This is a genomic window from Pseudomonas sp. UMAB-40 (genome assembly GCF_900095275.1).
Classification (GTDB): domain Bacteria; phylum Pseudomonadota; class Gammaproteobacteria; order Pseudomonadales; family Pseudomonadaceae; genus Aquipseudomonas; species Aquipseudomonas mandelii_B.
Map to the genome: position 1 here is coordinate 57,181 of NZ_LT607553.1, position 55,455 is coordinate 112,635.

The window sequence follows — 55,455 nt, forward strand, 5'->3', positions numbered from 1 at the left end:
CCGGAATGCTTTGCAGCAGCGCGCCGAACTTGCCGACGAACGCCAGGCTGATGGCAAAGATCGCCGCCCAGGTCATGATTTTCGGGTTGTAGTTCTTGGTCAACATCACCGCGCCCGTCACTTCGGCGTAGGTGGTGTTGGGCGGGCCGCCGAACAGGCCGGCTGCGGTGGTGGCAATGCCATCGCCGAGCAGGGTGCGGTGCAGGCCGGGTTTCTTCAGGTAATCACGACCGGTCACGCTGCCGACGGCAATCACCCCGCCGATATGCTCGATGGCCGGCGCCAACGCTACCGGAACGATGAACAGAATCGCCTGCCAGTTGAACTCCGGCGCGGTGAAGTGCGGAATCGCAAACCACGGTGCCGCGGCAATCTTCGCGGTGTCGACGACGCCGAAATAGAACGCCATGGCAAACCCGACCAGCACGCCGGAAATGATCGGCACCAGGCGGAAGATGCCTTTACCGAACACTGCGACGATCAGGGTGGTGAGCAGCGCCGGCATCGAAATCAGCATGGCAGTCTGGTAATGAATCAGCTCGGTGCCGTCGCCAGCCTTGCCCATTGCCATGTTGGCGGCAATCGGCGCCATGGCCAGGCCGATCGAGATGATCACCGGACCAATCACCACCGGTGGCAGCAGACGGTCGATGAAACCGGTGCCTTTGATCTTCACGGCCAGGCCGAGGAAGGTGTAGACGAAACCCGCCGCCATTACGCCGCCCATGGTCGCTGCGAGGCCGAACTGGCCCTTGGCGAGAATGATCGGGGTGATGAAGGCAAAGCTCGACGCCAGGAACACCGGCACCTGACGCCCGGTGACGATCTGGAACAGAATCGTCCCCAGGCCGGCGGTAAACAGCGCCACGTTCGGGTCGAGGCCGGTAATCAGCGGCATCAACACCAGGGCGCCGAAGGCCACGAACAGCATCTGTGCGCCAGACAGCACCGTGCGCCAGAGCGGATCGTTGAACTCTTGCTGCATGCTCAAGCGTCCTTCTGCTTGGTGCCGAAGATCTTGTCACCGGCATCGCCCAGGCCTGGGATGATGTAACCGTGTTCGTTGAGTCTTTCATCAATGGAGGCGGTGTAGATCATCACGTCGGGGTGCGCTTTGCCTACAGCGGCGATGCCTTCCGGCGCGGCGACCAACACCATGGCGCGGATGTCGCGGCAACCGGCCTTTTTCAGCAGGTCGATGGTGGCGACCATGGAGCTGCCGGTGGCGAGCATCGGGTCGATGATCATCGCCAGGCGTTCGTTGATTTCCGGAACCAGTTTTTCCAGGTAGGTGTGGGCCTGCAGGGTTTGTTCGTTGCGGGCCACGCCGACGGCGCTGACTTTGGCACCCGGGATCAGGCTCAGCACGCCTTCGAGCATGCCGATACCGGCGCGCAGGATCGGCACCACGGTGATTTTCTTGCCGGCGATTTTCTCCACCGACACGGTGCCGCACCAACCTTCGATGTCGTAGGTTTCCAGCGGCAGGTCTTTGGTGGCTTCATAGGTCAGCAGGGCACCGACTTCCTGAGCAAGCTCACGGAAATTCTTCGTGCTAATGTCGGCGCGGCGCATGAGGCCGAGTTTATGGCGGATCAGCGGATGGCGGATCTCGAGGATGGGCATGGGAAAGGCTCCGGCGGCGGGCAAAAAAACCGGCCTAGATTAATCTATCCGAGGGTGTTGTCCTATAGACATACAGTACGTTAGTCCACAAACGCTTGATCTGGCCTCGCTTGATGCGTACCTTTGCCCGCTTTTCCCGAACCGTCCCTCCCTTTACCATCCCCTGGAGAGCGCCATGTCCGCTGATCTCGAGCATATCCGTCAAATCATGCGAGAGGCTGACTGCCTGTACACCGAAGCTGAAGTCGAGGCGGCCATCGCCCGCGTCGGTGCACACATCAACGAACAGCTGGCTGACAGCAACCCGGTGGTGTTCTGTGTGATGAACGGCGGCCTGATTTTCGCCGGCAAGCTGCTCACCCATCTGCACTTCCCGCTGGAAGCGTCCTACCTGCATGCCACCCGTTATCGCAACGAAACCAGCGGCGGTGACCTGTTCTGGAAAGCCAAGCCGGAAGTTTCGTTCCTCGACCGCGACGTGCTGATCATCGACGACATCCTCGATGAAGGGCACACCCTGGGCGCGATCATCGATTACTGCAAACACGCCGGCGCGCGCAAAGTGCACACCGCCGTGCTGATCGACAAGGACCACGACCGCAAGGCTCGCCCGGACCTGAAAGCCGATTTCGTCGGCCTGCCGTGCATCGACCGTTACATCTTCGGTTATGGCATGGACTACAAAGGCTACTGGCGTAACGCCAACGGGATTTTTGCTGTTAAAGGAATGTAAGAGCATGGCCACGCCGAGCTTTCTTGATCAAACGCTGTTCACTGAATTGGCCGAGAAGGCAGCGGCCAACCCGCGTGGACGCCAGCACCACAACTTTCATCAGATGGAAGACGCTTGCCATCGCATGGCGGTGGGGTTGCAGCCGTCCACGTACATCCCGCCTCATCGGCATCTGGGGGACAACAAGGCTGAAACCTTGTTGGTCCTCAAAGGGCGGCTTGGCGTGTTGATCTTCGACGAGTCCGGCGTGGTGGTGAGCAAGCACGTCCTGCAGGCTGGTGGCGACTGTGTGGGTGTCGACCTGCCAACCGGTGTGTTTCATGGTTTGGTGGTGCTGGAAGCCGACAGCCTGATGTTCGAGTGCAAGGCCGGCCCTTATCGCCCCGTCGGTGAAGGAGAGCTTGCTCACTGGGCACCGCGCGAAGGCGAGCCTGGTGTGGCTGAATATCAGGCGTGGATGCGCGCGCAGTTTGATTGAGCCGTGCGCTCAATTTTCCCCGGCCAGCCAGCGCTCGCTTTTGCGACGAGCCTGTTCCAGGTTGTTCACGTAGGCCAGCTGACGCTGTTCCCGATGGATGCCCGCGCGCCTGAGCTTCAGGCGCACCCGGGGAGCGGTCGCCACCAGAATCAGGCCGATGCCGTCCGTGCGGTAATCCCTCAGGATATTGTCGAAGGCCGCCAGCGCCGTCATGTCCAGCATCGGCACGGCGCTCATCTCGACGATCACCACTTTGACCTCCGGGCTGAATTTGCGTAGCACCCCCAGCGCTTTTTCAGCTGCGCCGAAGAACAGCGGCCCGCGTATCGCATAGCAGCGAACGTGCTCCGGCATGTCCTGCAAGGCTTGATGGAAGCCGCGAGGCAGTTCGGCAGTGTCGGTGAGATCGCTCATGCGCTTGATAAACAACCCGGCGGCCAGCAGCAGGCCGACGGCGACGGCCATCACCATGTCGAACAATACCGTCAGGCTCAGGCAGGTCAGCAAGACCAGCACATCGCTGCGAGGCGCGATGCGCAAGGTATGCAGCACGTGCCGGGCCTCGCTCATGTTCCACGCCACCATGATCAGCAATGCTGCCAGTGCAGCCATCGGCAAATAGCTGAAAAGCGGTGCGAGGACGAGTATTGCCATCAGCACCACGGCGCTATGAATAATGGCGGCCAGTGGCGAAAAGGCGCCGCTGCGCACGTTGGTGGCACTTCGGGCAATGGCCGCCGTGGCGGTAATGCCGCCGAACAACGGTGCGATCAGGTTGCCCAGACCCTGGCCCAGCAGTTCTGCGTTGGGGTCGTGTTTGCTGCCGGTCATGCCATCCGCCACTACCGCACACAACAAGGATTCGATGGCGCCGAGCATGGCAATGGCGAACGCCGGCGCCAGTAACTGACGGATCAAATCGTAAGACAGGTGCAGCGGCTGGCCGTCGGGGCCGGGTAGATTCCAAGGCCAATCGAAGCTTGGCAGGAACGGCGGAATGCCGGGATGGCTGACGCCGTCGACCATATAGCTGAAACGCTCTCCCAATGTCGCCACCGCCAGCCCGCCGTGCTCCAGCGCCAACCCCAAGAGCGCACCGATGGTCAGCGCCACCAGATGCCCCGGAATCCTCGGCACCCACCGTGGCCAGATAATCAGAACGGCCAGGCAGGTGAGGCCGATGATCCCGTCCCCTAGTCGGGCGCTGGGCAACGCCAGAATCAATACGCCCAGCTGTTCGATGTAGTGTTCTGCCTGGCCGGCGGTGTTCAGGCCCAGCAAATCCTTCAATTGCAGGGTGGCAATGACAATGCCGATCCCGGCGGTAAAGCCCAGGGTGACCGGGTACGGAATGTACTGAATCAACCGCCCGGCTCGAATCAGCCCCAAGGCAATGAGGATGACGCCGGCAAGCATGGTGCAAAGCAGCAGGCCGCCCAGGCCATATTGTTGGGTGATGGGCAGCAGAATGACCACGAACGCAGCGGTCGGCCCACTGACATTGAAACGCGAACCGCCTGTCAGGGCGATCAGGGGCGCGGCGATGAGTACCGTATACAACCCTTGCTGGGGCGGTACACCTACGGCAATCGCCAGGGCCATGGCCAGCGGGATGGCGATAATCCCTACCGTCACCCCGGCACTGATGTCGCCGCGTAAGCGCCTGAGGGTGTAGCCGGCGCGCCAGGTCTGACGCCAGGCCGCGAACAACGGGGGGACGGAGAACGTCATGCACACTCCCTGGAAGACGATGCACTGTTGAGCGACGGCTGGAAGCTCGTCCAGCATCGCCAGCTTCGTACTGCGAAGTATTGACCCATATCGCCAATTCGCGCGGTTGATCCTCATGCTAGAGTGCTCGGCCTCGCCTTCGGAGCCCGTCATGAGCCTTTTGACCCGCAGCTGCGTCGCCCTGTTGCTGACCCTTAGCCTGCCTCTGGCGGCCGCCCCGGCGCCGATGCACGCGCAGTTCCTGCCGCCCGACGACCTGACCCTGCGTGACGCGGAGCCCGAGCAGCAACAGCTGTTGCAGGTCACCGAGTATTCGGTGGTGGTTGGTAGCCAGCGTCAGTCCAATCAACAACCGATTCCGGTCACGTCCCCGGTGATGATCCGTCTCAAGGGCAAATCCTTGAACAAGGGCGCGACCATCAGCCAGGTGTTGGTCAATTTCGACGGTGAAAGCAAAAGCCTGAAAAAGCCGATCTACGACGAAAAAAGCAAAACACTGACGCTGTTTTACCCGATGGCGCAGTACCGGGTGGTGATCGACCTGTTGCGCAATGACACGGTGTATTGCCAGTTCCTCAGTTACGCCAACGGCCATGTCTGGGCCGATCTGCACACGGGCGCTGTTCGTCCGCGTTGAGCCTTGTGCCCGGGCAGGGGTAAACTGCCCGCCCCGTGAAATGTCTGCGAGCTGGAGTCGGCAATGCGTAAAGATAAGAAACAAGTGATTGGTGACGAGATCGGTGATGAGCAGATCAAGTTGTTTCTCGATTTCGAGCCGGTCGACGCCACTTCGCCGTCCCTGCACAAATTGATCAAGGCTTACCGTGGCCTGCGCATCGATGACTTCGAGCGGTTCCTGACGTTCTTCGTCGCAGCCGGTTTTGATCTGGACGGCAAGGACGAGCACGGCAATGATTTTGTCGCGGTGATCAAGGATCAGCGCAACGCGCCGGATTATATCGAGCTGATCGAAAAGGCTCGTGGCTAAGACCTTTTCATCCGACGAAAAAACGCCCCGCTTTTGTAGGAGCCGGCTTGCTGGCGATAGCATCACCTCGGTGTTATCCGACATACCGAAGTGATGTTATCGCCAGCAAGCCGGCTCCTACACAATCAGATTCGTCGTGTAACAGGCACAAAAAAACGCCCCGCTCTCACTGAGAACGGGGCGTTTTTCATGCGGCCGAATCAAGCGTAGCTTTCGGTCTCGTTACTGGCTTCAACCAGTTCCAGGGCAACGTTGTTGTGCGCATTGATCTTGCGATACAGCGCAGCGTCGGTTTCCAGAACCTTTTCCCGAGCCGGGAAGATTTCCGCCAGTTTGGCAGCCCATTCGCCGGACGCTTTGTTCGGGAAGCATTTTTCGATCAGCTCAAGCATGATTGAAACCGTCACCGAAGCGCCTGGTGAGGCGCCGAGCAGGGCAGCAAGGGAACCGTCCTTGGCCGCGACCAGTTCGGTACCGAACTGCAAAACGCCGCCCTTTTTCGGGTCCTTCTTGATGATCTGCACCCGTTGGCCGGCCACTTCCAGGCGCCAGTCTTCGGCTTTCGCTTCAGGGTAGAAGCGACGCAGGGAGTCCAGACGCTGCTCCATCGACTGCATTACTTCGCTGACCAGGTACTTGGTCAGGTCCATGTTGTTTTTCGCCACGGCCAGCATCGGGCCGATGTTGCCGGCGCGAACCGACATCGGCAGGTCCATGAAGGAGCCATGCTTGAGGAACTTGGTGGTGAAACCGGCATAAGGTCCGAACAGCAGGGACTTCTTGCCATCGACCACGCGGGTGTCCAGGTGCGGCACCGACATCGGTGGCGAACCCACTGCCGCCTGGCTGTAGACCTTGGCCTGGTGATGCTTGACCACTTCCGGGTTGTCGCAACGCAGCCACTGGCCGCTGATCGGGAAGCCGCCGAAGCCTTTGCTTTCTTCGATGCCCGACGCCTGCAACAGCGGCAGTGCCGCGCCGCCAGCACCGAGGAAGACAAACCTGGCGTCGACTTCACGGGTGTTGCCGCTGTTGACGTCCTTGATGCTGACAGTCCAGCCGCTGCCGTTACGCTTGAGGCCAGTTACGCGCTTGCAGTACTTGACCTGGGCATCGGGTGCGCTGGTCAGGTGCTTGAGCAGTTGATTGGTCAGGGCGCCGAAGTTGACGTCGGTGCCGTTCATCACGCGGGTGGCCGCGACGACTTCGTCAGCTGGCCGGCCCGGCATCATCAACGGCATCCACTCGGCCATGGTGGCCTTGTCTTCGGTGTATTCCATGTCCGAGAAGGCGTGGTGCTTGCTCAGGGTCTTGAAGCGTTCCTTGAGGAAGGAAACGCCATCATTGCCCTGCACGAAGCTCAGGTGCGGCACCGGGCTGATGAATGTCTTGCACGAGCCGAACGTGCCCTTTTTGGTCAGGTAGGACCAGAACTGCTTCGACACTTCAAACTGGGTGTTGATGTGCACGGCTTTCTTGATGTCGACGCTGCCGTCGGCCGCCTGCGGCGTGTAATTGAGCTCACACAGCCCGGCGTGACCGGTACCGGCGTTGTTCCACGGATTCGAACTCTCCGCGGCACCGGAATCCATCAGCTCGACGACTTCCAGCTTGATCGCGGGGTCGAGTTCTTTGAGCAGTACGGCAAGGGTGGCACTCATGATGCCGGCCCCAACCAGTACTACGTCGACTGCTTCGTTATGCGCCATTTAACGCGTCTCCAAAATCTGCAGCACCAAATTGTCGGCATGGCTGCCAGGTGTTCCGGGGCGTGTCAGTGATGCCCCAGGTACCCATGGCAGTGTTGCCATGTCCGAATCTTCGCAATTTTTCGCAACTTCGACGGATGCATGCGCCGGGCCTAAAGAGTTACATGAACTCATCTCAGCGCGCGGCTGGCAATTCGACTTATGGTCGAGACATCCGTTTGTGCAACCAAATCCGTAGCGGACAGGCTTCAGGCTCCGGTGTTCGAGGAGTACTCGGTCCTGTGTCGTTGGGCTGTTTCAGACGCTAATGGTGCATGTTCAGACGCAAAACTATTCATTTGCTCGCCACACTCTTGTGAAGTTGTGAAAACCCGTTTTTTTCACGCTCTTTTGAAGACGTGAACCTCAAAAAAGGGCTGTCCCAGGCTGGCACTGTGCCCGGATGGAATGCCGTCATGGGGTACATGACAGGCAAAACGGGCAAACAGCTCAGTGACCGAGCGTAATGACAGCTCTGCAGATTCGCGAAAAGTGGGGTTTTTGCTCAGGGAACAGCAAGCGCGCCAGCTTCACTCGATCTGTGTGGGCGGCTCTCTGTGGGCGGTGCGGGGTGCCAATACCGAAGCATTGACGATGCTGCGAGGCCCGATCAGGAGACGTCCTTATAATCGGGGGGAGATTGTATCTAAGAAACGCAGGGAAATGGACGTGTTTAATGACTTTTATTAGGCGTCTGGTCAGGTGGTCAACAGATGTTGCACCCGTGCGCGTGGCTGGCGGGTGCTCACGCGTGCGCTAGGCGGCAGCGGATGGTGCAGCCAGTTGAGGCGGATTTCTTCGATTTCGACCCAGCCATCGCCCATCGGCTGGAGGCTGCACTGCTTGAACGCCTGGCAGTGGCCGTTGCGGTCGAGCAGGGCAAAGCAGCGGTGTAACGGGCGTGGCGCGAACAGCGAGATGAGATAACGCATGGCGAAGTACCTTGTGGGTGACCTGCTGAGAAGATTGCCAACGAGCCGTGACGTGCAAGTGTATGGGTGGTGACAGATGTGTGACAGGAACCGGTTTCCCAAGGGTTTGTCAGACATTTCAGTATTCACTGTGAGGTGCTAGTTACCCGCAGTGGCCCACCGCTATACTGCGCGCCTGTTTGTGCCTGATTCTGGAGAGAAGAGCATGTTGCAACGCCTGTTGTTCGGTTTGATCACTGTGACCAGTTTGACCCTCGTCGGCTGCGCCCACAGCCCGCAACAACTGAACCCTGAACCCAAGCTGACGACTCAGCTGGCGCCGGTCGGCCATGGTCAGCCGGTTGTGGTGCGTGTGGTGGACGGTCGTCCGTCGCCAACCCTGGGCACCCGTGGTGGCTTGTACCCCGAGACCAGCGCGATCACCGTGCAGGGCGCGCAGATCCTGCCGAAGTTGCAGGCACAGGCCGAGGCGGCCGTGCGGTTGCTGGGGTTTACCCCGACCTCGAATGCGCTGAATGCTCCGCAGTTGACCGTGACCCTGGCCGAGTTGAAGTATCAGTCGCCTAAAGAAGGCATGTACGTGACTGAAGCGACCATCGGCGCAACCTTCCGCTCGGATGTGCAGAACGCCAACCGTCGCTACAGCGGTCGTTACGGCGCATCCCTGGACCAGCGTTTCGGCATGGCGCCGAACCAGGAAACCAACACCAAGCTGGTCAGTGATGTGTTGAGCGATGCGTTGACGCGTCTGTTCAAGGACCCGACGATTGGTCAGATTCTCAGCGAGTAACCTTCGCGAGATTCAAAAGCCCGGTGCCAGCAATGGCCCCGGGCTTTTTCATGCCTGCTGATTACCGATTACCTGTAGGCGCGAGGCTTGCCCGCGAACGCGGTGTGTCAGGCAACATCACTGTTGGATGTTCCGCCGTCTTCGCGGGCAAGCCTCGCTCCTACAGGGGCTGGTGGGGTCAGGCCGCTTGTGAATAGAAATCCAGCACGCTCACACCGGTCAGCAAATCCGTCTCCGGCAAATCCGCATGTTGATGCCCACCCAATGCGCAATAAACCAGCCAGTGGCGGTCCTGAACGTTAAAGGCGAGGCTTCCCACGAGATTTTGTTGTTCGTCACTCTGGGCGATGAGGTAGAGGCGGTCCTGGTTTTCGGCGTGCAGCATGACGGTTTCCGTGTCAGTTTCGAGGGCCGCCAGACTGGCGTATTCAGATGACGGAGCCGTGACACAGGGCAGCATTTGGTCAGATGGTTCGTTATTTGTCGGAAAGGCAGGGCAGGGGGGCAGGCTTTCGGTAGAATCCGCGCCGCAGTCGCCGGTTCGGCGTCTGCCACACCTGTTTTGCCGAGGTCCGTGATGTCGTTGCATTTGATTTCGCTGTTCACCCACCATCCCGCCAAGTTGATCAACCTGCTGGCCTTGCTGTTGGCCTTCCCGGGCGGCTGGTTGCTGCATGCCACGCGTCGCCGTGAACAACGCGCCATGGCCAGCCTGGTCGCCCAGCGTCAAAGCCGCCCGAACGAAGAGCCCATCCTGGATTGGGCCACCTTGCGCATGAACCGGTTCTTCTATCGCTTTGGCTTCGCCTGCCTAGGGCTGGCGTTGCTGGTGTCGTGGATCAGCACCCGGTTCTGAAACTGTGACGCAGAACCCTGTGGCGAGGGAGCTTGCTCCCGCTGGGCTGCGAAGCGGCCCCAAAACCAGCCATCCTTGTAGCGTCAGGCAAACCGCGAGCACCGATGTTTCGACTGCTGCGCAGTCGGGCGGGAGCAAGCTCCCTCGCCACAGGTACAGTGCCTTGCCCACCTACCGCATCAAGGCGAATAAAAACGGCGCCTCGAAGGCGCCGTTGTTGTATCCGGGCAATTACAGCGGCAAACCAGCCTTGACCCGGTACTGATTACGCACCGGCGTCGCATATTGCAGCACCAGATACGGACGATGTTCCTCAGGGCAAGCCTCCAGACGACGTTGCCATTCTTCCTGGGCCTTGGCCAGTTCGTCGGCCGCAAACACCTCGGCGGCCTTTGGCACGTGCAATTGCGGATCGGCGTCTTTCCACTGGGCGTAAGCCAGGTAATGCACCGGGAATAACCGGTAGCCGCCGAGGATCTGCCGGTCCATCTCGATCGCCAACTGCTTGGTGTCGTCAAACAGTTCGGTGATTGGCGCGGCGAAGTTCACGTGCACCCGGCCCTTGTAGCCGGTGATGCCCTTGGCAATGCTGACGTCGTCCTCGCCCGGGACTTTGGTGTAGCTGCCGGTGGTGGCGCGGATGAACAACTCGCGAGCCTTGGCCTGGTCGCACGGGTCGTATTCGTAGCTGATCGACACCGGGCTGACGTTGAGCGAGCGGATGACTTCGCCGAACGGCTCGTCCTTGCGGCTCATGTGGAACATCTTCAGGATCGCCGACTCGGTGCGGTCGTCGCCGTCCTTGGCCCGGCCTTCGGCCTGGGCGATCCAGATGGAGGCGCAATCGTTGCGGATCGAGTGGTTGATGTAAGCCGACAGCAGCTGATACGCCGCCATCTTCTCGCGGCGCCCGGTGATCGAACGGTGCACGATGAAGCTCTTGTTCAGGCGCATCAAATCGCTGACGAAGGGCTTTTGCAGCAGGTTGTCGCCGATGGCGATGCGCGGTGTTGGCAGGCCGGCGTGGTATACGGCGTAGTTGACGAAGGCCGGGTCCATCACGATGTCGCGGTGGTTGGCGATGAACAGGTAGGCGCTGCCGGACTTGAACTGCTCGACGCCGGTGTACGTCACACCGTCCGTGGCTCGTTCGATGGTGTGGTCGACGTACATCTCGACTTTATCCTGCAACGTCGCCACCGAGGTGACGCCGGCGAACTCACGGCGCAGCCGATGAGCTATAAGAGGTTTGAGCGCCCAGCCAAAGGCACCGGCAAAACGCGGGAAGCGGAAGTGGATGAGGATATCTAGAAACGCCTTGTCGCCGAGCAGTCGGTCCAGCACCGCCGGGACTTCGCTGTCATTGTAAGGTCGGATGGCATCGAATTCGCCCATCATGCTCTCTTGTTAGAAACGGCTAGGGTAAGTAAAGGTTTTGATCGAAAACCAACGGGGCACGGTCTGAAAAAGTAGCCAGACAAAAATAGCCCTGCAAATAGACCGGCGATTATACGCACAAGTCACTTGGGAGACCGCGATGCTGGAACCTGCGTTGTATGAATGTCCGTATTGTGGTGAAGAGGTCGAGACGACGGTGGACCTGTCCGGTGGCGATCAGACCTATATCGAGGACTGCCAGGTGTGCTGTCGGCCGATAACGTTCGTGTTGCAGGTAGACGGAGAGGAATGGCATCTCGAAGTGTTCAGCGAAAACGAGTAAGGGGCGTCTATGCAGCGAATCTACGAGCCGGAAAACCTCATGGAAGGTGAGTTGCTGCAAGGCATGCTGGCCAGCGAGGGCATCGAGGCGCATCTGGTGGGCCGCGATTTAATCGGCGGGACCGGTGAACTGCCGATCTATGGCCTGCTGGGCTTGTCGGTGGATAACGACCAGGCCGAATACGCCCGCGAGCTGATCACCGCGTACAATGCCGCGCTGCCACTGCCCGGTGATGAACCGGACAGTTTTCCCGGCACGCTGGTCTGTTAGGCTGGCGTTCGTTTTATTGAGAGTCGTGTTGCCCCATGTGTGGACGTTATGCCCTGTTTCGCTGGAACCCCGCCTTCGCGGCCCTGCCTGGCTTCCCCGCCGATCAGCAGGCCCAGTGGAATATTTCCCCCAACGATTCGGTGCTGATGCTGCGTGCCGGCGCAGACGCCCAGCGTGAGTTGGCGCGGGCGCGTTGGGGTTTGACGCCGCCATGGCTGACCGATCTTTCCCGCACCCCGGCCCATGCCCGGGCTGAAACCGTCGCTGAACAACCGATGTTTCGCCAGGCCTTGCGCGAACGCCGTTGCCTGCTGCCGGCCAACGGTTTTTACGAATGGCGTGGCACGACCCGCAAGCGCCCGTATTGGCTGACGCCGGGGGAGGGTTCGACCTTGTTTTTTGCGGCAATCTGGGAAGCGTATCCAGTGCAGGAGCAGGTGTGGCTGAGCACGGCGGTGATCACCCAGCCGGCGGCGAGTCAGCGTCGGCCATTGATTCTGGACGAGGCGGGGCAGCAAGCATGGCTCGATCCCGAGACGCCGCTGCATGTATTGCAAGGGTTGCTGGCCAGTGAGCCCGCGGCGTTGCGCGAGCGGGTGTTGGCAAATCTGGTGAATGATCCGAAGCTCAATGGGCCGGAGTGTCTGACTCCGGGTTGATTCGGCGCCTGTGCCGACGCCTTCGCGGGCAAGCCCGCTCCCACAGGGATTTATGGCGCTCACAAAACCTGTGGGAGCGGGCTTGCCCGCGAAGGGGCCTTCGGATCAGACCTTGAACTGATTGATCAACCGCCGCTGCTGCTCAGCCAGCTTGGTCAAATCCGCACTCGCCGCGCTCGATTCATCCGCCCCGCCTGCCACTTCATTGGCCACTTGCCCAATGTTGATCACGTTACGGTTGATGTCATCCGCCACCGCGCTTTGCTCTTCGGCCGCACTGGCAATCTGGGTGTTCATGTCATTGATCACCGACACCGCCTGAGTAATGGTCTCCAGCGCTTCAGCCGCTTTCGCCGCATGTTGCACGCTTTCGTCTGTACGGTTCTGGCTGTCCTCCATCACCCGTACCACATCGCGGGTGCCTTGTTGCAGCTGTTGGATCATGGTCTGGATTTCTTCCGTGGCCTTCTGGGTTTTCTGCGCCAGGTTGCGCACTTCATCGGCCACCACCGCAAAACCCCGTCCCTGTTCGCCCGCGCGGGCCGCTTCAATGGCTGCGTTCAAGGCCAGCAGATTGGTTTGTTCGGCGATCCCGCGAATGGCGGTCAGGATCGCGTTGATGTTCTCGCTGTCCTTGGCCAGGGTCTGGACCACGCCCACCGCCTTGCCGATTTCAATTGCCAGCACGCCAATCGAATTCGACGTATCCCGAACAATTTGCATGCCCTGGGCCGCTGCCTGATCTGCATGGCTGGCGGCTTGTGCGGCCTGGGTCGCGTTGCGTGCCACGTCTTGAGCGGTGGCGGTCATTTCATGCACCGCTGTCGCCACTTGATCGATCTCGGCCATCTGCTTTTGCACACCGATGTTGGTGCGGATGGCAATGTCAGCGGTGTGTTCCGACGAATCGCTGACGCTCTGCACCGAGGTCACGACCTGGGTGATCATTGCCTGTAGCTTGGCCAGGAAAGTATTGAAGCCTTTGGCAATCGACCCCAGTTCGTCGGCGCGGTCGCTGGTCAGGCGGCGTGTCAGGTCGCCTTCACCTTTGGCGATATCGTCGAGCATCGCCACCATTTGCTTGAGCGGCCGTGCGATGCCATGGCCCACCAGCCAGATCACCAACAGACCGATACCGGCGATCAACAAACCGACCATGGCCATGCCGAAGGTGTCGGATTTGCGTTGAGCGTCCAGGTCGCCTTGCAGTTTTTGCAGGTCGGCCATCACGGCGTTCAGCGGCAGTTGCAGCATCAAGGTCCAGCGCGCATCGGTCTGTCCGATGCCGAAGGGCAGGTACAACTCGATCCGCCCCTGGGCCTTGTCGACGGTGTAGGTCACTTCGCCGCGTTTGAGGTTGGCCATGTTGGCGATCTGCTTGCTGTCGAGAATGTCGCTGACCTTTTCGCCGAACTTGCTCGGGTCCTTGGTGTAGGCAACGATCCGGCCATTACCACCGATCAGCGCCATTTCCCCCGCGCCGCTGTACAGTTTCTGATTCGCGCCCAGCAACATTTCCTGGATGAAGTTCACCGACAAGTCTGCGCCGACGATGCCCTGGAAGGCGCCGTTGAGCATGATCGGTTCAATAAACGAGGCGAGCATGACGATCTTGTCGCCGACCTTGTAGGGCGCCGGATCGATCACGCAGGATTTTTTGGTTTCCTTGGAACACAGGTAGTACTCGCTGGCACGGACCCCGGTGGACAGGGTTTTCTGGTCGTCGACGTCCACCAGTTTGTCCAGGCCCAGGGTGCCGTCTTCGTTGCGGAACCACCATGGCAGGAAGCGCCCGTTGCTGGCGTCGATGCCGACCACCTTGGTGTCGACGTAGGCCGCATCGTTGTGATCGAGCGCGTCTTTTTCCCAACCTATATAGGTGCCGAGAATTTTCGGGTTCTTGGCCACGTTTTCCTTGATCAGGCTGATCAACTGTTCCCGGCTCAGGCTCAAGGTCGGCTGGCCATCGGCGCCCGGCGTACCGATCAACGCGTTGACCCGCACCAGGCCGCCGGCGATCAGCAGCGGCGCTTCGAGTTCGCGCTGGATCTGGCTCACCTGGGTTTGCGCCAGAGAGGTCAGGCGCTGCTCGATGACTTGCTCGAATTGCGCCTGGGTCCGCTGCTGGACCATGTCTTGCGTCCGGGCGCCGGAAAACAGTGCGTACAGCACCAGCGCGGCGACTACGCTAAGAACGATGGCGCCAGCGAGGGCGGCCACGGAAAACTGGATCGACTTGAATTTCATGGGTGCTCCGCACGCAAGAGGACGTCTGCGGTGGTGTATCGGCAGGGCGTGCGCGGGGCATGAGCGGCGAAGGGGCAAATGACCGTTTTGGACGGGTCGATGTCGCTATCAGACAGGTGCCGAACCTTTGTGCTGTCAGGCAGTCAGTGCTGTATGAATCTTTTGCTACGACCGTTGCTCGATCGGGTGGCGGATTAAAGGGAGTGCCTTGATGAACAAGTCTCTGGTTGTGTGCGTGTTGGGTTCGGCGCTGTTGCTCAACGGCTGCGAGACCGTGAACACCACCAGTGCCGGTGAAGTCGGTGTCGTACGTCAGCAAAAGATGTTTACGCTGCTATCGAGCGAACAGGTCAATCAAGCGTATGCGCAGGATTACCAGCAGACGTTGGGCGATGCCAGCAACAAAAACATCCTCGATAAAACCAGTGCTGACGCCAAGCGTGTTCAGGCGATTGCCGATCGCCTGATTGCTCAGGCGCCAACGTTTCGCCCGGATTCTGCGCAATGGAAGTGGGAGGTCAACCTGATCAAGAGCGATGATCTCAACGCCAACTGCGGTCCTGGCGGCAAAATCATTGTCTACACCGGGTTAATCGACAAACTGCAACTGACCGATGACGAACTGGCCGCGGTAATGGGGCATGAAATCGCCCACGCTCTGCGCGAGCACGGCCGTGAAGCGCTGTCCAAGGCCTATCCCGTGACTTTTGCGCAGCAAATTGCCGTAGCGGCCGGGGCGCCTGTGCAGCTTGTGGAAGTGGGAAGTAACGGCGTGAACCTGTTGATGACCTTGCCCAACAGCCGCACCAATGAAAATGAAGCCGACCTGATCGGTCTGGAACTGGCGGCTCGCGCCGGTTACAACCCGAATGCCGCGCTGACCTTGTGGGACAAGATGAGCAAGGCTTCTGAAGGCGCTCCACCGGAATTCCTCAGTACACACCCGTCTTCGAGCAGCCGGACGGCGGCGTTGCAGGCAGCGATTCCGAAGGTGATGCCGTTGTACGAGAAAGCGCCTAAATCCTGATAGTCAGGCGTTGATGCCGCTGACGCCTTCGCGGGCAAGCCTCGCTCCTACAGGTTTTGGTCGATTACATAATTTGTATATGACACAAAACCTGTAGGAGCGAGGCTTGCCCGCGAAGAACGATAACGCGGTCTAACGCCCTACCACGTCAAACCCAGCCGCTGCTCTGCATCGCCTTGTACACCGCCACAATCGCCAGGATCAGGAACGCCGCTGCCGCCAGGCGACGGATCAGGGTGAGCGGCAATTTGTCCGCGGCAAAGTTACCGGCCAACACCACCGGCACGTTGGCAATCAGCATCCCGGCGGTGGTGCCGATGATTACCAGCCACAAATCCGGGTATTGCGCGGCGAGCATCACTGTGGCGACCTGGGTTTTGTCGCCCATTTCCGCCAGGAAAAACGCAATCAGCGTGGTCAGGAACGGCCCGAACTTGCGGGCGGTGCTGGCTTCATCGTCGTCCATCTTGTCCGGCACCAGGGTCCACAGCGCGGTCGCGGCGAAGCTCGCTGCCAGGATCCAGTGCAACACCGCATTCGAGAAGAAACTGCCGAACCAGGCACCTACCGCACCGGCCGCCGCATGGTTGGCCAGGGTCGCAGCGACGATGCCGGCGATGATCGGCCAGGGTTTGCGAAAGCGTGCAGCGAGAATGAGCGCGAGCAGTTGCGTCTTGTCGCCGATTTCGGCCAAGGCAACGATTGCGGTGGGAACGAGCAGAGAGTCCAACATCATCAGGGTTTTCCTAAGGGGCGGGTCGACACGGCTATGACACGTACAGCCTTCCCGCCCCGGGTAAGGTGTTCGTGTCATAGGTCTTGTCAAACCCTGCGATCCGTCTGATGCGGACGCTTGGGTCGCATACGCCATGGTCTGAGGACCAAGTATGTTGACGTATGCCGGACGAGCATGGCGCTCGTGGGAGACTACTCCCCTAGGACGGAGCGGATTCTGCCTAGGCGAAACCCGTTAGGCAAGCACTTATTTGTCAGCCTCGTTTGGCCCGATAAATTCTGAAACCCTGTCCCTCGGCCTTGATCGCACACACGCCCAAGTGCTCTTCGATCAGCGGCTGATACTTCAGGAAGCTGTTCGCGACCAAGCGCAGTTCGCCACCATTTTTCAGATGTTTGGCCGCTTTTCGCAGCAAGTTCTCAGTGGCGAAGTAGTCCGTGTGGACGCCGACATGGAACGGAGGATTGCTCAGAATTGCACTTAAACCCATCGGTGCCGCGTCGATACCGTCACCGGTAATCACGTCCGCTTCCAGACCATTGGCAGCCAGCGTCAGACGACTGCTGGCAGCCGCAAATGCGTCGACGTCGAGCAACGTCACCTGATTGTGTGGATAACGGCGTTTCACCGCCGCACCCAACACGCCCGCGCCGCAACCGAAGTCGAGCAAGTGGCCGCTCGGCAACTTGTCCAGATGCTCCAACAGCAGCGCGCTACCCCGATCCAGCCGACCGTGGCTGAACACGCCCGGCAGGCTGATGACTTTCAGCGGACCTTCGGCCAGCGGCAATTCATAGGTCTGGGCCAGGCTTTCCAGCGACTTGGCGGCTGGCGCGTTGGCCACGGTAACCAGCCAGAGCTGGCAATGCCGCGCGCTGTCGAGCTTGCGTGGCTTGCCGAACGGGTTCAATTGTTTGGCCGCGCCTTCGATACCGCTGCGTTTTTCACCCACCAGGTACAACTCGCGACCAGCCAGGCGCGAGGCGAGGGCGTTGAGGATGTAGTCGGTCAGGTCCTTGGACTTGGGCAAAAACACCACCGCGGTCTCGAACTCGCGCTCGGGTGCGTTTACGCCAAAATGACTGCGCTCGGGGAAGCGTGCCTCCAGCGCCGCTTGATCGCCGGCATGCCAGCACCAGCCATGGGCGTCGGGCAGACGGCCGAGCAAGTCGTCGGCGGGCAAGCCGGCCAGCAGCACCGAACCCTGGAATAACTCGGCCTGACGAAGCAGTACTTCACTGCGCGGATCCATAACTGCTCCTGTGAAAAAAAGTGCCGCAGTCTATCAACTGACGACCCGCAGCGCTTTACCGCTGAAGTACCCCTGGGCATTTTCGGTCAGCTGACCGACGATCCTTTGTCGCGCCTCGCGACTGCCCCAGGCGTTGTGCGGCGTGACGATCAACCGTGGAATGTCGTGGGCCAGCAACGGATTGCCGGCGGTCGGTGGCTCGACGCTCAGCACATCGGTGGCCGCGCCGCCCAGATGACCGTTGCGCAAGGCATCGGCCAGCGCCTGCTCATCGATCAAGCCACCGCGCGCGGTGTTGACCACGAACGCGCCGGGTTTCATCGAGGCCAGTTCGCGTGTACCGATGAAGTGGCGGGTGTGTTCGTTGAGCGGGCAGTGCAGGGTAAGCGCATCGATTTGCGGCAGCAGTTCATCCAGCGGCAAGCGATCCGGCCGGGTAGGGCGCCCCGGAATCTGACCCAGCAGCACGCGCATGCCGAAGGCTTCGGCCAGCCGTGCGACGGCGCCGCCCAGTTCGCCATGGCCGAGCAGGCCGAGGGTTTTGCCCTCGAGTTCGACAATCGGGTAATCCAGCAGGCAGAACTGTTTCGCTTGCTGCCAGCGGCCTTCACCGACGGCTTTCTGATAGTCCGCGAGGCGCGTGGCCAGGTTGAGCAGCAACATGATCGTGTGCTGCGCCACCGACGGTGTGCCGTAGCCCTGGCAGTTGCAGACCGTGATGCCGTGGGCACGAGCCGCCGCGAGGTCGACGTTGTTGGTGCCGGTGGCGGTGATCAGGATCAGCTTCAGATCAGGGCTGGCGGCGATGGCGTTGGCGTCGATCAGGATCTTGTTGCTGATGGCTACGGTGGCGCCCTTGAGGCGTTCGATCACCTGCTCCGGCGTGGTTTGTGCGAACAGCTGCAAGTCGTCAAAGCAGTCGCGCAACGGGCTGAGATCGAGGTCGCCCAGGTCCAGCGAAGGATGGTCGAGGAAAACGGCGCGGCGAGAGTTCGTCATCAACTGTACCTTTTGTGCGGTGAACTGAAGGCGTAATCTGCCGAGCCTACCAGATGAAACAAATGGTTACCCATTGCCAGGCTGGACGCTGGACCTGTGGGAGCGAGCTTGCTCGCGATAGCGATCTGAGATTCAGCAAAGGTGTTGAATTTTAATCCCGTATCGCGAGCAAGCTCGCTCCCACAGGGGTTGGCGTTGACCTGTGAATTTCAATCAGACCGATCTACCCCAAAGGAGCCCCCATGTACTGGACAGAGTTCTTGACCGTTGCCCTGATTCACTTGCTCGCCGTCGCCAGCCCGGGCCCGGATTTCGCCGTGGTGGTGCGTGAAAGCGTGACTCATGGCCGTCGCGCCGGGACCTGGACAGCGCTGGGCGTGGGTACGGCGATTTTCCTGCACGTCGGCTATTCATTGCTCGGCATCGGCCTGATCGTGTCCCAGTCGATCGTGCTGTTCAACGCCTTGAAATGGGCGGCTGCCGCGTACCTGCTGTACATCGGCTACAAGGCCCTGCGCGCGCAACCGGCCAAAGCGGTCGACGACGATCTGCACAAAGAGGCCGGCGAACGCACACCTCGCGGCGCCTTCACCTCAGGTTTCGTGACCAACGGCCTGAACCCGAAAGCCACGCTGTTCTTCCTGTCGCTGTTCACCGTGGTGATCAACCCGCACACGCCGCTGGCGGTACAGGCGGGCTACGGGCTCTATCTCGCGGCGGCGACGGCCGTATGGTTCTGCCTCGTGGCGCGGCTGTTCAGTCAGCAGCGCGTGCGCGCCGGTTTTGCCCGGATGGGCCATTGGTTCGACCGGACCATGGGCGTGGTACTGATTGCCATCGGCGTGAAACTCGCCTTCACCGAGATGCATTGATCGCTCGGAGCGAATTCCTGCAGATGCTGGCGTAAAGCTAGCATTTGTACGGCTCTGCAAATCATTCCTTTGGCTGATTTGGCCGGCGTGTAAGGGTTCTAGAGTGTTTACCTCTAAAGCCAACACCGTGCAGTCAGAAAAGGGATTCTTATGTTGCAGACTCGCGTTATCCCCCCCGCCGAAGGCGCTTACCAGTATCCGCTGCTGATCAAGCGGCTGCTGATGTCCGGCGCTCGTTACGAGAAAACCCGCGAGATCATTTACCGCGACCAGTTGCGCTACAGCTATCCGACCCTGATCGAGCGGGTCGCGCGGCTTGCCAACGTGCTCACGGCGGCCGGGGTCAAGGCCGGCGATACCGTGGCGGTGATGGACTGGGATAGCCATCGGTATCTGGAATGCATGTTTGCCATCCCGATGATTGGCGCGGTGATTCACACCATCAACGTACGCCTGTCACCGGAACAGATCCTCTACACCATGAACCACGCCGAGGACCGCTTCGTGTTGGTCAACAGCGAGTTCGTCGGGCTGTACCAGGCGATTGCCGGGCACCTGACCACGGTAGAGAAAACCCTGCTGCTGACCGACCTGCCGGAAAAAACCGCCGATTTGCCAAACCTGGTCGGCGAGTACGAGCAGTTGCTGGCGGCCGCGAGCACGCAGTACGACTTCAAGGATTTCGACGAAAACTCGGTCGCAACCACGTTCTACACCACGGGCACCACCGGCAACCCTAAAGGCGTGTACTTCACCCACCGGCAACTGGTGCTGCACACCATGGGCGTGTCGACCATCATGGGCGCCATCGACAGCGTGCGGCTGCTGGGCACCAACGACGTGTACATGCCGATCACACCAATGTTCCACGTGCATGCCTGGGGCTTGCCGTATGTGGCGACCATGCTCGGGCTCAAGCAGGTTTATCCCGGCCGTTACGACCCGGAATACTTGGTGGAGCTGTGGCGCAAGGAGAAGGTCACCTTTTCCCACTGCGTGCCCACGATCCTGCAGATGGTCCTCAATTCCAAGGCGGCGCAGAGCACCGATTTCGGCGGATGGAAAATCGTCATCGGCGGCAGTGCGCTGAACCGTGCACTGTACGAAGCCGCCAAGGCCAAGGGCATTCAACTGACCGCCGCTTACGGCATGTCGGAAACCGGGCCGTTGGTGTCTTGTGCCCACCTCAACGATGAACTGATGGCCGGCACCGAAGACGAACGCACCACGTATCGCATCAAGGCTGGCGTACCGGGGCCGTTGGTGGAGGCGGCGATCGTCGACGCCGACGGCAACTTCCTGCCCGCCGATGGCGAGACTCAGGGCGAACTGGTGCTGCGTGCGCCGTGGCTCACCGAGGGCTACTTCAACGAACCGCAAAAGGGCGCCGAGCTCTGGGCCGGGGGCTGGCTGCACACCGGCGACGTGGCAACGCTGGACAGCATGGGCGTGATCGACATTCGTGATCGCATCAAAGACGTGATCAAGACCGGCGGCGAGTGGATCTCCTCCCTGGACCTCGAAGATCTGATCAGCCGCCACGTGGCGGTACGCGAAGTAGCAGTGGTGGGCATCGCCGATCCACAGTGGGGCGAGCGCCCGTTTGCGCTGCTGGTGATCCGCGAAGGGCATGAGATCGGGGCTAAGGAGCTCAAGGAACACCTCAAGCCATTCGTGGAATTGGGGCACCTGAGCAAGTGGGCGATCCCGAGTCAGATCGCCCTTGTTACTGAAATTCCCAAGACCAGTGTCGGCAAGCTCGACAAGAAGCGTATCCGCCTCGACATCACTGAGTGGCAGGCCAACAACAGCACCTTCCTTTCGACGCTTTAAGCGCCCTCTGGCGTGCCCAAAAAGGCACGCCAGCCCCACCAAGCAAGCGCTTGGCTTGTGAAATCCGAATTTTCAGCCATCCTTGCCGTGCCGACAGGTGTCGGACTGGCGAAAGGACTGTTCCAGAGTGGCCGGCAGCTGCAAATCACACTTTAGAGGGATCAAGCAGTACTACCTGCTGGCTATAGTCCGCTCAAGGATTTTTAAGAACGGAAGCAAACGCACAAACGGGGCGATGCAATTTTGGAGTGACTTCGGGACGCCTTGGCTCCCCGTCATCCACAACGTTTTTAGAAGTGCTAACTGCCATAACAATAATGCACATGGAGTAGCGTCGATGACATCAGTAAACACGTTCTGGCGCCGGGCGAAATTGCCCCTGGCGGTCAGTCTCGCCTCTTCGCTCGCCGGGCCTGCATTCGGCGTCAGTTTCAACGTTGGTGAAATCGAAGGTCAGTTCGATTCGTCGCTCTCCCTGGGGATGAGCGTGTCGACCCAGTCGCCGAACAAGAACCTGATCGGCGTCAACAACGGCGGGCGCGGCCTGTCCCAGACCTCCGATGACGGCCACCTGAACTTCAAGAGCGGGCAAGCCTTTTCGAAGATCTTCAAGGGCATCCATGACCTTGAATTGAAGTACGGCGATACCGGCGTCTTTGTCCGGGGCAAATACTGGTACGACTTCGCGCTGCAAAACGAAGACCTGGAATTCAAGAACGTCAGCAACGACGGTCGCAAGGAAGGCGCCAAGTCCTCCGGCGGACAAATCCTCGACGCCTTCGTCTACCACAACTACTCCATTGCCGATCAGCCGGGTTCCGTGCGTCTGGGCAAGCAGGTGGTGAGCTGGGGCGAAAGTACGTTCATCGGCGGCGGCATCAACTCGATCAACCCGATCGACGTGTCCGCGTTCCGTCGTCCAGGTGCCGAGATCAAGGAAGGCCTGATCCCGGTCAACATGTTCTACGTGTCCCAGAGCCTGACTGAAAACCTGTCGGCAGAAGCCTTCTACCAGCTGGAATGGGACCAGACCGTTGTCGATAACTGCGGCACGTTCTTCTCGCAGCCGGACATTGTTGCCGATGGTTGCGACAACAACTTGCGGGTGCTGAACAAACGTTCGCAGATTCCAGCCGTTGCGTTGGGTCCATTGGCCGCCAACGGCGTCAACGTCAACGAGGAAGGTGTGCTGGTTCGGCGTGGTGGCGATAGTGATGCTCGCGACAGCGGTCAGTGGGGCGCGTCCTTCAAATACATGTTCGACCCGCTGGACACCGAGTTCGGTGCCTACTTCATGAACTACCACAGCCGTGCGCCGATCTTCAGCGCCACGGGTGCGCCGCAGTCGGTCTATAACACGGCGGCTGCGCTGCCAGGTCCGTTCGCCGCACTCGCGCCGCTGCTGGTGGCAGGTAACTCGAAATACTTCATCGAATACCCTGAAGACATCCGCCTCTACGGTTTGAGCTTCTCCACCACCCTGCCTACCGGTACGGCGTGGAGCGGTGAGATCAGCTATCGTCCGAACGCACCGGTGCAGCTCAACTCCACCGACATTCTGTTCGCCGGCGTACGTCCTCTGGGCGGCGCTCTGGGCAATGCTTCGCTGCTCTCTGCCAGCCCGGGTCAAGACTTGCATGGCTATCGCCGCAAGGAAATCACCCAGTTCCAAACCACCCTCACGCACTTCTTTGACCAGGTCATGGGTGCGAGCCGCCTGACCCTGGTGGGCGAAGTGGGTGTGACTCACGTTGGCGGACTGGAAAGCACTTCCGACGTCCGTTATGGCCGCGATCCGGTCTACGGCCCGGGTGAGTTGCCAGCCACTGGTACGGCGAACACGTGCGTGGCACTCAACACCAGCACCATCAACGGCGCCGGCCCGGGTACTCCGACCAACAACCGCAGCCGCAACTGCAACGACGAAGGTTTCACCACGTCCACTTCGTGGGGTTATCGCGGTCGGGCCATCTGGGAATACAACGACGTGTTCGCCGGTGTGAACCTCAAGCCGAACGTAGCCTGGTCCCACGACGTCAGCGGTTACTCGCCAGGCCCTGGCGGCAACTTCGAAGAAGGTCGCAAAGCGGTGAGCCTGGGCCTCGATGCCGAATACCAGAACACCTACACCGCGAGCCTGGCGTACACCAACTTCTTCGACGGCAAGTACACCACCGTAGATGATCGCGACTTCGTTGCGCTCAGCGTCGGCGTGAACTTCTAAGCACTGTTTTTTCAGGACGAACACACATATGAAAATAACAAAGAGTCTGTTCCACGCTGGAGTTCTGGGGCTTTCGCTGCTGGCGACCAGCGTCATGGCGGCAGTGCCTGCCGCCGAAGCGGACAAACTGGGCAAGAGCCTGACGCCGATGGGCGCCGAAATGGCGGGCAACGCTGACGGTTCGATCCCGGCCTGGAAACCCATGGCGAAAAACGCCGGCACCGTCGACGGCAAAGGCTTCCTGTCTGACCCGTATGCCAGTGAAAAACCGCTGTTCACCATCACCGCGCAGAACGTCGACCAGTACAAGGACAAACTCGCTCCGGGCCAGTACGCGATGTTCAAGCGTTACCCGGAAACCTTCAAGATGCCGGTTTACCCGTCCCATCGCGGCGCGACCGTGCCGGATGCCGTGTTTGCCTCCATCAAGAAAAACGCCACCTCCACTAACCTGGTGTCCGGCGGCAACGGTCTGGAGAACTTCGAAACCGCCGTACCGTTCCCGATTCCAAAGACCGGCGTTGAAGTCATCTGGAACCACATCACCCGCTATCGCGGTGGCAGCGTGACCCGTCTGGTGACCCAGGCCACGCCGCAACCGAACGGCTCGTACAGCCTGGTGTACTTCCAGGATCAGTTCGTGTTCCGCGACAAGATGAAGGACTACGATCCGGCGAACCCGGGCAACATCCTGTTCTACTTCAAGCAGAAAGTGACCGCGCCGGCACGTCTGGCCGGTGGCGTGCTGCTGGTGCACGAAACCCTCGACCAAGTTAAAGAGCCACGTTCGGCGTGGGTCTACAACGCCGGTCAACGTCGCGTGCGTCGTGCGCCACAAGTGTCCTATGACGGGCCGGGTACTGCGGCTGACGGCCTGCGGACCTCCGACAACCTGGACATGTACAACGGTGCCCCGGATCGTTACGACTGGAAACTCGAAGGCAAGAAAGAGATGTACATCGCCTCCGACAGCTACAAGCTCGATTCGCCGCAACTGAAGTACGACGACATCATCAAGGCCGGTCACATCAACCAGGACCTGGCTCGCTACGAGCTGCGCCGGGTCTGGCATGTGGTTGCCACCTTGAAGGAAGGTCAGCGTCACATCTACGCCAAACGTGACTTCTACATTGACGAAGACACCTGGCAAGCCGCGGTGATCGACCACTACGACGGCCGTAATCAACTGTGGCGCGTGGCGGAAGCTCACTCCCAGAACTACTACAACGTGCAAGTGCCGTGGTACACCTTGGAAACCTTGTACGACCTGCAATCGGGCCGTTACCTGGCACTGGGCATGAAGAACGAAGAGAAGTCGGCGTATGACTTCGGCTTCACCGCGACCACCAGCGATTTCACCCCCGCTGCACTGCGTCAGGACGGGGTTCGTTAACCTGTACTGAACAGAGGCCGCATCCTCGAAAAACGCCCCGACTGGTTCGGGGCGTTTTTTTTTGCCTGGATTTTTTCCGTGAGTCTTCGGTGCCTTTGACGGCCCCCATCGCGAGCAAGTCGAATCGTCGCACCGTCGCGATGGGGCGACACGGTCTGTCAGGAAAACCTCATCTCTAGCCCCGCAACTTCTGCTTGTATTCTTTTTGTAGCCATTTGTAGCAATAACCTTCATTCCCTCTTCGTTTACCGATAGTCTGCGGACATCTGCAACGCCGCCACCCGCAATTCAAACAAGAGCCGGCCATGACTGATCTGTCCCCACTCCCGGGCCCTGCAAGCGTTGCCGTCGCGGCACTGGACGGGCGCTTTTTTCGACCCCCGTTGCCCGACGGCCATGTGCTGCGGCCTCGTCTGTGCGAGCGCCTGAGTGCCGGCCTCGGTGGCAGGCTCTTGCTGGTCAGCGCACCCGCCGGGTTCGGCAAGAGTTCATTGGCGGTGGAGTTCTGCCAGGGGCTGCCGGCCCATTGGCACAGTCTGTGGTTGGGGTTGAGTCCTCGAGACAGCGATCCGGGGCGTTTCCTCGAGCGGTTGCTCGAAGGTCTTCAGGATTACTTTCCGAAGCTTGGCAGCCAGGCCCTGGGCCTGCTGAAAATGCGCCAGCGCCATCAGCCCTTCGCCTTCGAAGAATGGCTGGACGGGTTGCTCGATGAACTGGCCATCCACCTTTCGCCGATGACACCTTTGCTGCTGGTGCTGGATGACTATCATCTGGCACAGGGCCCTGTGCTGGATCGTTGCTTGCAGTTTTTCCTCAATCATCTGCCCGATGGCTTGCTGGTCATGGTGACCAGCCGACAGCGTCCCGACTGGCATCTGGCGCGTTTGCGCTTGTCGCGGCAATTGCTTGAGTTGCATGAGCAGGACCTTCGACTGACCCACGATGAAGCCCTCATGTTGCTCGATCGACACAGCAGTTCCTTGCGTGGCGAGGCACTGGAAAACCTGATCCAGCGCAGTGAAGGCTGGGTCGCCGGTCTGCGTTTCTGGTTGCTGGCGGCGTCCGAAGCCGGTACCGACGGTGCGTTGCCGCAGTCGTTGCACGGCGGGGAAGGGCTGATTCGCGATTACCTGCTCGAAGAAGTCATCGATTGCCTGCCCGCCGAAGTGCAGTCGTTCCTGTACGACACCGCGCCTCAGGAGCGTTTTTGCAGCGAGCTCTGCGACGCGGTCCGCGAAGCCCATGACAGTGCTGAAATCCTGCGTTTCCTTCAGGCGCACCAGGTGTTCCTGGTGCCGCTGGACGAGCACGGTCACTGGTATCGCTATCACCATTTGTTTTCCGACCTGCTGCGTACCCGGCCCACCGCTCAGTCGATCGTGCCGGCCGCCAGCCTGCATCTGCGCGCCTGTCGTTGGTTCAATGCGCAGGGGTTGCTCGATGAGGCGGTGGAGCAGGCGTTGCGCGCCGGGCACCTGGACGTTGCGGCGAACCTGGTGCAAAACCTCTCTGAAGAACAACTGCTCGCCGAACAGAATGTCGGCATGCTGCTGCGCTGGAAAATGGACTTGCCCGACAGCCTGCTGATCAGCACACCGCGGCTGATCGTGCTCTACAGCTGGGCATTGGGGCTGGCCTGTCAGTTGGACGCTGCCGAGGAGCTGGCGGCGCACTTGAGCCGCTTCCTGCCAGCCCCGTCGGCCACTGCGCAGAAATCCATGCTGGCGCAATGGCTGGCCCTGAGTGGCATCATCGCCCGGGGGCGAGGCAATCGCGCCCTCACGCAACTTTACTGCACCGAAGCGCTGGAAAGCCTGCCGGCCAAGCGCTACGGGCAACGGCTGATGTGTCTTTCGACGCTGTCCAACCTGGCGATCGCCGACGGCGATCTGTGGCGTGCACGCAGTTTGAACCGGGAATCGCTGGAGTTGGCGCAACGGGTCGGCAACCCGCTGTTCGAAGCGCTGGCCCATTACGACCGCGCACGTGTGCTGCAGGCGCGCGGTGAAATCCTGCGTTCACTGCAAGAAGTGCGTCAGGGCCTGCAACGACTGCAAGGGTTATCCCCGCAACGGCTTTACGCCGTGCGTGCGCGCCTGACCTTGTACGAGGGCTTTTTGCTGGCCGTGCGCTTGCAACCGCAAGCCGCGCGCGTGCGTCTACAAGCCGGTTTGAGTGAAGCACGAGCCTGTCGCGATATCAGCGTGTTGATCGGCCACTGCGTGATCGCCCGGCTCGAAGGCAGCAGCGGCGAGTTCGCCAAAGCCTTCGCCGAGCTCGCCGAAGCTGAACGCCTGATGCACATCTGGGACGTGCCGCCGATCTACTACCTGGCGATGATCACCTTGGTCAAATGCGAACTCTGGCTGGCCCAGGGCCGTACCGATCTGGCCGAAGCCTGGCTGGCGCGACTGGGCCAGACCTACAACGGCGACCACGCGGCGGCACCGCCAGAGTTCCATCCACAGTTGCCACTGCACATCGAATTGCAGCAAGCCTTGCTAGAGGTGATCCAAGGGCAACCAATGCTGGCCGAGGGGCGTTTGAACGCGCTGCTTGAGCATGGCCAGAAATCGGGACGGCAAATGCTCAGCGTGATGGCGCTGACGCAGAAAATCACCCTGTTGCTGGCGAGCGGCCGTGAACCCGAAGCCCGCAAGGCGCTGGCCCAGGCGCTGGAAGCGGCAACCGGTGGCGTCCTGCAACCGTTCGACGCGTTGCTGACCGAACACCCGGACTGGCTGCGTGGGCAACTGCAACTCTGCGCACCAACGGCCGTTTCCCAGAGCCTTGCAGAGAAGCTTCCGGCTGCGGCTATCCGCCCGGTCGTGGAGTCATCCCCGGTTGCCGAACAGCTCAGCGCGCGTGAGCTGGCCGTTCTGCGCCTGATCGCCCAAGGTTGCTCGAACCAGGAAATCAGCGATCAGCTGTTCATCTCGCTGCACACGGTCAAGACCCACGCCAGTCACATCAACAGCAAACTTGGGGTTGAGCGAAGGACGCAGGCGGTGGCGCGGGCCAAAGAATTGGGGGTGCTGGGATAGCGCATTTTGAGATCTACAGGGTCCACAAAAAGACTTGATACGGTTTTGTGCCAAAATTGCCCATCCCTGTTTTCTGAGCATACCCAGATGTCCCAGCAGCCCACCCTTATCCGCGAAACCTTCCCCGTCGGTCCGTTGCAGTGCAACTGCACGATCATCGGCGACCCGATCACCAAAAAAGCCATCGTGGTCGACCCGGGCGGTAATCACGAGTTGATCCTGGCGCGCCTCGACGCCCTCGGCTTGAAGGTGGTCAGCATCATCCACACCCATGCGCACCTGGATCACTTCCTGGCCTCCGGTCAGCTCAAGGAGAAAACCGGCGCGACCCTGCATCTGCATAAAGAAGATCAGTTTCTCTGGGACAATCTGGAGATGCAGTGCCAGATGTTCGGTGTGCCTTACACGCCGGTGCCTTCGCCGGATCGCTGGTTGGCTGATGATGAAGAACTGGCTTGCGGGTGCGGCGTGGCATTGCACACGCCGGGTCATACACCGGGTTCCATGAGCTTTTGGTTTTCCGAGGCCAAGCTGCTGATTGCCGGTGACACGCTGTTTCGTCGCGGGGTAGGCCGCACGGATTTGTGGGGTGGCGATCAGGCGACCATCGTGCGATCGATCAAGGAGCGGCTCTATACGCTCGACGAAGAGGCGACGGTGGTGACCGGGCATGGTCCCGACACGCGGCTGGGCGATGAGATGCGCGAGAACCCGTTTGTGCGGGCCTGATTTGTAACAAGTGGAATTTTTGTCCAGCGAAATGATCCAACGCCCGCAAAGGTTCAATGCCTTAGTCCGTTGCACCACAGAATGCAAAAAACCAGGAGCTCTTCATGTTCACCAAGCAGCGTTTGATTATTGTCGCTACGGCTGTGGCCTTGCTGTCTGGCTGTGCCTCGCCTAACCCTTACGACAACCAGGGCCAGGCCGACGGTGGCTCCACGGGCATGAGCAAAACCGCGAAATACGGTGGTCTCGGCGCGCTGGCCGGTGCGCTGGCCGGTGCCGCCATCGACCACAACAACCGTGGCAAAGGCGCACTGATTGGCGCCGCTGTCGTGGGTGCTTCTGCTGCCGGTTACGGCTACTACGCTGACCAGCAAGAGAAGAAGCTGCGTGCCAGTATGGCGAACACCGGTGTCGAGGTGCAGCGTCAAGGCGATCAGATCAAGCTGATCATGCCGGGCAACATCACGTTCGCCACCGATTCGGCGAATATCGCCTCCAGCTTCTATCAGCCGCTGAACAATCTGGCCGGCTCGCTGAAGGAGTTCAGCCAGAACCAGATCGAAATCGTCGGCTACACCGACAGCACCGGCAGCCGCCAGCACAACATGGACCTGTCCCAGCGTCGTGCGCAGAGCGTGGCGACTTACCTGACCTCGCAAGGTGTCAGCGGCGCCAACTTGTCGGCTCGCGGTGCCGGGCCGGATAACCCGATTGCCAGCAACGGCGATGTTAATGGCCGGGCGCAGAACCGCCGCGTTGAAGTGAACCTGAAGGCGATTCCGGGGCAGCAGTATTCGCAACCGACCCAGTAGTGACAGCCAAGGCCTGACTGAACCCCGGGCGTAAAAAAGCCCGCCCGATTCTCAGCCGATCGGGCGGGTTTTTTGTGTCGCCCGTTCTGGCCCCATCGCGAGCAAGCTCGCTCCGTTCTGTGGCGATCACAAGATAGTGGCAACGCACAAATCCCTGTGGGAGCGAGCTTGCTCGCGATGGGGCCAGATCAGCAAATCAAACAATCAGCAACAAAAAAGCCCCCGGACAATCACTCGTCCGGGGGCTTTTTCATGGCGCGCGAAACCTGATTACTTCTTCAGGCCGTAATGCTCATCGAGCATGCCCGGCGCGTTCGGGGCTTTGGGGGCGTAGTCGCGAGGCGGCTCCTGATTGCGCGGTGGCGTCAGGCGTTCCCGTGGAGCCTGCGCCGCGTCGGCGTGCAGGGCGGCCAGCAAGCGTTGACGAGTCTGCTCGTCCAGGGCCAGGCGGTTGGCACCCTCGGCGAGGTGATCCTGCACTTCCTGATAGCTCGCAGTCAGCTTCTTGACCAGATTTGCAGTGCTGTTGAAGTGGGTGACCACCTCGTTCTGATAACTGTCGAAACGTTCCTGAATGTCATCCAGCTGACGTTGTGTGCTGCTCGGCGCGGCATTCGGCACCAAACGAGCGATCAGGAAACCAATGGCGACACCCACAACCAGGGCAAGAGTCGGCAACAACCAAACTAAGAGCGAGTGTTCCACGAGTCCTTCCTCTATAAACGGCTTTGCTTTACGTTAACGGCTCGAACCTGCGCTGTATACCGCGATTCACTCGCAATAGATTGGCACAGACAATTTGCTAGACGAGTCGACCCGATTCGAGGTCACGGAGTTCCTTCCTTGCTTATGCGCGAAACCCCTGTAGTGATTGATGGCCCGGTCGGCCAACTGGAAGCTCTTTACCTGGATATCGAGCAGCCGCGCGGCATCGCGCTGATCTGCCACCCGAACCCGGTACAGGGCGGCACCATGCTCAACAAAGTCGTCTCGACCCTGCAGCGCACCGCGCGCGACGCCGGTTTGATTACTTTGCGTTTCAACTACCGTGGCGTCGGTGCCAGCGAAGGCGCCCACGACATGGGCACCGGCGAAGTCGACGACGCCCAAGCCGTTGCCGAATGGCTACGGGCCAAACACCCCGAGTTGCCGCTGACCCTGTTCGGTTTCTCCTTCGGTGGTTTTGTTGCAGCAAGTCTCGGCGGACGCCTGGAAGCCAAGGGTGAACAGCTCAAGCATTTGTTCATGGTCGCGCCGGCCGTCATGCGCCTGGGCGATCAGGATCAACTGCCGCAGCAGGGTGAGCTGACCCTGATCCAGCCGGAAACCGACGAAGTGATCGATCCACAACTCGTTTACGAGTGGTCCGACAAGCTCGAACGTCCCCATGAGCTGCTGAAAGTGGCAGAATGCGGACACTTTTTTCATGGCAAGCTGACCGATCTCAAGGATCTGATCCTGCCGCGCCTTTCGAATTGATTGCAGTCTGACAAGCGATTACCCATGACGACTCGTACCCGTATCCTCACCGGCATCACCACCACCGGCACGCCGCACCTGGGCAACTACGCCGGCGCCATCCGCCCGGCGATCCTGGCCAGCCGTGACAGCAATGCCGATTCGTTCTACTTCCTGGCCGACTACCACGCCCTGATCAAATGCGATGACCCGCTGCGCATCCAGCGCTCGCGTCTGGAAATCGCCGCGACCTGGCTGGCCGGTGGCCTGGATGTGGACCGCGTGACGTTCTATCGCCAGTCCGACATCCCGGAAATCCCCGAGCTGACCTGGCTGCTGACCTGCGTTGCCGCCAAGGGCTTGCTCAACCGCGCCCACGCCTACAAGGCTTCGGTGGACAAGAACGTTGAAACCGGCGAAGACCCGGATGCCGGTATCACCATGGGCTTGTACAGCTACCCGGTGCTGATGGCGGCGGACATCCTGATGTTCAACGCCCACAAAGTGCCGGTCGGTCGCGACCAGATCCAGCATGTGGAAATGGCCCGCGACATCGGCCAGCGCTTCAACCATCTGTTTGGCCAGGGCAAAGAATTCTTCACCATGCCCGAGGCGCTGATTGAAGAAAGCGTCGCCACGCTGCCAGGCCTCGACGGTCGCAAGATGTCGAAGAGCTACGACAACACCATTCCGTTGTTCAGCAGCGCCAAAGAGATGAAGGACGCGATTTCGCGGATCGTCACCGACTCCCGCGCGCCGGGCGAAGCCAAGGATCCGGACAATTCGCACCTGTTCACCTTGTTCCAGGCCTTTGCCACGCCAGCACAATCCGACGAGTTCCGCAGCGAACTGTTGCAGGGACTGGGTTGGGGCGAGGCGAAAAATCGTCTGTTCCAACTGCTGGACAGCGAGCTGGGCGAGTCCCGCGAGCGTTATCACCAGCTGATCGAGCGCCCGGCGGACCTGGAAGACATCCTGCAGACCGGCGCCAAAAAGGCCCGTTCGGTCGCCACGCCGTTCCTCAACGAACTGCGTGAAGCGGTCGGCCTGCGCTCTTTCGTCGCTCAGACCCAAGTCGCTGCCACCACCAAAAAGAAAGCCGCGAAAGCCGCGCGTTTTGTCAGCTTCCGCGAGGAAGACAGCAGTTTCCGTTTCCGTCTGCTGGCGGCCGATGGCGAGCAACTGCTGTTGTCGCGCAACTTCGCCGACGGCAAAACAGCAGGCCAGGTGACCAAGCAGCTGCAATCGGGTCAGCCGTTGGATGTGCGCAGTGAGGAGCAGAGCTTCAGCGTCTGGCTGGAAGGCGAGTGCGTGGCCGACAGCCCGACCTTTGCTGACAACGCCGCTCGCGACGTTGCCATCGACGCCCTGCGGGTTGCGCTGACGCCGGTTCAGGAATAAATCAACGGCTCGACCCGACCAAGGGCCGATTGCCATTCCCACGGGCCGTCGCTACAGTGACGGCCCGTTTTTGTTGCCTTGCTAACGAATTATGACGCCCCTAGAACGATATCAAGCTGATCTGAAACGCCCGGAATTCTTCCATGACGCCGCGCAGGAAACTGCCGTGCGTCATTTGCAGCGCCTGTACGACGATCTGGTCGCTGCGTCGAACAACAAGCCGGGCCTGCTCGGCAAACTGTTTGGCAAGAAAGATCAGGCACCGGTCAAGGGCCTGTATTTCTGGGGCGGCGTGGGTCGCGGCAAGACTTACCTGGTCGACACCTTCTTCGAAGCGTTGCCGTTCAAGGAAAAGGTCCGCACTCACTTCCACCGCTTCATGAAGCGCGTGCACGAAGAGATGAAGACCCTCGGCGGCGAGAAGAACCCGCTGACCATCATCGCCAAGCGCTTCTCGGACGAAGCCCGGGTGATCTGCTTCGATGAATTCTTCGTGTCCGATATCACCGACGCGATGATTCTCGGCACGCTGATGGAAGAGTTGTTCAAGAACGGTGTGACCCTGGTCGCGACCTCGAACATCGTGCCGGACGGTCTGTACAAGGACGGCCTGCAACGTGCGCGCTTCCTGCCGGCCATCGCGCTGATCAAACAGAACACCGACATCGTCAACGTCGACAGCGGCGTCGATTATCGTCTGCGCCACCTCGAGCAAGCCGAGCTGTTCCACTTCCCGCTGGACGAAGCCGCTCAGGAAAGCCTGCGTAAAAGCTTCCGCGCCCTGACACCGGAATGCACGGCCGCCATCGAGAATGACGTGCTGATGATCGAGAACCGCGAAATCCGCGCCGTGCGTACCTGTGATGACGTGGCCTGGTTCGACTTCCGCGAACTGTGCGACGGCCCGCGCAGCCAGAACGATTACATCGAACTGGGCAAGATCTTTCACGCCGTGTTGCTCAGCGGTGTCGAGCAGATGAGCGTCACCACCGACGACATCGCCCGACGCTTTATCAACATGGTCGACGAGTTCTACGACCGTAACGTCAAGTTGATCATCTCGGCTGAAGTCGAGCTCAAGGACCTCTACACCGGCGGTCGCCTCAACTTCGAGTTCCAGCGTACGCTTAGTCGCTTGCTGGAAATGCAGTCGCACGAATTCCTGTCCCGGGCGCACAAGCCGTAGGATTATTCGGAAAATAAAAAAAGGGGCCTGCACATGCAGGCCCTTTTTTTGAGCTCAAAACTTCTGAAGCACCACAAACCCTGTGGGAGCGGGCTTGCTCGCGAAAGCGGAGTGTCAGTCGACATCAATGTTGAATGTCAGTCCGCATTCGCGAGCAAGCCCGCTCCCACAGTTAATTTGTGTTGGGTTCTAGGACCTATGCAGCTTGCTGGAATTGCTGCCGATACTGGTTCGGCGACAACTCGGTGTGCTGGCGGAACAGCCGCGCAAAGAAGCTCGCATCGTCGTAGCCGACTTCATAGCTGATGGTCTTGATGCTCTTGCGGCTGCCCGACAGCAATCCCTTGGCGGTTTCGATGCGCAGGCGTTGCAGGTAATGCAGCGGCTTGTCGCCGGTGGCGGTCTGGAAACGGCGCATGAAATTGCGGATGCTCATGCCGTGTTCGCGGGCGACGTCTTCGAAGCGGAATTTGTCGGCGAAATGTTCTTCGAGCCAATGCTGGATCTGCAGGATGATCACGTCCTGGTGCAATTTCTGCCCGCCGAAGCCGATGCGTCCCGGCGAATAGCTGCGCTGCACTTCGTAAAGAATGTCCCGCGCCACGGCTTGCGATACGTTGGCGCCGCAGAAGCGTTCGATCAGATAGATGTAGAGGTCGCACGCCGAGGTGGTGCCGCCTGCGCAATACAGGTTGTCGGCGTCGGTCAGGTGCTTGTCCTGATTGAGATAAACCTGTGGGAAGCGCTCGGCGAAGGCATTGAAGAAGCGCCAGTAGGTGGTCGCTTCCTTACCGTTGAGCAAGCCGGCCTCGGCGAGCCAGAACACCCCGGTGGCCTCACCGCAAAGCACCGCCCCGCGTGCGTGTTGCTGACGCAACCAGGGCAGGACCTGTGGATAACGTTGGCAAAGGGTATCGAAATCGTCCCAGAAGGCCGGGAGGATGATGACGTCGGCATTTTCCAGGCCGCCGTCCACCGGCATGATGACATCGCTGAAGCTGTTCACCGGTTTGCCGTCGGGGCTGACCAGCCGGGTTTCGAATGCCGGTGTCAGGCCCTGGCCCAGTTGTTTGCCGTAGCGCAGGCTGGCCAGATGAAAGAAATCCTTGGCTTGCATGAGGGTGGAGGCGAAAACCCGGTCGATAGCCAGGATGCTGACGCGCCGCAAGGGCGTGGAGACTTGGTTAGACATAATTCAACTTTATTCTTATAGGGGAAAGTGGTCACCAGACGGCTGGATCGTCTTATTTTTTGTCTGATGTGTCCAGTGTCCTGTATCGGGTGCGAGGCTTAGTCTCTGAAGGTCAACTCCCTCTAACAATAACGACAGGTGCCGCATGATCCCCAGAACCTTGTTCAGTTCCGAGCACGAATTGTTTCGCGACAGCGTGCGAACGTTCCTCGAAAAAGAGGCCGTGCCGTTCCATGGGCAATGGGAAAAACAAGGCTACATCGACCGTAAACTCTGGAACAAGGCGGGGGAGGCGGGGATGCTTTGTTCGCACCTGCCGGAGGAATACGGCGGGCTGGGGGCGGACTTTCTCTACAGCGCAGTGGTGATCGAAGAGGTCGGTCGTCTCGGCCTGACCGGCATCGGTTTTTCTCTGCATTCGGACATTGTGGCGCCGTACATCCTGCATTACGGCAGTGAAGCGCTGAAGCACAAATACCTGCCGAAACTGGTGTCCGGCGAGATGGTCACCGCGATTGCCATGACCGAGCCTGGCGCCGGTTCCGACCTGCAGGGGGTGAAAACCACTGCGGTGCTGGATGGCGACGAGTACGTGATCAACGGCTCCAAGACCTTTATCACCAACGGCTTTCTGGCTGACCTGGTGATTGTCGTGGCCAAGACGGATCCGAAGGCCGGCGCGAAGGGCACCAGTCTGTTTCTGGTCGAGGCCGACACCCCGGGCTTCGACAAGGGCAAGCGCCTGGAAAAGGTCGGCATGAAGGCTCAGGATACGTCGGAGCTGTTCTTCCAGGACGTGCGGGTCCCCAAGGAGAACCTGTTGGGGCAGGCGGGCATGGGCTTCGCTTACCTGATGCAGGAGTTGCCTCAGGAGCGCCTCACCGTCGCCATTGGCGGGCTGGCTTCGGCCGAAGCTGCGTTGAAATGGACGCTCGATTACACCCGTGAGCGCAAGGCGTTCGGCAAGGCGATTGCCGATTTCCAGAACACGCGCTTCAAATTGGCGGAGATGGCGACTGAGATCCAGATCGGCCGGGTCTTCGTTGATCGCTGCCTGGAACTGCACCTGCAAGGCAAGCTGGATGTGCCGACCGCCGCGATGGCCAAGTACTGGGGCACTGACCTGCAATGCAAGGTGCTCGACGAATGCGTGCAGTTGCATGGCGGTTACGGGTTCATGTGGGAATACCCGATCGCCCGGGCGTGGGCGGATGCGCGGGTGCAGCGGATTTATGCGGGGACCAATGAAATCATGAAGGAGATTATCGCCAGGTCGCTTTGATTTTGCGGTGACTGTCAGGCCCTCATCGCGAGCAGGCTCATTCCTACAGGGGGTGTGCAAAACCTGTGGGACGAGCTTGCTCGCGATTGGGCCTATGAATCGATCAAGGCGCCGGGTTCGGGTGATCCTTGTGAATCGCCTCGATTCCCGCCAGCACTTCATCGGAAAGTTTCAGCTCGAAACTCGCTAAATTGCTTTCAAGCTGCTCCATGGTTGTGGCGCCGATGATGTTGCTGGTCACAAACGGCTGCTGGGTGACAAACGCCAGCGCCATCTGCGCCGGGTCCAAGCCGTGTTCCCGGGCCAGCGCAACATAACGACTGCACGCCGCTTCCGATTGCGGGTTGAAATAGCGGCTGAAGCGGCTGTAGAGGCTCAGGCGGCCTTTTGGTGGGCGCGCGCCACCTTCGTACTTGCCCGACAGGAAACCGAACGCCAGCGGCGAATAGGCGAGCAGGCCGCATTGTTCGCGGATGGCGATTTCCGCCAGGCCGACTTCGAAGCTGCGGTTGAGCAGGTTGTACGGGTTCTGGATCGACACCGCGCGCGGCCAGCCACGGGCTTCGGCCAGGGCGAGGAAACGCATGGTGCCCCATGGCGTTTCGTTGGACAGACCGATGTGGCGGATCTTGCCGGCCTTGACCTGCTCGTCCAACGCTTCGAGGGTGTCCTCCAGCGGCGTCAGATTGGCTTCGATCTTGTGTTTGTAGCCCAGCTGACCGAAGAAGTTGGTGCTGCGTTCCGGCCAGTGCAACTGGTAGAGGTCGATGTAGTCGGTTTGCAGGCGCCTGAGGCTGGCGTCCACGGCTTCGGTGATGTGCTGGCGGTTGTGCCGCAGGTTTTTATCGCGGATGTAATCGATGGTGTTGCCGGGGCCGGCGATCTTGCTGGCCAGTATCCAGTCGGCGCGATCACCGCGACTTTTGAAGTAATTGCCGATGTAGCGCTCGGTGGTGGCGTAGGTTTCGGCCTTCGGCGGCACCGGGTACATTTCGGCGGTGTCGATGAAATTGATCCCGGCGTCCTTGGCCCGTTCGATCTGGGCGAAGGTTTCAGCTTCAGTGTTTTGCTCGCCCCAGGTCATGGTTCCGAGGCAGATGGCACTCACGTTCAGATTGGTTCGGCCTAGCTGGCGATAGTCCATCGGGTGCTCCTTGGGCAAAACAATCATAAAAGCAGGTTGAATTATTTTTCGCAATCTGCATAATTGCGCACCTCTTTCTGCAGTGGAAGTGATGCGCCGCCGCCGAAGAATCTTGCCGTTGAACGGACGCGCCGACCCGAGCCCCCGAAAGCGTCTGTATCCGGCTGCCTTTGACTTGTCAAAGTACGCACTATTCAGTAAGATCCGCCGTCTAATTTACAGGGCGGCCCCTGAGGCTATAAAGAATGAAAACTTTTACTGCTAAACCGGAAACAGTACAGCGCGACTGGTTTGTCGTCGACGCTGCAGGTCAGACCCTGGGTCGTCTGGCCACCGAAATCGCGAGCCGTCTGCGTGGCAAGCATAAAGCTGAGTACACTCCTCACGTTGACACCGGCGATTACATCGTCGTTATCAATGCCGAGCAGATTCGTGTAACCGGTGCTAAAACCACCGACAAAATCTACTACTCCCACTCCGGTTTCCCGGGCGGCATCAAGTCGATCAACTTCGAAAAGCTGATCGCCAAGGCCCCTGAGCGCGTGATCGAGACCGCGGTCAAAGGCATGCTGCCTAAGAACCCGCTGGGTCGCGACATGTATCGTAAGCTGAAAGTCTATGCGGGCGCTGTACACCCTCATACTGCTCAGCAGCCCCAAGAACTGAAGTTTTAACGGAATAGTTCATTATGTCGGCGACTCAAAATTACGGCACTGGCCGTCGCAAGACCGCAACCGCACGCGTTTTCCTGCGTCCGGGTACTGGTAACATCTCCATCAACAACCGCACCCTGGAAAATTTCTTCGGCCGCGAAACTGCCCGCATGGTAGTTCGTCAGCCGCTGGAACTGACTGAGACTGTCGAGAAATTCGACATCTACGTCACCGTGATCGGTGGTGGTGTAAGTGGTCAAGCTGGCGCAATCCGCCACGGTATCACTCGCGCACTGATGCAGTACGACGAAACCCTGCGTGGCGCTCTGCGCAAAGCTGGCTTCGTTACTCGCGATGCTCGTGAAGTTGAACGTAAGAAAGTTGGTCTGCGTAAAGCGCGTAAGCGTCCGCAGTACTCGAAGCGTTAATTCGCTTTCGCGTTCAAAAAGAACGCCCAGTTTCCTCGCGAAGCTGGGCGTTTTTTTATGGGCGCGATTTATCAAAGAATTGCGCTGTGACAACTTGCCACAGCCGTAGAAGCCCTATACTGCAAGGCTTGGCAGTGAAGCCCCTCGGTAATTACCTTGTCAGAATTGGGGCTTTTCATTACCATTCGGCAAAATTTTTATAAGTTCAGATTTTTACTTAGTAGACGCCTGATTTAACAGGCCACAAAGCTGATGGGAGAGGACTGAATGAGCAATGACGGCGTGAATGCAGGCCGGCGTCGCTTCTTGGTAGCAGCCACATCCGTGGTGGGTGCTGCAGGAGCGGTGGGGGCTGCGGTCCCGTTCGTGGGGTCATGGTTTCCCAGTGCCAAGGCGAAAGCCGCAGGTGCACCGGTGAAAGTGAATGTCAGCAAAATCGAACCAGGTCAGCAGATGATTGCTGAGTGGCGCGGTCAGCCGGTGTTCATTGTCCGCCGTACCGAGGAAATCCTGGGGAATCTGAAAAAGATCGAGGGCCAGCTGTCTGACCCGACCTCCAAGAACTCGACACAACCGACCTATGTCGACCCGGAAACGCGTTCGATCAAGCCAGAAGTTCTGCTGCTGATCGGTATCTGCACGCACCTGGGTTGCTCACCGACCTTCCGTCCAGAAGTGGCACCTGCGGATCTGGGCAAGGACTGGGTAGGTGGTTATTTCTGCCCTTGCCACGGTTCCCACTACGATCTGGCTGGCCGCGTCTACAAGTCGCAACCTGCGCCTTTGAACCTGCCAGTTCCCCCGCATTCCTATGAGACCGATGACATCATTGTCATTGGCGTCGATACGGAGAAAGCGTGATGAGCAAGTTCATGGATTGGGTTGATGCGCGCTTTCCCGCGACCAAAATGTGGGAAGACCATCTCAGCAAGTACTACGCCCCGAAGAACTTCAACTTCTTCTATTTCTTTGGCTCCCTGGCACTGCTCGTTCTGGTCAACCAGATCGTCACCGGTGTCTGGCTGACCATGAGTTACACCCCGTCTGCGGAAGAAGCGTTTGCTTCCGTCGAATACATCATGCGCGACGTCGAGTACGGCTCGATCCTGCGCCTGCTGCACTCCACCGGCGCCTCGGCGTTCTTCATCGTGGTCTATCTGCACATGTTCCGTGGTTTGCTCTACGGTTCGTACCAGAAGCCGCGTGAGCTGGTGTGGGTCTTCGGGATGCTGATCTACCTGGCACTGATGGCTGAAGCCTTCATGGGTTACCTGCTGCCGTGGGGCCAGATGTCCTACTGGGGCGCCCAGGTGATCATCTCGCTGTTCGGTGCGATCCCGGTCATCGGTAACGACCTGACCCAGTGGATCCGTGGTGACTACCTGATTTCCGGTATTACCCTGAACCGCTTCTTCGCCCTGCACGTAGTTGCCCTGCCGATCGTGATTCTCGGTCTGGTGGTGCTGCACGTTCTGGCGTTGCACGAAGTCGGTTCGAACAACCCGGACGGCGTCGACATCAAGAAACACAAAGACGAAAACGGCGTACCGCTGGACGGCATTGCCTTCCACCCGTACTACACCGTGAAAGATATCGTCGGCGTGGTGGTGTTCCTGTTTATCTTCTGCTCGATCGTGTTCTTCTTCCCGGAAATGGGCGGCTACTTCCTCGAGAAGCCGAACTTTGAAGTGGCGAACGCCTTCAAGACCCCTGAACACATCGCTCCGGTCTGGTACTTCACGCCGTTCTACGCGATTCTGCGGGCGGTTCCGGACAAGCTCCTGGGCGTTATCGCCATGGGCGCGGCCATCGCTGTGCTGTTCGTCCTGCCGTGGCTGGATCGCAGCCCCGTCAAGTCGATGCGCTACAAAGGCTGGCTGAGCAAAATCTGGCTCTGGGTATTCTGCATCTCGTTCGTGATCCTGGGTGTGCTGGGTGTTCTGGCGCCGACTCCGGGCCGTACATTGCTGTCGCAGGTCTGTACTTTCCTGTACTTCGCCTACTTCATTCTGATGCCGTTCTACACCAGGCTCGAGAAGACCAAACCGGTTCCGGAAAGGGTGACTGGCTGATGAAAAAGCTATTTGCTGTACTGATTCTTGCTGCCATGCCTGTCCTGTCCTTCGCGGCCGAACACGGTGGTCCCGAGCTGGAAAAAGTCGACATCGACGTTTCTGACAAAGCGGCCATGCAGGACGGCGCGCGTACATTCGCCAACTACTGCATGGGCTGCCACAGCGCCAAGTTCCAGCGCTATGAGCGTGTTGCCGATGACCTGGGCATCCCGCATGACCTGATGCTCTCGAAGCTGGTGTTCACTGGCGCCAAGATTGGCGACCACATGAGCATCGGCATGCAGCCGGCAGACGCCAAGACCTGGTTCGGTGCGGCGCCGCCCGACCTGACCCTGGTCGCTCGCGTTCGTGGTACTGACTGGCTCTACGGTTACCTGCGTTCGTTCTATGAAGATCCGTCGCGTCCTTGGGGGGTGAACAACAAGGTTTTCCCGAACGTAGGCATGCCTAACGTCCTGGTTGGCCTGCAAGGTCGTCAGGTTGTCGGTTGCAAGCAGGTTCCGATCGTCGAAGACGGCAAGAAGCAATATGATCCGCTGACCGGTAACGCGCTGACACATGAAGCGTGCGATCAGCTGACCATCGTGCCGAAGAGCGGTGCTCTGACCGAACAGCAGTTCGATGAGAAGGTCAAGAATCTGGTAACCTTCCTGGCTTACTCGGCTAACCCGGTTAAGCTGCAGCATCAGCGCATCGGTACCTATGTGTTGCTGTACCTGGCGTTCTTCTTCGTATTCGCTTACTTGCTCAAGCGTGAATACTGGAAAGACGTCCATTGATAAAGCTGTAAGCAATTGCTGTTAATCGCACGCGCCCAGGGGCGTCTCTGAAGGTGTAACGAGTCTGGTGATCCAGACGTTACGGGAGGCGTCTTCTGGGCGCGTGCGTTTTTCCGCTTCCGATAATTTCAACAAGCGAGGAGGACCGCCATGGGCGTGACCAATCGGTTGGCCTGTTACTCCGACCCCGCCGACCACTATTCCCACCGAGTGCGCATCGTACTTGCAGAGAAGGGTGTCAGCGCAGAGATCATTTACGTGGAAGCTGGTCGCCAGCCGCCTAAACTGATTGAAGTGAACCCTTACGGAAGTCTGCCCACCCTGGTCGATCGTGACCTGGCGTTGTGGGAGTCGACCGTGGTGATGGAATATCTGGATGAGCGTTACCCGCACCCGCCCTTGCTGCCGGTTTATCCCGTGGCGCGTGCCAACAGCCGTCTGCTGATTCATCGTATTCAGCGTGACTGGTGTGGTCTGGTGGATCTGATCCTGGATTCCCGGTCCAAGGAAGCCGCCCGCGTCGTGGCTCGTAAAGAGCTGCGTGAAAGCCTGACTGGCGTGTCGCCGTTGTTCGCCGACAAGCCGTTTTTCCTCAGTGAGGAACAAAGTCTGGTGGATTGCTGCCTATTGCCAATACTCTGGCGTTTGCCGATTTTGGGTATTGAACTGCCGCGGCCTGCCAAGCCGCTGCTTGATTACATGGAGCGCTCGTTTGCGCGTGAGGCTTTCCAGGCGAGTCTGTCTGGTGTCGAACGCGATATGCGCTAAGGCTTAAGGAGCCGCTATGAACTCCAGTCGACCTTATCTGGTCCGCGCGCTCTACGAGTGGATTGTGGACAACGATTGCACCCCGCACATGCTGGTCAATTCCGAGTATCCGTCGGTGCAGGTGCCTCAGGGTTTTGCCAGTGACGGACAGATTGTCCTGAACGTATCGCCGGCTGCCGTGCGTCATCTGCACATGGACAACGAGGCGGTCAGCTTCGAAGGGCGCTTTGGTGGCGTGCCGCACACTCTGTACGTGCCTATCGCATCGATCCTGGGCATTTACGCTCGGGAAAATGGTCAGGGCATGGTGTTCGATCTGGAATCGCCTATGGAAGACGAGGAAGAGATCGAGCCGGAAGATGATGTTCCGCCGCCCGACAGCGAGCCGCCGCGTCCCAGCGGTCGACCCAGTTTGAAAGTGGTGAAGTAATAAAAAAGGCGATCCGCAAGGATCGCCTTTTTTATTACTGTAGGAGCCGGCTTGCTGGCGATGGCGTTTTGGAAATCGCCATCGCCAGCAAGCCGGCCCCTACAGATCGATGGCGACCTCAGAGATGCCATCGTCGGTCATCAAATATCAGTCAATGTACTCAAACAACTTCACAATCTTCTGCACACCGGAAACGCTCTGCACCAGATTGGTGGCCTGCGCCGCTTCCTGCTTGGTCAGCAGGCCGAGCAGATAAACGATGCCGTTCTCGGTGACGACCTTGATGCGCGAACCCGGGATGTTCGGGTCGGTGAGCATTTGGGTCTTGATCTTGGAGGTCAGCCAGGTGTCGTTCTGGCGGGCAAGGAAGCCGGAGGGTGGCAGGACCTGCAGTTCGTTATGCACCTTCTTCACGCGCTGGACCGCGGCGGCAGCCTGTTCGGCCTTGGCCTTGAGCTCGGCAGTCGGTGTTTGCCCGGCGAGCAGCACGATACCGTTGAAGCTGGTGACGACGATGTGCGAGTCGTTGTCCAGGGCAGGATCGGCCTTGGCGACGTTCACGCCGACCTTGGTGTCGATCAGGGAGTCATCGATCTTGCTGCCGAAGGTGCGCGTACCGCGGTCATCTTCAATGGGTGCTTCACGGCTGGCTTTAACCACCGAAGTGCAGCCGCTGATGCCGAGGCACAGGGTCAAGGCCAGAAGGCCTAGGCGATTAGGGGTCATTCTTCACTCCCGAACAGTTGGCTGTCGATCAAATCGCAAAGGCAATGGATCGCCAGCAGGTGGACTTCCTGAATACGTGCGGTGACGTTGGCCGGTACGCGAATCTCGACGTCCTCGGGCAATAGCAACGACGCCATGCCGCCGCCATCGCGACCGGTCAATGCTACGACAATCATTTCGCGATCATGTGCGGCCTGGATCGCTTGAATAATGTTCGCCGAGTTGCCGCTGGTGGAAATCGCCAGCAATACGTCACCCGGTTGGCCGAGGGCGCGGATCTGTTTGGAGAAAATTTCGTTGTAGCTGTAGTCGTTGGCGATCGAGGTGATCGTCGAGCTGTCGGTGGTCAGCGCAATGGCTGGCAGGCTCGGACGTTCGCGCTCGAAGCGGTTGAGCAGTTCGGACGAAAAGTGCTGGGCATCACCGGCGGAGCCGCCGTTGCCGCAGGAAAGCATTTTGCCCTCATTGAGCAGGGCGTTGACCATCACCTGGCTGGCTTGCTCGATGTGCGGTGCAAGTACGTCCATCGCCATTTGCTTGGTGTCGATACTGGCCTGAAAAAGCTGGCGAATTCGGGATTGCATGTCCATCTGTGTGACCTTAATTAGCGCGGCTACTCGGCACATGAATGTGCAGCCCGCAAAGCAAAGAGCAAAAGTGTTGGGTATTGGTGTCCGCTTCGGGGCGCAGGCGATCAGCTATCGAAGGCATTCTGCAACCAGTTCAACTGATCGAGGTTGCTGTCGATGGCAACCACGTCGAAGCGGCAGGGGGAATTGGCCCAACGCGACTCGCGCTGAAGAAAATACTGCGCGGCGAAAATCAGTTTCTGCCGTTTGCGCCCATCGATGCTGTCGAGCGCTCCACCCCACTGGGTGTTTTTTCTGTAGCGGACTTCAACGAATACTACTGTATCGCCATCAAGCATGACCAGATCAAGCTCGCCGCGTTTACACAACCAGTTCTGCGCCAGCAGGCGCAGACCCTGTTGTTGAAGATGCTCGAGCGCATGGCGCTCGGCATCTTTACCGCTTTGCTGGCGTGACCTGTCAGGCATCAGCGTGGGGTGTCCGGCAGGCGTTGAACCTGACCGTTGGTGAACTGTGCCCACGGCAACTGGCGCACCACACGCTGGTTCTGAGTCATGCCCAGGCTGCCCGACTGGCCTTCAATGCGGCTGTCCGGCAATGCCTTGAGTTGGCCCAGTCGCGGCGCCAGGCGATACGCATCCACGCCCATTGCGTACAGGCGGCCAAGGCTGCCAGCCGCTTGCGGCCATTGTGCGGTGACCTGTTTACGCAGCGGATCATTGGCGTCCAGCAACCACGGGGTTTCGCAGAAGCGGATGCCATTCATGTCGTTGTATTGATTCACGTCGCCGCTGGCACTGAACACGTGGGAGGTGGCGTAAACCGGCACATCGCCTGCGTACTGGAAGTTCAGGGTCGGTTTGATCTGCTGGGCCTGTTGCGGAGTCGCGGCGAGGAAGATGAACTCGATGTCCTGGCGGCGCGAAGGCTGGGCCGCTACCTGCGAGCCAACGGTGCTTTGCAGGCTCTTGGCGCGGCCTTCGCTCTGACGCAGCTGGAACATGTCGGCAATCTGCTGGGCCAGTTGAACCGGTTGGTCAACGCGCTCGGTCGCGACGATGCTGCCGCCGTTGGTTTGCCAATCCTGGCTGAACGCTCTCAGCACGCGATCGCCCCATTCGCCTTTCGGCACCATGATGGCAGCGCGATGCAGGCCGTCGGCGCGAGCACGACGAGACACTTCACGGGCTTCGTCTTCAGCGGCCAGACCAAACTGGAACAGTTGGGCCGGACCTTGTTCACCTTCGCTGTAGTTCAGCGCCAGGGTGGTGATCGGCAGTTGCGGGCGAGCGCTGAGCTGTTTGACCAGCGGTTTTTCCAGTGGACCGACCACCAGTTGCACGCCATCGGCCTGGGCCTTGCGGTAGAACTCGTCCATCGAGGTCAGGCGTGAGCTGTCATAGAACTCGATGGCTGGCGGCTTCTGCCCGGCCTGTTGCGCCTGGTAGTGAGCAGCCATGAAACCTTCGCGCAGTGCTTTGCCGACCGAGGCCAGCGGACCGTCTTGCGGCAACAGCAGGGCGATCTTGCTCAGGGGCTGGCTGGCCAGTTCCTTGAGCTTGGTCAGAGGCAGCGGCAATTGAATGGCTGCCGGGTGCTTAGGGTTCTGGGCGCGCCAGTTGTCGATCGCGGCTTGCTGTTGTTCCAGGGTGCCGGCGGTTTTCACCGCCAGTGCCAAGCCCATCCAGCCACCGAGATCATCATTGGTGGTTGGCTGTAGTTGATCGGTTGGCAGCGAGGCGATCAGGGTCCAGATCGCTTCGTGGTTTTTGGCGGCGGCTTCACCTTCGAGCATGGGTGCGATGAAGATGCGCTCCCGTGCGGCGGCCAGCGTCTGCCCGTCGGCCTCAAGGGCGCGAGCATGGACAGTGCCGGTGCGAACCTGTTGCTCGACCGGCAACTCGCTCAGGCGTTGCAGGCTCGGATGGCTCAAGGCCGTCAACGCCGCCTTGGGCTGATTGCGCGCCATGGCCAGTTCAGCCGCCAGGGTGCTGGCGAAGACTTGTTGGCCGGGCTTGAGTTGTTCCACCGGCACCTGTTGCAGGATTTGCGCGGACTGGCCGGCATTGCCTTGGCGATAGGCCAGGTCGGCCGCGCTCAGGCGCAACAGCGCGGCTTTTTCCGGATCCTTGCTTTGGGTGGCCTGTTCGAGCAGTTGCTCGATACTGGCATCCGGGGTCCGTGGAAGTTCGCCAAGGCTGGAAGAGGGCGAGCTGGCGCAAGCCGCCAGCAAGGCAGCGAGGCAGAGGGCAGTGAACAGCCGCAGGCAAGCGATCATGTAGTGTTCCTGATACTCGATCAAATTAGCGTGGAATTGTACCCAAGCACTGGCCGGGGCGCGATGTTACTGGCGTGAATCGATCAATTTAGCTCGTGCAAATGTTGCAGCGCTGCACAAACGCCTGAAAAACCCGAGGCGGGCGGGGCGATCGCAAGCGCTGCTACGCGCTACAATGTCGCCTTTTACCGATCATGAGGTGTGCGCTTTGACTGCTCCAGGTGCTTTGAATTCCGCTGCTGGCTCGCTTTATGTGGTGGCGACGCCCATCGGCAACCTGGACGACATCAGTGCACGTGCGCTGAAGATCCTGCGCGACGTCGCGTTGATTGCCGCCGAAGACACCCGTCACTCCCAGCGCCTGATGCAACATTTCGGCATTCCCACGCCGCTGGCGGCCTGCCATGAACACAACGAGCGCGACGAAGGTAGTCGCTTTATCACGCGATTGCTGGCGGGCGACGATGTGGCGCTGATCTCCGATGCCGGCACGCCGCTGATTTCCGATCCGGGTTATCACCTGGTGCGTCAGGCGCGTGCGGCGGGGATCAATGTGGTACCGGTCCCGGGTGCCTGTGCCTTGATCGCCGCATTGTCGGCGGCGGGATTGCCGTCGGACCGTTTTATATTTGAAGGCTTCCTGCCGGCCAAGGCTGTCGGTCGTCGCGCTCGTCTTGAGCTGGTCAAGGAAGAGCCGCGCACACTGATTTTCTACGAAGCGCCGCATCGCATCCTTGAGTGCCTGCAAGACATGGAGCTGGTGTTCGGCCCCGAGCGTCCGGCGTTGCTGGCGCGCGAAATCACCAAAACCTTCGAAACCCTCAAAGGCCTGCCGCTGGCCGAGTTGCGTGAGTTCGTCGAGTCGGACAGCAATCAGCAGCGCGGCGAGTGCGTGGTGTTGGTGGCGGGCTGGTCGGTGCCCGAGACCGAGGACGCGGTCAGCAGTGAGGCCATGCGCATTCTCAATCTGTTGCTTGAAGAGATGCCGCTCAAGCGTGCGGCGGCATTGGCGGCGCAAATTACCGGTGAGCGCAAGAATGTGCTCTATCAGGTGGCGCTGGATAAACAGAAGGGCGAGTAAAAACCCGACGCACAGGAGCAGCCAAAGGTGTTTAGCGCTTGTTCTTCGGCCGCTCTGCCGTTAACCTTCGCGGCGGAGAGTCGATTGGACAGTCGCTGCCCTCTATGAAAATTAGGGGGGGGAGGAAAGTCCGGGCTCCATAGGGCGAAGTGCCAGGTAATGCCTGGGAGGCGTGAGCCTACGGAAAGTGCCACAGAAAATAACCGCCTAAGCGCTTCGGCGCCGGTAAGGGTGAAAAGGTGCGGTAAGAGCGCACCGCACGTCTGGCAACAGTTCGTGGCTAGGTAAACCCCACTTGGAGCAAGACCAAATAGGGTCCCAAGGCGTGGCCCGCGCTGGGACCGGGTAGGTTGCTAAAGATGTCCAGTGATGGCCATCGTAGACGAATGACTGTTCAAGACAGAACCCGGCTTACAGATCGACTCTCCACCTTTTTTCCTCCCTGCTTTAATCGTTGAGCAGGGCGCTGGTAGTAGCATTTTCCCTCCTTCCAGAATCGTTGCCAGAACACTTTCGTAATACCGAAAAAATCTTACTCTTAACAAATTACTTTAACTTTCGAACGCAGCCTTCTGTGCTGATTCAAGTTATCGGGCAAATTCAGCCGTCAGATTGTCGTTACCCCTCCGTTTACCCTCCTAAATCTCAGTTCTGTAAGGCTTTTCCTTTAAACCGCGCCTTGACGGTGCGGTGGCCGCATTCCTATAGTGTGCGCAAGTGGCGGAAAGTGGCATGAAGTGGGTTTTTTGAGCGTAAAACGCTAATATTTGGAGAAACGCTGACGTGTTTCGCGGAGCTAACGCTATCAGTCTCGACGCAAAGGGCCGTCTCGCTATGCCGAGCCGGTACCGTGACGAGCTCGTTTCGCGTAGTTCCGGTCAACTGATCGTCACAATTGATGCCGTTGATCCGTGTTTGTGTGTTTACCCCCTCGATGAGTGGGAAATTATCGAAACCAAACTGCGCGCACTGCCTTCGCTTCGCGAAGAGAACCGCCGCCTGCAACGTTTACTGATTGGTAATGCCGTCGACCTCGAGCTCGATGGCAGTGGTCGTTTTCTGGTTCCGCCGCGTCTTCGTGAATATGCCAAGTTGGATAAGCGCGCGATGTTGGTAGGCCAACTGAACAAGTTCCAATTGTGGGACGAGGATGCCTGGGATGCGGTTTCTGCCGCTGACCTGGCTGCTATTCAACAACCGGGCGCCATGCCTGATGAACTGCGTGATTTGATCCTGTGACTATTGATAGCGGCTTTAACCACATCACCGTACTGCTTGACGAAGCCGTGGAGGCTCTCGCCGTACGTCCTGATGGCTGCTATCTGGACGGTACGTTCGGGCGCGGCGGGCACAGTCGGTTGATCCTCAGCCAGCTCGGCCCCGATGGTCGGGTCCTCGGATTCGACAAGGATCCTCAAGCGATTGCCACCGGGCAAACGCTAGCGGCCGAAGACGGCCGCTTTGTCGTTGTGCAACGCAGCTTTGCCGAGCTGGGTTCGGAAGTGGCCGAACGCGGCCTGCACGGCAAGGTCAGCGGTGTGTTGCTCGACCTGGGCGTGTCTTCGCCACAGCTCGACGACCCTGAGCGCGGCTTCAGTTTCCTCAATGATGGCCCGCTGGACATGCGCATGGACCCGTCCCGCGGGATCAGCGCTGCCGAATTCGTCAATACTGCACCGGTGGAAGAAATCGCCCGCGTATTCAAGGAATACGGCGAAGAGCGTTTTTCCGGCCGCATGGCCCGTGCCGTGGCCGAGCGTCGCGACATCAAGCCGTTCGAACGCACAGCCGACCTGGCTGAAGTCCTGAAAGTCGCCAACCCGGCATGGGAAAAGGGCAAGAACCCTGCGACCCGTGCGTTCCAAGGCCTGCGTATTCACGTCAACAACGAACTGGGCGACCTGGAAGCCGGCCTCGAAGCCGCCCTGGACTGCCTGGAGATCGGCGGCCGTCTGGTCGTCATCAGCTTCCACTCGCTGGAAGACCGTATCGTCAAACTGTTCATGCGCAAACTGGTAAAAGGCGAAGCCGACAACCTGCCGCGCAACCTGCCGGTCCGTCACGTTGCGTTCGAACCGATCATCAAAATCCATGGCAAAGCGCAGTCCGCCTCCGAGGCCGAACTCAAAGCCAACCCACGTTCCCGGAGCGCCGTCATGCGCGTCGCGGAGAAGCTGCGGTGAGCAAGCTTTTCGCCAAGCCTCTTCCCGGCGGAAGCTTTTTCATGCTGCTGCTGTTTATTGGCGTGCTCGTGTCGGCCATCGGCGTGTCGTACAGCGCCCACTGGAACCGTCAGTTGCTGAACTCGCTGTACGCCGAGTTGAGCGTGCGCGACAAGGCGCAGGCGGAGTGGGGCCGGTTGATTCTCGAGCAGAGCACCTGGACTGCGCACAGCCGTATCGAAGTGCTGGCCACCGAGCAACTGAAGATGCGCATTCCCGGCGCCGCTGAAGTGCAGATGGTGGCGCCATGATGAAACTCGAAGGCGCACTGTTCCCATGGCGTTTCCGCCTGGTGCTGGGCTTGCTTGGTGTCATGGTTGCGGCGATTTGCTGGCGCATCATCGACCTGCAAGTCGTCGACCGTGCCTTCCTTAAAGGTCAGGGCGATGCGCGCAGCGTTCGTCACATTCCGATTCCGGCTCACCGTGGTCTGATCACCGACCGTAACGGCGAGCCGTTGGCCGTGAGTACCCCGGTCACCACGCTGTGGGCGAATGCCAAGGAAATGCAACTGGCCAAAGAGAAATGGCCAGCACTGGCGGCGGCTCTGGGCCAAGACCCTAAAGCCCTGGCCGAACGCCTCGAAGCCCAGGCCAACAAAGAATTCATCTACCTCGTGCGCGGGCTGACTCCTGAGCAGGGCCAGTCTGTACTCGATCTGAAAGTACCGGGTGTCTACGGCATCGAAGAGTTCCGGCGTTTCTACCCGGCCGGTGAAGTCACCGCGCACATGGTCGGCTTTACCGACATCGATGACCACGGTCGAGAAGGGGTCGAACTGGCCTACGACGAATGGCTGGCCGGGGTCGCCGGCAAGCGACAGGTCATCAAGGATCGGCGTGGCCGACTTATCAAGGATGTCCAGGTCACCAAAAACGCCAAGGCCGGCAAGCCCTTGGCGTTGTCCATTGACCTGCGTCTGCAATACCTGGCCAACCGCGAGCTGCGTAACGCGATCATCGAGAACGGTGCCAAGGCCGGCAGCCTGGTCATCATGGACGTGAAGACCGGTGAGATCCTCGCCATGGTCAACCAGCCGACCTACAACCCGAACAACCGTCGCAACCTGCAACCGGCGATGATGCGCAACCGCGCCATGATCGACGTGTTCGAGCCGGGTTCGACCATGAAAGCCATCTCCATGAGCGCCGCGATCGAAACCGGTCGCTGGAAGCCGAGCGATACCGTCGAGGTTTACCCGGGCACCTTGCAGATCGGTAAATACACCATCAAGGACGTCTCCAAGACCGAAGGTCCGGTGCTCGACCTGACCGGCATCCTGATCAATTCCAGTAACGTCGGCATGAGTAAGGTCGCGTTCGATATCGGCGGCGAAACCATTTTCCGCCTTGCGCAGAAGGTCGGCCTCGGCCAGGACACCGGTCTCGGCTTCCCGGGTGAGCGCGTCGGCAACCTGCCGAACTACCGCGAATGGCGCAAGGCTGAAACCGCCACGCTGTCCTACGGCTACGGTATTTCCGTGACCGCGATCCAGTTGGTCCACGCCTTCTCGGCCCTGGCCAACAACGGTCGCCTCGCACCGCTGACCCTGATCAAAACCGACAAACCAGCGCAAACCACACAAGTGCTGCCGGAAGCCGTCGCGAAAACCATGCAAGGCATGTTGACCCAGGTGATCGAGGCCCCGCGCGGTGTCTTCCGTGCGCAGGTGCCGGCGTATCACGTGGCTGGCAAGTCGGGCACTGCACGCAAGACGTCAGTGGGCACCAAAGGCTACGCCGAGAATTCCTACCGCTCGCTGTTCGCCGGCTTCGGCCCGATGAGCGATCCGCGTTACGCAATCGTGGTGGTGATCGATGAACCGACCAAGGCCGGTTACTTCGGTGGTCTGGTCTCGGCACCGGTGTTCAGCAAAGTGATGTCCGGGACACTGCGCCTGATGAACATCACCCCGGACAACCTGCCACCGACACAAACCGCTAACGCCACACCGGTCGTTCCACTGAAAGCCAATGGAGGGCGCGGCTAATGTCTTTGAGCCTGAACAAGATTTTCGCCCACGCCGGCCGCGATCTATTGATCCGCGAGCTGACCCTGGACAGCCGCAACGTGCGGGCTGGCGATCTGTTTCTCGCCGTCCCTGGCGGCAAGTTCGACGGGCGCGCGCACATCGCCGATGCCTTGCAGCGCGGTGCTGCTGCCGTGGCTTACGAAGTCGAAGGCGCTACCGTGTTGCCGATCACCGACGTGCCGCTGATTCCGGTCAAAGGCCTGGCGGCGCAGCTGTCGGACATCGCCGGTCGCTTTTATGGCGACCCGAGCCGGCACCTGAACCTGGTCGGCGTGACCGGTACCAACGGCAAAACCAGCGTCACGCAATTGGTTGCGCAAGCCCTGGATTTACTCGGCCAGCATTGCGGCATTGTCGGCACCCTGGGTACCGGTTTCTACGGTGCACTGGAAAGTGGCCTGCACACCACGCCGAACCCGATCGCTGTGCAAGCGACCTTGGCCGACCTGAAAAAGGCCGGCGCCAAAGCCGTCGCCATGGAAGTGTCCTCCCACGGCCTGGACCAAGGCCGCGTGACCGCGCTGGCGTTCGATGTGGCGGTGATGACCAACCTGTCCCGCGATCACCTCGATTACCACGGGACCATGCAGGCCTACGGCGAAGCCAAGGCCAAGCTGTTTGCCTGGAACGATTTGAAGTGCCGGGTGATCAATCTCGACGACGAGTTCGGCCGTCAACTGGTTGCGGACAAGCGTGAGTCGCGCCTGATCACCTACAGCCTGGAAGATGCCAGCGCCTACCTCTATTGCCGTGAAGCGCAGTTCGACGATGAAGGTGTGCGCGCCACGCTGGTCACGCCCCAGGGCGAACACCATTTGCGCAGCACCTTGCTCGGCCGTTTCAACCTGAGCAACGTACTGGCCGCGGTCGGCGCCTTGCTCGGCCTGGACTACGCGCTGGACGAAATCCTCAAGGTCCTGCCGAAACTCGAAGGCCCGGCTGGTCGCATGCAGCGTCTGGGCGGCGGCACTCAGCCACTGGTGGTGGTCGATTACGCCCACACCCCGGATGCGCTGGAAAAAGTCTTGATGGCCCTGCGTCCACACGCCAAAGGCCGTTTGTTGTGCCTGTTTGGCTGTGGCGGTGATCGCGATCGCGGCAAGCGTCCGCTGATGGCCGAAGTGGTCGAGCGTCTGGCCGACGGTGTGCTGGTCACCGATGACAACCCTCGCACCGAAGACCCTTCGCTGATTTTCGATGACATCCGCGCCGGTTTCACCGCTGTGGATAAAGTCACTTTCGTCGCTGGCCGTGGTCAGGCGATTGCCCAGTTGATCGCCAGCGCTTCGGCGGATGACGTGATTGTCCTGGCCGGTAAAGGTCACGAGGACTATCAGGAAATCAACGGCGAGCGTCATGCTTTCTCCGATCTGGTCGAGGCTGATCACGCCTTGACCGCGTGGGAGGTGGCCCATGCTTAAAGCCTTGAAACTGAGCGAACTGGCCGGCGCACTGAATGCACGATTGATCGCGGCCGATGCCACGTTCGATGGCGTCAGCATCGACAGCCGCGCGATCAAACCGGGCCAACTGTTTATTGCTCTGACCGGTCCGCGCTTCGACGGTCATGACTATTTGAACGACGTCGCCAGCAAAGGCGCGGTTGCCGCTCTGGTCGAGCGCGAAGTCGCCGACAGCGCGCTGCCGCAATTGCTGGTCAAGGACACCCGCCAGGCGTTGGGCCAGTTGGGCGCGATGAACCGTGCCGCGTTTACCCACCCGGTCGCGGCGATCACCGGGTCCAGCGGCAAAACCACGGTCAAGGAAATGCTCGCCAGCATCCTGCGCACCCGCGGTCCGGTACTGGCGACACGTGGCAACCTGAACAACGACCTCGGCGTACCGTTGACCCTGCTCGAACTCGCGCCGGAACATACCTCCGCCGTCATTGAACTCGGTGCATCGCGTCTTGGTGAAATTGCCTACACCGTCGGCATGACCAAGCCGCATGTGGCCGTGCTCAACAACGCCGGGACCGCCCACGTCGGCGAGTTCGGCGGGCCGGACAAAATCGTTGAAGCCAAGGGCGAGATCATTGAAGGGCTGGAGGCCGATGGCGTCGCCGTTCTCAATCTTGACGACAAGGCGTTCGGCATCTGGAAGGCTCGTGCGGGCGGTCGCAAAGTGCTGACTTTCGCCCTGAACAACCCAAGCGCCGACTTCTACGCCAGCGACCTGGATCGCGATGCGCGCGGTTGCCCGGCTTTCAATCTGCACAGTCCTGAAGGTGTGGAGCGCGTTCAACTGAACCTGCTCGGCACCCATAACGTCGCCAATGCCATGGCCGCCGCCGCTGCCGCGCATGCCCTGGGCGTGTCGCTGTTCGGCATCGCCACCGGCCTCGGTGCCGTGCAACCGGTAAAGGGTCGCACTGTCGCGCAACTGGCCACAAATGGCATGCGCGTGATCGATGACACTTACAACGCGAACCCCACCTCCATGTGCGCCGCCGTTGATATACTCGCCGGCTTTTCCGGCCGCACTGTTCTGGTGCTCGGGGATATCGGCGAATTGGGCGATTGGGCGGAGCAGGGGCACCGCGATGTGGGCGAATACGCCCGCGGCAAGGTTTCCGCGCTCTACGCCGTCGGGCCACTGATGGCTCACGCCGTGAACGCTTTCGGTCCACAGGCCTTTCACTTCAGCACTCAGGCTGAACTGATCAAGGCCCTGGGCGCCGAGCAAGACACCAACACCACCATTTTGATCAAGGGCTCGCGCAGCGCTGCGATGGAAAACGTCGTCGCCGCTTTGTGCGGGTCCAGCCTGGAGAAACATTAATGCTGCTGCTGCTAGCGGAGTATCTGCAACAGTTCTACAAAGGCTTCGCGGTCTTTCAGTACCTGACCCTGCGCGGGATCCTCGGTGTGCTGACTGCGCTGGTTTTGTCGCTGTGCTATGGCCCGTGGATGATCCGCACGTTGCAGAACCGTCAGATCGGTCAATCCGTTCGCAACGACGGTCCACAATCGCACTTGTCCAAGTCGGGCACCCCGACCATGGGCGGCGCACTGATCCTGTCGTCCATCGGCGTCAGCACCTTGCTCTGGGCTGACCTGAGCAACCGTTACGTCTGGACCGTGTTGCTGGTGACCTTGCTGTTCGGCGCTATCGGCTGGGTCGACGACTATCGCAAAGTGATCGAGAAAAACTCCAAAGGCCTGCCGAGCCGCTGGAAGTATTTCTGGCAGTCGGTGTTCGGCCTGGGCGCGGCGATCTTCCTTTATATGACCGCTGCGACGCCGGTGGAAACCACCCTGATCCTGCCGATGCTCAAGGACTACAGCATTCCGCTGGGCATAGGCTTCGTCGTTCTGACCTATTTCGTGATCGTCGGCTCGAGCAACGCGGTCAACCTGACCGACGGCCTCGACGGTCTGGCGATCATGCCGACGGTGATGGTCGGTGGCGGTCTTGGCATCTTCTGCTACCTGTCCGGTAACGTGAAATTCGCTGAATACCTGCTGATCCCTTACGTTCCGGGCGCAGGCGAGTTGATTGTGTTCTGCGGTGCCTTGATCGGTGCGGGCCTCGGTTTCCTCTGGTTCAACACCTATCCGGCGCAGGTCTTCATGGGCGACGTCGGCGCGCTGGCGTTGGGCGCGGCCCTAGGCACCATTGCGGTGATCGTCCGTCAGGAAATCGTCCTGTTCATCATGGGCGGCGTGTTCGTGATGGAAACCCTGTCCGTGGTTATCCAGGTTGCTTCTTTCAAGCTGACCGGTCGCCGTGTGTTCCGCATGGCACCGATTCACCACCACTTTGAACTCAAGGGCTGGCCCGAGCCGCGTGTGATCGTCCGTTTCTGGATCATCACCGTGATTCTCGTATTGGTCGGCCTTGCCACCCTGAAGCTGAGGTAGAACGAGTGTCTCTGATCGCTTCTGACCACTTCCGCATCGTTGTCGGCCTCGGCAAGAGCGGCATGTCCCTGGTTCGCTTCCTGGCGAACCGGGGCACGTCGTTTGCTGTGGCCGATACGCGGGAAAATCCACCGGAACTGGCCACGCTCAAGCGTGACTATCCGCACG

Annotated in this window: 55 protein-coding genes, 1 other RNA gene, 1 pseudogene and 1 riboswitch (2 of these 58 cut by a window edge); of the genes and pseudogenes, 38 read left to right on the plus strand and 19 right to left on the minus strand. The window is 59.8% G+C overall.

All coding sequences use genetic code 11. From position 1 onward, the window contains the following. Both K0F88_RS04935 and upp read right to left on the minus strand, forming a co-directional pair. Positions 1-985, minus strand: partial view of a uracil-xanthine permease family protein gene (locus K0F88_RS04935; protein WP_131059474.1) — the 5' portion only. Its footprint begins 290 nt before the window's first position; only the first 985 of its 1,275 coding nucleotides appear in the window; its start codon is at positions 983-985; the stop codon falls past the left edge of the window. A 2-nt stretch (positions 986-987) separates the two neighbouring features. Continuing rightward, positions 988-1,626: a uracil phosphoribosyltransferase gene (upp, locus tag K0F88_RS04940; RefSeq protein WP_219094370.1), complete on the minus strand. Its 639-nt coding sequence runs from the start codon at positions 1,624-1,626 to the stop codon at positions 988-990. Positions 1,627-1,801: 175 nt separating this feature from the next. On the opposite strand from upp, the gene K0F88_RS04945 reads away from it, so the two are divergent. Further along, positions 1,802-2,359 (plus strand): hypoxanthine-guanine phosphoribosyltransferase, encoded by a 558-nt coding sequence (locus K0F88_RS04945; RefSeq protein ID WP_219094372.1) that lies wholly within the window; start codon positions 1,802-1,804, stop codon positions 2,357-2,359. A 4-nt stretch (positions 2,360-2,363) separates the two neighbouring features. Continuing rightward, positions 2,364-2,837, plus strand: a complete 474-nt coding sequence (locus K0F88_RS04950; RefSeq protein WP_219094374.1) for a WbuC family cupin fold metalloprotein — start codon at positions 2,364-2,366, stop codon at positions 2,835-2,837. Between the two features lie 9 nt (positions 2,838-2,846). On the opposite strand, the gene dauA is transcribed toward K0F88_RS04950, so the two are convergent. Continuing rightward, complete coding sequence (gene dauA, locus K0F88_RS04955) at positions 2,847-4,568, minus strand: C4-dicarboxylic acid transporter DauA (RefSeq protein WP_094470690.1); 1,722 nt, start codon at positions 4,566-4,568, stop codon at positions 2,847-2,849. A gap of 151 nt (positions 4,569-4,719) precedes the next feature. On the opposite strand from dauA, the gene K0F88_RS04960 reads away from it, so the two are divergent. Continuing rightward, positions 4,720-5,205, plus strand: coding sequence for a hypothetical protein (locus K0F88_RS04960; protein WP_219094376.1), 486 nt, complete (start codon positions 4,720-4,722; stop codon positions 5,203-5,205). A gap of 63 nt (positions 5,206-5,268) precedes the next feature. Then, entirely contained in the window at positions 5,269-5,556 is a 288-nt protein-coding gene (locus K0F88_RS04965; protein ID WP_219094378.1) for a PA4642 family protein, read from the plus strand. A gap of 200 nt (positions 5,557-5,756) precedes the next feature. On the opposite strand, the gene mqo is transcribed toward K0F88_RS04965, so the two are convergent. Both mqo and K0F88_RS04975 read right to left on the minus strand, forming a co-directional pair. Further along, positions 5,757-7,265, minus strand: coding sequence for a malate dehydrogenase (quinone) (gene mqo, locus K0F88_RS04970; protein WP_219094380.1), 1,509 nt, complete (start codon positions 7,263-7,265; stop codon positions 5,757-5,759). 737 nt (positions 7,266-8,002) lie between these two features. Next, positions 8,003-8,236 (minus strand): hypothetical protein, encoded by a 234-nt coding sequence (locus K0F88_RS04975; protein WP_094470694.1) that lies wholly within the window; start codon positions 8,234-8,236, stop codon positions 8,003-8,005. 205 nt (positions 8,237-8,441) lie between these two features. On the opposite strand from K0F88_RS04975, the gene K0F88_RS04980 reads away from it, so the two are divergent. Next, a complete protein-coding gene (locus K0F88_RS04980) occupies positions 8,442-9,026 on the plus strand; it encodes a YajG family lipoprotein (protein WP_219094382.1) in 585 nt (194 codons plus the stop codon). 178 nt (positions 9,027-9,204) lie between these two features. Here the strand turns inward: K0F88_RS04980 and K0F88_RS04985 are convergent, their stop codons facing one another. Further along, positions 9,205-9,411, minus strand: a complete 207-nt coding sequence (locus tag K0F88_RS04985) for a hypothetical protein (protein ID WP_010458215.1) — start codon at positions 9,409-9,411, stop codon at positions 9,205-9,207. A gap of 192 nt (positions 9,412-9,603) precedes the next feature. Between K0F88_RS04985 and K0F88_RS04990 the strand changes: the two genes are divergently transcribed. Continuing rightward, on the plus strand, positions 9,604-9,882 hold the full coding sequence (locus K0F88_RS04990; RefSeq protein WP_094470696.1) for a hypothetical protein: 279 nt from the start codon (positions 9,604-9,606) through the stop codon (positions 9,880-9,882). Between the two features lie 231 nt (positions 9,883-10,113). Here K0F88_RS04990 and K0F88_RS04995 read toward each other — a convergent pair whose 3' ends face one another. Then, positions 10,114-11,280, minus strand: a complete 1,167-nt coding sequence (locus tag K0F88_RS04995; RefSeq protein ID WP_219094384.1) for a 1-acyl-sn-glycerol-3-phosphate acyltransferase — start codon at positions 11,278-11,280, stop codon at positions 10,114-10,116. 139 nt (positions 11,281-11,419) lie between these two features. On the opposite strand from K0F88_RS04995, the gene K0F88_RS05000 reads away from it, so the two are divergent. The 3 genes from K0F88_RS05000 to K0F88_RS05010 are packed head-to-tail and all read left to right on the plus strand — an operon-like array spanning position 11,420 to position 12,531. Then, positions 11,420-11,602 carry a CPXCG motif-containing cysteine-rich protein gene (locus K0F88_RS05000; protein ID WP_010458210.1) on the plus strand — a complete coding sequence of 61 codons (183 nt, stop codon included), beginning with the start codon at positions 11,420-11,422 and terminating at the stop codon, positions 11,600-11,602. 9 nt (positions 11,603-11,611) lie between these two features. Then, on the plus strand, positions 11,612-11,872 hold the full coding sequence (locus tag K0F88_RS05005) for a putative signal transducing protein (protein WP_010458208.1): 261 nt from the start codon (positions 11,612-11,614) through the stop codon (positions 11,870-11,872). A 35-nt stretch (positions 11,873-11,907) separates the two neighbouring features. Next, positions 11,908-12,531, plus strand: a complete 624-nt coding sequence (locus K0F88_RS05010) for an SOS response-associated peptidase (RefSeq protein WP_219094386.1) — start codon at positions 11,908-11,910, stop codon at positions 12,529-12,531. 105 nt (positions 12,532-12,636) lie between these two features. Here the strand turns inward: K0F88_RS05010 and K0F88_RS32935 are convergent, their stop codons facing one another. Continuing rightward, positions 12,637-13,479, minus strand: coding sequence for a methyl-accepting chemotaxis protein (locus K0F88_RS32935; RefSeq protein ID WP_370654477.1), 843 nt, complete (start codon positions 13,477-13,479; stop codon positions 12,637-12,639). A 12-nt stretch (positions 13,480-13,491) separates the two neighbouring features. Then, positions 13,492-14,778, minus strand: a pseudogene (locus tag K0F88_RS32940) (HAMP domain-containing protein); the annotation flags it as partial. 211 nt (positions 14,779-14,989) lie between these two features. Here K0F88_RS32940 and K0F88_RS05020 point away from each other — a divergent pair. After that, positions 14,990-15,805, plus strand: a complete 816-nt coding sequence (locus K0F88_RS05020; protein ID WP_219094388.1) for a M48 family metallopeptidase — start codon at positions 14,990-14,992, stop codon at positions 15,803-15,805. Between the two features lie 148 nt (positions 15,806-15,953). Here K0F88_RS05020 and K0F88_RS05025 read toward each other — a convergent pair whose 3' ends face one another. The 3 genes from K0F88_RS05025 to K0F88_RS05035 form a co-directional block, all read right to left on the minus strand. Then, positions 15,954-16,538 (minus strand): TMEM165/GDT1 family protein, encoded by a 585-nt coding sequence (locus K0F88_RS05025; protein ID WP_219094612.1) that lies wholly within the window; start codon positions 16,536-16,538, stop codon positions 15,954-15,956. A 92-nt stretch (positions 16,539-16,630) separates the two neighbouring features. Next, positions 16,631-16,753, minus strand: a riboswitch (yybP-ykoY riboswitch). A gap of 41 nt (positions 16,754-16,794) precedes the next feature. Beyond that, positions 16,795-17,793, minus strand: a complete 999-nt coding sequence (locus K0F88_RS05030; protein WP_219094390.1) for a class I SAM-dependent methyltransferase — start codon at positions 17,791-17,793, stop codon at positions 16,795-16,797. Positions 17,794-17,826: 33 nt separating this feature from the next. Then, positions 17,827-18,792 (minus strand): 2-hydroxyacid dehydrogenase, encoded by a 966-nt coding sequence (locus K0F88_RS05035; protein WP_219094392.1) that lies wholly within the window; start codon positions 18,790-18,792, stop codon positions 17,827-17,829. Positions 18,793-19,034: 242 nt separating this feature from the next. On the opposite strand from K0F88_RS05035, the gene K0F88_RS05040 reads away from it, so the two are divergent. The 7 genes from K0F88_RS05040 (at position 19,035) to K0F88_RS05070 (ending at position 29,699) form a co-directional block, all read left to right on the plus strand. Next, positions 19,035-19,664 carry a LysE family translocator gene (locus K0F88_RS05040; RefSeq protein ID WP_219094394.1) on the plus strand — a complete coding sequence of 210 codons (630 nt, stop codon included), beginning with the start codon at positions 19,035-19,037 and terminating at the stop codon, positions 19,662-19,664. Positions 19,665-19,814: 150 nt separating this feature from the next. Next, entirely contained in the window at positions 19,815-21,497 is a 1,683-nt protein-coding gene (locus tag K0F88_RS05045; protein WP_219094396.1) for a fatty acid--CoA ligase, read from the plus strand. 337 nt (positions 21,498-21,834) lie between these two features. Next, positions 21,835-23,721, plus strand: coding sequence for a DUF1302 domain-containing protein (locus K0F88_RS05050; protein WP_219094398.1), 1,887 nt, complete (start codon positions 21,835-21,837; stop codon positions 23,719-23,721). Positions 23,722-23,749: 28 nt separating this feature from the next. Next, the gene (locus tag K0F88_RS05055; RefSeq protein ID WP_219094400.1) at positions 23,750-25,114 is read left to right on the plus strand and encodes a DUF1329 domain-containing protein; all 1,365 of its coding nucleotides are present in this window, start codon (positions 23,750-23,752) and stop codon (positions 25,112-25,114) included. A gap of 305 nt (positions 25,115-25,419) precedes the next feature. After that, complete coding sequence (locus tag K0F88_RS05060) at positions 25,420-28,158, plus strand: LuxR C-terminal-related transcriptional regulator (RefSeq protein WP_219094402.1); 2,739 nt, start codon at positions 25,420-25,422, stop codon at positions 28,156-28,158. Between the two features lie 87 nt (positions 28,159-28,245). Beyond that, positions 28,246-28,887: an MBL fold metallo-hydrolase gene (locus tag K0F88_RS05065; protein ID WP_219094404.1), complete on the plus strand. Its 642-nt coding sequence runs from the start codon at positions 28,246-28,248 to the stop codon at positions 28,885-28,887. A gap of 104 nt (positions 28,888-28,991) precedes the next feature. Beyond that, positions 28,992-29,699 carry an OmpA family protein gene (locus K0F88_RS05070; protein ID WP_219094406.1) on the plus strand — a complete coding sequence of 236 codons (708 nt, stop codon included), beginning with the start codon at positions 28,992-28,994 and terminating at the stop codon, positions 29,697-29,699. A 270-nt stretch (positions 29,700-29,969) separates the two neighbouring features. On the opposite strand, the gene K0F88_RS05075 is transcribed toward K0F88_RS05070, so the two are convergent. After that, on the minus strand, positions 29,970-30,404 hold the full coding sequence (locus tag K0F88_RS05075; RefSeq protein WP_109634733.1) for a YhcB family protein: 435 nt from the start codon (positions 30,402-30,404) through the stop codon (positions 29,970-29,972). A gap of 144 nt (positions 30,405-30,548) precedes the next feature. Here K0F88_RS05075 and K0F88_RS05080 point away from each other — a divergent pair, with 144 nt between their 5' ends. From K0F88_RS05080 to zapE, 3 genes are all read left to right on the plus strand, one after another. Further along, entirely contained in the window at positions 30,549-31,178 is a 630-nt protein-coding gene (locus tag K0F88_RS05080) for an alpha/beta hydrolase (protein WP_219094408.1), read from the plus strand. A 24-nt stretch (positions 31,179-31,202) separates the two neighbouring features. Next, positions 31,203-32,558, plus strand: a complete 1,356-nt coding sequence (locus tag K0F88_RS05085) for a tryptophan--tRNA ligase (RefSeq protein ID WP_219094410.1) — start codon at positions 31,203-31,205, stop codon at positions 32,556-32,558. Between the two features lie 91 nt (positions 32,559-32,649). Then, positions 32,650-33,744 carry a cell division protein ZapE gene (gene zapE / locus K0F88_RS05090; RefSeq protein ID WP_109634727.1) on the plus strand — a complete coding sequence of 365 codons (1,095 nt, stop codon included), beginning with the start codon at positions 32,650-32,652 and terminating at the stop codon, positions 33,742-33,744. Between the two features lie 196 nt (positions 33,745-33,940). On the opposite strand, the gene K0F88_RS05095 is transcribed toward zapE, so the two are convergent. Beyond that, the gene (locus K0F88_RS05095; protein ID WP_169857917.1) at positions 33,941-34,837 is read right to left on the minus strand and encodes a GlxA family transcriptional regulator; all 897 of its coding nucleotides are present in this window, start codon (positions 34,835-34,837) and stop codon (positions 33,941-33,943) included. A gap of 244 nt (positions 34,838-35,081) precedes the next feature. Here K0F88_RS05095 and K0F88_RS05100 point away from each other — a divergent pair, with 244 nt between their 5' ends. Further along, positions 35,082-36,218, plus strand: a complete 1,137-nt coding sequence (locus K0F88_RS05100) for an acyl-CoA dehydrogenase family protein (protein WP_219094412.1) — start codon at positions 35,082-35,084, stop codon at positions 36,216-36,218. A 103-nt stretch (positions 36,219-36,321) separates the two neighbouring features. On the opposite strand, the gene K0F88_RS05105 is transcribed toward K0F88_RS05100, so the two are convergent. Continuing rightward, entirely contained in the window at positions 36,322-37,362 is a 1,041-nt protein-coding gene (locus tag K0F88_RS05105) for an NADP(H)-dependent aldo-keto reductase (RefSeq protein ID WP_219094414.1), read from the minus strand. A gap of 245 nt (positions 37,363-37,607) precedes the next feature. Between K0F88_RS05105 and rplM the strand changes: the two genes are divergently transcribed. From rplM to K0F88_RS05140, 7 genes are all read left to right on the plus strand, one after another. Further along, positions 37,608-38,036, plus strand: coding sequence for a 50S ribosomal protein L13 (rplM, locus tag K0F88_RS05110; RefSeq protein ID WP_007905295.1), 429 nt, complete (start codon positions 37,608-37,610; stop codon positions 38,034-38,036). Positions 38,037-38,050: 14 nt separating this feature from the next. Next, the gene (gene rpsI / locus K0F88_RS05115) at positions 38,051-38,443 is read left to right on the plus strand and encodes a 30S ribosomal protein S9 (RefSeq protein ID WP_003216038.1); all 393 of its coding nucleotides are present in this window, start codon (positions 38,051-38,053) and stop codon (positions 38,441-38,443) included. Between the two features lie 267 nt (positions 38,444-38,710). Further along, on the plus strand, positions 38,711-39,304 hold the full coding sequence (petA, locus tag K0F88_RS05120) for a ubiquinol-cytochrome c reductase iron-sulfur subunit (protein ID WP_007905300.1): 594 nt from the start codon (positions 38,711-38,713) through the stop codon (positions 39,302-39,304). Further along, entirely contained in the window at positions 39,304-40,515 is a 1,212-nt protein-coding gene (locus K0F88_RS05125; RefSeq protein ID WP_046819000.1) for a cytochrome bc complex cytochrome b subunit, read from the plus strand. Before petA ends, K0F88_RS05125 begins: the two co-directional genes overlap by 1 nt. After that, positions 40,515-41,297 carry a cytochrome c1 gene (locus tag K0F88_RS05130; protein WP_219094416.1) on the plus strand — a complete coding sequence of 261 codons (783 nt, stop codon included), beginning with the start codon at positions 40,515-40,517 and terminating at the stop codon, positions 41,295-41,297. The genes K0F88_RS05125 and K0F88_RS05130 overlap by 1 nt, the downstream gene beginning before the upstream one ends. Positions 41,298-41,447: 150 nt before the next feature. Further along, entirely contained in the window at positions 41,448-42,065 is a 618-nt protein-coding gene (locus tag K0F88_RS05135) for a glutathione S-transferase N-terminal domain-containing protein (RefSeq protein WP_008155978.1), read from the plus strand. A gap of 16 nt (positions 42,066-42,081) precedes the next feature. Next, complete coding sequence (locus K0F88_RS05140) at positions 42,082-42,495, plus strand: ClpXP protease specificity-enhancing factor (RefSeq protein ID WP_219094418.1); 414 nt, start codon at positions 42,082-42,084, stop codon at positions 42,493-42,495. Between the two features lie 147 nt (positions 42,496-42,642). On the opposite strand, the gene K0F88_RS05145 is transcribed toward K0F88_RS05140, so the two are convergent. The 4 genes from K0F88_RS05145 to K0F88_RS05160 all read right to left on the minus strand — a co-directional run bounded on the left by K0F88_RS05145 (position 42,643) and on the right by K0F88_RS05160 (position 46,089). After that, positions 42,643-43,221 carry a BON domain-containing protein gene (locus tag K0F88_RS05145; RefSeq protein ID WP_094470727.1) on the minus strand — a complete coding sequence of 193 codons (579 nt, stop codon included), beginning with the start codon at positions 43,219-43,221 and terminating at the stop codon, positions 42,643-42,645. Then, positions 43,218-43,811, minus strand: coding sequence for a phosphoheptose isomerase (locus K0F88_RS05150; RefSeq protein ID WP_008025961.1), 594 nt, complete (start codon positions 43,809-43,811; stop codon positions 43,218-43,220). The genes K0F88_RS05145 and K0F88_RS05150 overlap by 4 nt, the downstream gene beginning before the upstream one ends. A gap of 104 nt (positions 43,812-43,915) precedes the next feature. Further along, positions 43,916-44,278, minus strand: coding sequence for a YraN family protein (locus K0F88_RS05155; RefSeq protein ID WP_007904371.1), 363 nt, complete (start codon positions 44,276-44,278; stop codon positions 43,916-43,918). Continuing rightward, positions 44,278-46,089: a penicillin-binding protein activator gene (locus K0F88_RS05160; RefSeq protein WP_219094420.1), complete on the minus strand. Its 1,812-nt coding sequence runs from the start codon at positions 46,087-46,089 to the stop codon at positions 44,278-44,280. Before K0F88_RS05160 ends, K0F88_RS05155 begins: the two co-directional genes overlap by 1 nt. Before the next feature lie 175 nt (positions 46,090-46,264). Between K0F88_RS05160 and rsmI the strand changes: the two genes are divergently transcribed. From rsmI to murD, 10 genes are all read left to right on the plus strand, one after another. Further along, the gene (gene rsmI, locus K0F88_RS05165; protein WP_167362276.1) at positions 46,265-47,170 is read left to right on the plus strand and encodes a 16S rRNA (cytidine(1402)-2'-O)-methyltransferase; all 906 of its coding nucleotides are present in this window, start codon (positions 46,265-46,267) and stop codon (positions 47,168-47,170) included. Between the two features lie 76 nt (positions 47,171-47,246). Next, positions 47,247-47,600, plus strand: an RNA gene (rnpB, locus tag K0F88_RS05170) — RNase P RNA component class A. A 353-nt stretch (positions 47,601-47,953) separates the two neighbouring features. After that, complete coding sequence (mraZ, locus tag K0F88_RS05175) at positions 47,954-48,409, plus strand: division/cell wall cluster transcriptional repressor MraZ (RefSeq protein WP_008147486.1); 456 nt, start codon at positions 47,954-47,956, stop codon at positions 48,407-48,409. Continuing rightward, positions 48,406-49,353 (plus strand): 16S rRNA (cytosine(1402)-N(4))-methyltransferase RsmH, encoded by a 948-nt coding sequence (gene rsmH / locus K0F88_RS05180; RefSeq protein ID WP_010458133.1) that lies wholly within the window; start codon positions 48,406-48,408, stop codon positions 49,351-49,353. The genes mraZ and rsmH overlap by 4 nt, the downstream gene beginning before the upstream one ends. Then, positions 49,350-49,643, plus strand: coding sequence for a cell division protein FtsL (gene ftsL / locus K0F88_RS05185; RefSeq protein ID WP_010458132.1), 294 nt, complete (start codon positions 49,350-49,352; stop codon positions 49,641-49,643). Before rsmH ends, ftsL begins: the two co-directional genes overlap by 4 nt. Beyond that, positions 49,643-51,382 carry a penicillin-binding protein 2 gene (locus K0F88_RS05190; RefSeq protein ID WP_219094613.1) on the plus strand — a complete coding sequence of 580 codons (1,740 nt, stop codon included), beginning with the start codon at positions 49,643-49,645 and terminating at the stop codon, positions 51,380-51,382. The genes ftsL and K0F88_RS05190 overlap by 1 nt, the downstream gene beginning before the upstream one ends. Beyond that, positions 51,382-52,845, plus strand: a complete 1,464-nt coding sequence (locus K0F88_RS05195; RefSeq protein ID WP_219094423.1) for a UDP-N-acetylmuramoyl-L-alanyl-D-glutamate--2,6-diaminopimelate ligase — start codon at positions 51,382-51,384, stop codon at positions 52,843-52,845. Before K0F88_RS05190 ends, K0F88_RS05195 begins: the two co-directional genes overlap by 1 nt. Then, positions 52,838-54,205: a UDP-N-acetylmuramoyl-tripeptide--D-alanyl-D-alanine ligase gene (gene murF / locus K0F88_RS05200; RefSeq protein ID WP_219094425.1), complete on the plus strand. Its 1,368-nt coding sequence runs from the start codon at positions 52,838-52,840 to the stop codon at positions 54,203-54,205. Before K0F88_RS05195 ends, murF begins: the two co-directional genes overlap by 8 nt. Further along, positions 54,205-55,287, plus strand: a complete 1,083-nt coding sequence (gene mraY / locus K0F88_RS05205; RefSeq protein WP_109634708.1) for a phospho-N-acetylmuramoyl-pentapeptide-transferase — start codon at positions 54,205-54,207, stop codon at positions 55,285-55,287. Before murF ends, mraY begins: the two co-directional genes overlap by 1 nt. 5 nt (positions 55,288-55,292) lie before the next feature. Then, positions 55,293-55,455, plus strand: the 5' portion of a protein-coding gene (gene murD, locus K0F88_RS05210; RefSeq protein ID WP_219094427.1) for a UDP-N-acetylmuramoyl-L-alanine--D-glutamate ligase. Its footprint extends 1,184 nt past the window's final position; only the first 163 of its 1,347 coding nucleotides appear in the window; it begins with the start codon at positions 55,293-55,295; its stop codon lies off the right edge, out of view.

Excerpts from the sequence above, each read along its gene's own strand:
- K0F88_RS04980 (WP_219094382.1), top strand. The coding sequence starts at position 8,442 with ATGTTGCAACGCCTGTTGTTCGGTTTGATCACTGTGACCAGTTTGACC.
- K0F88_RS05070 (WP_219094406.1), top strand. The coding sequence starts at position 28,992 with ATGTTCACCAAGCAGCGTTTGATTATTGTCGCTACGGCTGTGGCCTTG.
- murF (WP_219094425.1), top strand. The coding sequence starts at position 52,838 with ATGCTTAAAGCCTTGAAACTGAGCGAACTGGCCGGCGCACTGAATGCA.
- mqo (WP_219094380.1), bottom strand. The coding sequence starts at position 7,265 with ATGGCGCATAACGAAGCAGTCGACGTAGTACTGGTTGGGGCCGGCATC.
- mraY (WP_109634708.1), top strand. The coding sequence starts at position 54,205 with ATGCTGCTGCTGCTAGCGGAGTATCTGCAACAGTTCTACAAAGGCTTC.
- K0F88_RS05080 (WP_219094408.1), top strand. The coding sequence starts at position 30,549 with ATGCGCGAAACCCCTGTAGTGATTGATGGCCCGGTCGGCCAACTGGAA.
- K0F88_RS05130 (WP_219094416.1), top strand. The coding sequence starts at position 40,515 with ATGAAAAAGCTATTTGCTGTACTGATTCTTGCTGCCATGCCTGTCCTG.
- K0F88_RS04945 (WP_219094372.1), top strand. The coding sequence starts at position 1,802 with ATGTCCGCTGATCTCGAGCATATCCGTCAAATCATGCGAGAGGCTGAC.
- K0F88_RS05150 (WP_008025961.1), bottom strand. The coding sequence starts at position 43,811 with ATGGACATGCAATCCCGAATTCGCCAGCTTTTTCAGGCCAGTATCGAC.
- K0F88_RS05190 (WP_219094613.1), top strand. The coding sequence starts at position 49,643 with ATGAAACTCGAAGGCGCACTGTTCCCATGGCGTTTCCGCCTGGTGCTG.
- K0F88_RS05040 (WP_219094394.1), top strand. The coding sequence starts at position 19,035 with ATGTACTGGACAGAGTTCTTGACCGTTGCCCTGATTCACTTGCTCGCC.
- rsmI (WP_167362276.1), top strand. The coding sequence starts at position 46,265 with ATGTCGCCTTTTACCGATCATGAGGTGTGCGCTTTGACTGCTCCAGGT.
- K0F88_RS05005 (WP_010458208.1), top strand. The coding sequence starts at position 11,612 with ATGCAGCGAATCTACGAGCCGGAAAACCTCATGGAAGGTGAGTTGCTG.
- K0F88_RS04950 (WP_219094374.1), top strand. The coding sequence starts at position 2,364 with ATGGCCACGCCGAGCTTTCTTGATCAAACGCTGTTCACTGAATTGGCC.
- K0F88_RS04995 (WP_219094384.1), bottom strand. The coding sequence starts at position 11,280 with ATGATGGGCGAATTCGATGCCATCCGACCTTACAATGACAGCGAAGTC.
- K0F88_RS05195 (WP_219094423.1), top strand. The coding sequence starts at position 51,382 with ATGTCTTTGAGCCTGAACAAGATTTTCGCCCACGCCGGCCGCGATCTA.
- K0F88_RS05000 (WP_010458210.1), top strand. The coding sequence starts at position 11,420 with ATGCTGGAACCTGCGTTGTATGAATGTCCGTATTGTGGTGAAGAGGTC.
- K0F88_RS05100 (WP_219094412.1), top strand. The coding sequence starts at position 35,082 with ATGATCCCCAGAACCTTGTTCAGTTCCGAGCACGAATTGTTTCGCGAC.
- K0F88_RS05010 (WP_219094386.1), top strand. The coding sequence starts at position 11,908 with ATGTGTGGACGTTATGCCCTGTTTCGCTGGAACCCCGCCTTCGCGGCC.
- K0F88_RS05125 (WP_046819000.1), top strand. The coding sequence starts at position 39,304 with ATGAGCAAGTTCATGGATTGGGTTGATGCGCGCTTTCCCGCGACCAAA.
- K0F88_RS04960 (WP_219094376.1), top strand. The coding sequence starts at position 4,720 with ATGAGCCTTTTGACCCGCAGCTGCGTCGCCCTGTTGCTGACCCTTAGC.
- K0F88_RS32935 (WP_370654477.1), bottom strand. The coding sequence starts at position 13,479 with ATGATCACCCAGGTCGTGACCTCGGTGCAGAGCGTCAGCGATTCGTCG.
- K0F88_RS04975 (WP_094470694.1), bottom strand. The coding sequence starts at position 8,236 with ATGCGTTATCTCATCTCGCTGTTCGCGCCACGCCCGTTACACCGCTGC.
- K0F88_RS05055 (WP_219094400.1), top strand. The coding sequence starts at position 23,750 with ATGAAAATAACAAAGAGTCTGTTCCACGCTGGAGTTCTGGGGCTTTCG.
- K0F88_RS05085 (WP_219094410.1), top strand. The coding sequence starts at position 31,203 with ATGACGACTCGTACCCGTATCCTCACCGGCATCACCACCACCGGCACG.
- K0F88_RS05020 (WP_219094388.1), top strand. The coding sequence starts at position 14,990 with ATGAACAAGTCTCTGGTTGTGTGCGTGTTGGGTTCGGCGCTGTTGCTC.
- K0F88_RS05145 (WP_094470727.1), bottom strand. The coding sequence starts at position 43,221 with ATGACCCCTAATCGCCTAGGCCTTCTGGCCTTGACCCTGTGCCTCGGC.
- dauA (WP_094470690.1), bottom strand. The coding sequence starts at position 4,568 with ATGACGTTCTCCGTCCCCCCGTTGTTCGCGGCCTGGCGTCAGACCTGG.
- K0F88_RS05035 (WP_219094392.1), bottom strand. The coding sequence starts at position 18,792 with ATGACGAACTCTCGCCGCGCCGTTTTCCTCGACCATCCTTCGCTGGAC.
- K0F88_RS05105 (WP_219094414.1), bottom strand. The coding sequence starts at position 37,362 with ATGGACTATCGCCAGCTAGGCCGAACCAATCTGAACGTGAGTGCCATC.
- K0F88_RS04990 (WP_094470696.1), top strand. The coding sequence starts at position 9,604 with ATGTCGTTGCATTTGATTTCGCTGTTCACCCACCATCCCGCCAAGTTG.
- K0F88_RS05050 (WP_219094398.1), top strand. The coding sequence starts at position 21,835 with ATGACATCAGTAAACACGTTCTGGCGCCGGGCGAAATTGCCCCTGGCG.
- upp (WP_219094370.1), bottom strand. The coding sequence starts at position 1,626 with ATGCCCATCCTCGAGATCCGCCATCCGCTGATCCGCCATAAACTCGGC.
- K0F88_RS05025 (WP_219094612.1), bottom strand. The coding sequence starts at position 16,538 with ATGTTGGACTCTCTGCTCGTTCCCACCGCAATCGTTGCCTTGGCCGAA.
- K0F88_RS04985 (WP_010458215.1), bottom strand. The coding sequence starts at position 9,411 with ATGCTGCACGCCGAAAACCAGGACCGCCTCTACCTCATCGCCCAGAGT.
- K0F88_RS05155 (WP_007904371.1), bottom strand. The coding sequence starts at position 44,278 with ATGCCTGACAGGTCACGCCAGCAAAGCGGTAAAGATGCCGAGCGCCAT.
- K0F88_RS05060 (WP_219094402.1), top strand. The coding sequence starts at position 25,420 with ATGACTGATCTGTCCCCACTCCCGGGCCCTGCAAGCGTTGCCGTCGCG.
- K0F88_RS05030 (WP_219094390.1), bottom strand. The coding sequence starts at position 17,793 with ATGGATCCGCGCAGTGAAGTACTGCTTCGTCAGGCCGAGTTATTCCAG.
- K0F88_RS05135 (WP_008155978.1), top strand. The coding sequence starts at position 41,448 with ATGGGCGTGACCAATCGGTTGGCCTGTTACTCCGACCCCGCCGACCAC.
- rpsI (WP_003216038.1), top strand. The coding sequence starts at position 38,051 with ATGTCGGCGACTCAAAATTACGGCACTGGCCGTCGCAAGACCGCAACC.
- petA (WP_007905300.1), top strand. The coding sequence starts at position 38,711 with ATGAGCAATGACGGCGTGAATGCAGGCCGGCGTCGCTTCTTGGTAGCA.
- K0F88_RS05045 (WP_219094396.1), top strand. The coding sequence starts at position 19,815 with ATGTTGCAGACTCGCGTTATCCCCCCCGCCGAAGGCGCTTACCAGTAT.
- K0F88_RS05140 (WP_219094418.1), top strand. The coding sequence starts at position 42,082 with ATGAACTCCAGTCGACCTTATCTGGTCCGCGCGCTCTACGAGTGGATT.
- K0F88_RS05065 (WP_219094404.1), top strand. The coding sequence starts at position 28,246 with ATGTCCCAGCAGCCCACCCTTATCCGCGAAACCTTCCCCGTCGGTCCG.
- rplM (WP_007905295.1), top strand. The coding sequence starts at position 37,608 with ATGAAAACTTTTACTGCTAAACCGGAAACAGTACAGCGCGACTGGTTT.
- zapE (WP_109634727.1), top strand. The coding sequence starts at position 32,650 with ATGACGCCCCTAGAACGATATCAAGCTGATCTGAAACGCCCGGAATTC.
- K0F88_RS05160 (WP_219094420.1), bottom strand. The coding sequence starts at position 46,089 with ATGATCGCTTGCCTGCGGCTGTTCACTGCCCTCTGCCTCGCTGCCTTG.
- K0F88_RS04965 (WP_219094378.1), top strand. The coding sequence starts at position 5,269 with ATGCGTAAAGATAAGAAACAAGTGATTGGTGACGAGATCGGTGATGAG.